This window comes from Flavobacteriales bacterium (genome assembly GCA_020635795.1).
GTDB lineage: Bacteria > Bacteroidota > Bacteroidia > Flavobacteriales_E > Vicingaceae > Vicingus.
Map to the genome: position 1 here is coordinate 1,290,293 of JACJZD010000001.1, position 57,671 is coordinate 1,347,963.

Sequence of the window (57,671 nt, forward strand, 5' to 3'; positions counted from 1 at the left end):
TTCAGGTTTTTACTTAATGTTGTTGCTTTCCATCGTATTTAATCTAGGCTTTTTGTTGCTACTATGGCTGGTTGGAATGCTAATTCCTGCAAAAAAAAGTCAAAAAAAGTAATCGAATAATATCTTATATTTGAAGTTATAAGCAATTATTATTCAAACAGATACACATGGAAAAACTGTACTTCCTACTTTTAGTTTTATTTGTAACCAACAAATCTACCAACGCTCAAACGCTTTATTTTCCTCCAAACACAGGTAATACATGGGATACGATTGCACCATCATCGTTAAACTGGTGTCAAGATAGTATTGATGCCTTGTACCAATATTTAGACACATCACTAACCGATGCTTTTATTGTATTGAAGGACGGCAAAATTGTACTGGAAAAATACTTTGGCAACTATACAGCCGATAGTTTACACGTTTGGTATTCGGCAGGCAAAAGTTTAAGAGCTACATTGGTTGGCATTGCTCAAAAAGATGGTCTGCTTAACATTAACGACAAAACTTCCGATTACTTAGGAACTGGATTTACCAGCTTAGCCATTCCTCAAGAAGATAACATTACCATTTGGCATCAACTTACCATGACAACTGGCTTAGACGAAAACAATTTTTCGTGTACCTCTCCAAGTTGCTTAACCTATGTTGCTGATGCAGGAACCCGATGGGCTTACCACAATAGTCCTTACAATCTATTAGAGAACGTTCTTACCACTGCTTCTGGTCAGGGATTAACCGTTTATACCAATCAAAAAATTAAAAACAAAATTGGTATGAGTAGCGGCTTTTGGTTTCCGTTTGGAGACAATAACTTCTATTTTAGTAAAGCACGAGACATGGCTCGTTTTGGCTTGTTAACTTTGAATAAAGGAATGTGGGGCTCAACAGTTGTACTAGACGATTCGTTGTATTACTATCAAATGCTCAACAGCTCGCAAAATATAAACCCTGCTTATGGTTATTTGTGGTGGTTAAACGGAAAATCTTCGTTTATTGCTCCAGGATCAACTACATCTTACCCTTTTGCCATTGCTCCAAACTCCCCAGCAGACATGTTTACTGCTGCTGGCTCGCAAGGACAATACATCAGTATTTCGCCAAACCAAAATATGGTGGTAATCAGACAAGGAGAAGCAAATGTTAATGATTTGGCTTCTTTTGCTTTATTGGATAACGTTTGGTTTAAATTAATGAACATGTCTTGTGGCACAACCAACATCAATAGTTTTGATGTAGATAAAATAAACATTTATCCTAACCCTGCCAACAACATGCTTTATATTAAAGGGTTAAAGCAAACAAACGGTGAGATAATAATTACTCTGACTGATGTTACTGGAAAAATAGTAAAAACAGTCAAAAATCAAGTTGAATTACAGCTCAACAACCTTGAAAAAGGCATTTACTTTTTATCCATAACAGGCAACAACTTTAAAAAAGTAGAGAAAATTGTGTTGCAATAATCTACCTTTACCTACGTTTTAGACTAAAAAATACAAAATGACTTTGAGAAAATTTCTTGTAGTATCAACACTCTTCATAACCATAGCAAGTTGTAAAAAGGATGTAAAAGAATTACCCAACGATTTAAAAACAACTAACTACAAAGTAACTTTTAATATTAATTGGAACAGTACAGATTACCCCATTGATTATCCAACAAATGCTCATTTTTCTAAACTCATTGGCTGGACTCATCAAGCCAATACCGAATTTTTTAAGGAAGGTACATTAGCCTCAGAAGGTATTCGTAAAATGGCAGAATTGGGAGCTACTACTCCACTCGACAATGAAATAAATCAGCGAATTACCACAGGAGAAGGCTTACATTTATATATTGGCAACAATCTAGGTTCAGGAGTTGGTCAAATAGAACAACTTGTTACCGTAGATAAAAACCACACAGCTGTTACTTTAGCAACCATGCTAGCTCCAAGTCCCGATTGGTATTTGGCAGTTGTAAACATTAATCTTTTTGAAGATGACGCATTTGTAAATTCCAAAAGTGTTGTAGCTTATGTTTATGATGCTGGAACCGACGACGGCACAACATACAATTCTGCCAATACAAACACTTATCCTCGTAGAGCCATTTCTTATTTTGTAAGTGCACCTCTTGGTAACGATACTGTTGTATCTCCAGCTATTGCAACCGTTACTTTTACTAAGCAATAATAAATCATTCTAATCGCTTACTTTCTTGGGGCATTTTGCTTTTCTTTGCAACAAGTTTAAATAACTATGGAACTACCAACTATTGTACTGAGTAAAGACAAAGAAAAATCGATTGAACGCAAGCATCCTTGGGTTTTTTCTGGTGCTATTCACAAAATAATTAACGAACCACCGCAATTACCAGAAAATGGCGAATTGGTTAAAGTGGTTGATTCTAAAAACTTGTTTTTAGCTTTGGGTCATTTTAGTGATGGGACAATAGCGGTGAGGATTATTTCTTTTATCGAGCAAGAGATTAACCAAGACTTTTGGAACAAAAAAATTAAAGCGGCTTATCAAGTTCGAGAAAGCTTAAACTTAACCAACAATCCAACTACCAATATGTATCGTTTAATACATGCTGAAGGCGATGGCTTACCAGGTTTAATTATTGATTATTACAACGGAACAGCAGTTATTCAATGCCACAGTATTGGCATGTACAACTATCGAAACAATATAGTTGAAGCATTAAAAAAAACCTATCCAAAAAAAGATTTAATTGCTATTTATGATAAAAGTGCTGAAAGTTTAGCAAAAAACAATCCCGTATCAAGTACGGGACAAAACAGCTTTACTAACGAATACTTGTATCAAGCCAGCGAACCCAATTTGGTTGGATTAGAAAACAACTGTGCGTTCAATTTAGATTGGATTAATGGTCAAAAAACAGGTTTTTTCTTGGATCAACGTGAAAACAGAAAGTTATTGGGTGAGTTTTCTAAAAACAAAAAAGTACTGAATACCTTTTGTTATTCTGGCGGGTTCTCAGTTTATGCTTTAAAAGCTGGAGCAAAATTGGTTCATTCGGTTGATAGTTCACAAAAAGCAATAGATTTAACCAATCAAAACATCACGTTAAACAAATTAAAAAATCACGAATCCATTACATCTGATACTTTAAGTTTTTTAAAACAAAACACCGAAGATTACGACATTATTATATTAGACCCTCCCGCTTACGCCAAAAGCCAAAAAGCAAAACACAATGCGATACAAGGTTACAAGCGTTTAAACGCTATGGCATTAAAACAAATTAAATCAGGTGGAATTTTGTTTACTTTCTCTTGTTCACAAGTTGTAAACAGAAAATTGTTTTACGATACTATAATGGCTGCAGCTATTGAAGTAGGAAGAAATGTAAAAGTTTTACACCATTTATCACAACCAGCCGATCATCCCGTAAGTATTTTTCATCCTGAAGGAGAATACTTAAAAGGTTTGGTATTGTTCGTGGAATAACTAATTTTAACAATATAAAAAAATAGATAACAAAATGACTCAAATTACTTTAAAAGGCAACACATTAAATACAATTGGAAGCTTACCAGCAGTTGGTTCTGTAGCAAAAGATTTTAAATTAACAGCAACAGATTTAAGCACTAAAACCTTAGCCGACTTCAAAGGACAAAAATTAGTATTAAACATTTTTCCAAGTGTTGATACTGGAACTTGTGCTGCATCTGTAAGAAATTTTAATAAAGAAGCTGCCAACCTAACCAATACTAAAGTGCTATGTATTTCAAGAGATTTGCCATTTGCACAAAAAAGATTTTGTGGTGCTGAAGGAATTGAAAACGTGGTAATGCTTTCTGATTTTAATACGGGTTCTTTTGGAAAAGACTACGGTTTAATTATGATTGATGGTGCTTTAAGTGGATTACTATCTAGAAGTATTGTAGTAATTGACGAAAATGGCGTGGTAAAATATACCGAGCAAGTAGCTGAAACAACTGAAGAACCAAACTATCAAGCAGCATTAAACAACTTATAATGAAAATTGTTTCTACTAATATTGGAAACAAAGTTTCGTTCGAATGGAACGGAAAAACGGTAGAAACGGGCATTTTTAAAAAGCCAGTTAATGTTCCTATCTTTTTAGGTAAAACCGATGTTGAAAAAGATGTAGTTTGTGATAGAGAAAACCACGGTGGAATTGACAAAGCGTGTTATTTTTATGGAGCCAATCATTACTCTTTTTGGAAAGAAAAATATCCAAACCTAAAATTTGAATTTGGGATGTTTGGCGAAAATATTACGCTTGACAACATTGACGAAACCATTATTCGAATTGGAAATATTTATCAAGTTGGAAATGCCATTGTTCAAATTTCTGAACCACGAATTCCCTGTTTTAAATTGGGACACAAGTTTAACGACCAATTGGTAATTAAAGAATTTATAAATTCATCCTATTCGGGTTTTTACGTTAGAATTTTAAAAGAAGGCACTGTAACTGTTGGAGATGAATTTAAACTAATCGAACAAAATAATAACGATTTTTCGGTTGAAGATGCCTTTAGTTTATTGTCGTACAACAAAAACAATCAGCTTTTATTGGAAATGCTAAAAAATGAACCCTTATTAGGTAATGAGTATAGGAAATCAATATTAAAACGAATTTAATTTAGTTTTCATTTTAAAAACTATTTTATTTACATAAATTGACATCAATTCTTTTTAACAAGTGCAACCTTGGTAACAAAGAATAAGTCTTAATAACAACAAAACATATTTAAAATTAACGAATGAAAAGAATTGTTTTATTAGCATTAGCCGCATTTTCAATAATAACTGTAAATGCTCAACGTGGAAAAGACGGAGCGAAAACTGTAACAGGGCCAGCTGAAGAAGTTAATGCTTTTACAATGCTTACTAGTGATGCAACCATTGGTGATACACTTATTAATGTTACTAGTAGTACATTATCTACAAATTTTAGTTCCAACCTTGCTGCAGGTGATTTAATCATGATTTATCAAGTACAAGGTGCGTCTATTGAAGATTCTATAACTGTACCTTCATTTCCTAACTCCTCAAAGTTTCATCATACTTGGGGTAGAATCACTAATTACAATAATGCTGGTAATTACGAATTTGTTCAAGTAAAAAGTGTTCCAAATGGAACTTCAATTGTTTTTGATTGTGCGTTGAAAAGAAATTATACTGCATCAGGAAGAGTGATGGTGGTTAGAGTTCCTAGATATTTATCACTAACCGTAAATGGTGGTGGAGTGTTAACTACATCTCAATGGAATGGATCTTCTGGAGGACTATTAGCTGTTGAAGTTTTAGGTGTTACCACTATAAATGCTGGTGGATTAATTGATGTTTCAGAAAAAGGTTTTAGAGGTGGTGTTGTTGACATTAATTCAACAAACGGTGGTTTAAGATATGCTGACAACAATCCAGTTGAGGGAGCAGAAAAAGGTGAAGGAATTGCAGGTGATCAAGCTTTTTATAGTTCAAATTTAAGTGGTAGATATTGTAGAGGTGCAGCTGCAAATGGTGGTGGTGGAGGAAATGCCCATAATTCTGGCGGTGGTGGAGGTGCTAATGCTGGTGATGTTGCTCTATGGAATAAGGGAATTGGAAATCCAGATGTTAGCTCGGCAAACTTTATTCAGGCATGGACATTGGATACAAACTTAATGGCCGTTAATAGCAACCCTGCTTTAATTGTTTCTTCGGGTGGCGGAAGAGGTGGATATTCACATTGTTCAAGTAATCGTAACGAATTAACAGTTCCTCCGAATAACTCTACTTGGGGTGGAGATTTAAGAAGGGATAATGGTGGTTTAGGTGGTCGACCTCTTGATTATTCTACTAATAAAATTTTTATGGGTGGTGCTGGTGGTGCTGGTGATGCTAACGACGTTTGGGGTGGTGATGGTGGTAACGGTGCTGGAATTGTTTTTATAAAATCTTATGGAGCGATTAATGGTGCTGGTTCAATAACTGCAAACGGTGAAGCTGGTGGTAATTCATCAGGACCTGCTAGTCCTGGTTTTGGGCAATATTCTGGAAAAGAAGGAGCAGGTGGTGGTGGTGCTGGCGGAACAGTTATCCTTCAAACTACTTCTAATGTTAGTGGCATAACGATATCAGCTAATGGTGGTAAAGGCGGTGACCAAATTATGACAACAGGTTCTGCTGCGGTAATTCAAGAAGCTGAAGGTCCTGGTGGTAGTGGTGGCGGTGGATACGTTGCTGTATATTCAGGTTCTCCAACTATTTCTGTTATTGCAGGAGTTAATGGCACAACAAATTCTCCTTTAATTTCCAATTTTAATCCAAATGGTGCAACAAGAGGTGGTGTTGGAATCTCAAACGGAACCATTACAAGTTTTGATTTAACCGCCAATGATCAAAATATTTGTGCTAACAATACAGCTACATTAACCGCTACATTTTCTGGAACAACGCCTGTTGGAGCAACTATCGAATGGTACGATGCAGAATTTGGTGGAAATTTATTACAAACTGGTCCATCATTCACTACTCCTACTCTATCTACGCAAACTACATATTACGTAAAATCTTGTCCAGGTACATTTACTATTCCTGTTACAGTATTCATAAATGCTTGTGGAACCCCTCCTGTTACAAGTTTTGGCTCTTCAGATAGCTCATTTTGTATAGGTTCTTGTATTAATTTTAGTGATTTAAGCACAGGAACACCTTCAAGTTGGACGTGGTATTTCTTTGGTTCAGATTCTTTAACTTCTAATTTACAAAATCCAACTAACATCTGCTACAATACAGCTGGAACTTTTGATGTAGCATTGGTCGCTACAAACCCTTCTGGTTCTGATTCATTATTTATTCCAAACTTTATTACTGTAAATGCCTTACCTACAATAACTACAAGCCCAGATACAGCTATTTGTATCGGAGATGCGGTTAATCTTTCTGCAACAGGAGGTACATCTTATTTGTGGGACAATGGCCTAGGTAATGGAGCTACGCAATCTCCTTCTCCTATCACAAATACAACTTACACCGTTTATGTAACAGATGCTAATTTATGTTTAGATTCTGCTCAAGTGGATGTTACTATTAATAGTTTACCAACAATTATTGCAAGTGTAGATACTACTATTTGTACCGGAGACGCTGCAAACCTTTCTGCAACTGGTGGAAACACTTATTTTTGGGATAATGGCTTAGGTAGTGGGGCTTCTCACTCACCAAGCCCCATAGTTAGCACCACCTATCATGTAATTGGTACAGATGTTAACATGTGTACAAATACAGATTCTGTCCGTGTAACAGTTGGTGCTTGTGGTTTAGCCCCTGTAGCAAGTTTCAGTTCTTCGGATAGTACTATTTGTGTTGGAAGTTGTATTTCATTTACAGACTTGTCAATCAACTTACCTACTTCATGGATGTGGTACTTCTTTGGTTCTGACTCTTTAACATCAACCCAACAAAATCCTACTAATATTTGTTACAATACCGCCGGTAGTTTTGATGTAGCATTGGTAAGTACAAACTCAACAGGTTCTGATTCATTATTTATTCCAAACTTTATTACTGTTTTTAGTTTACCTACAATAACAACGTCTCCTGACACTGCTATTTGTAGCGGTAGTAATGTTAATTTATCTGCTAGTGGAGCAAATACTTACTCTTGGAATAATGGTTTAGGAAGTGGTGCTACTCACTCTCCTAGTCCAACTATAAATACAACTTATACTGTAACAGGTACCGACCTAAATAATTGTGTTAATACTGCTCAAGTAATAGTAACTATTAATGCTTTACCTGTTTTAACTACTAGCCCTGATACATCTGTTTGTGTTGGTGACACTATAAAACTTAGAGCAAGTGGTGCAAATAGCTATTCTTGGAACAATGGTATTGGCAATGTACAAAATCCAAATGTTATTGCTAGTTCAATAAGTTCTTACACCGTTACTGGTACAGATGTAAATGGATGTGTTAATACAAGTTTAGTTCAAGTAACCATTAATGCTTTACCTATAATTATTGCTAGTAACGATGTTACTATATGTAACGGAGATACCACTACACTATCAGCTTCAGGTGGAGTTTTTTATTCTTGGGATAACGGCTTAGGGTTGGGGCAAACTAAATCTGTTTTCCCTTCAATTACGACTACTTACACTGTTACTGGTTCTAATAGTAATTTCTGTAGAAATACTGACCAAGTAATTGTAACGGTTAACAATTGTGTAACTCCTGTTGCTAATTTTACTGTATCAAACACAAACCTATGTATCAATAACTGTGTTAATTTCACCGATTTAAGCACAAGTTCTCCAAACTCTTGGTCTTGGTATTTCTTTGGTGCTGACTCCTTAACTTCTAATCAACAAAACCCTACTAATATTTGTTATAGTAATGTGGGTTCTTTTAATGTTGCATTGGTTGTTTCAAATAGTAATGGAACTGATTCTATTCATTTTGCAAATTATATTGTTGTTGATTCGTGTAATACTCCTACTCCAACTATTGTTGTAGAACCAGTGGTTGTTATTCCAAATGTGTTCTCTCCAAATATTGATGGTCAGAACGATTTATTTAAAGTTACTGGTATAGGTATTAAAACCGTTGCCATGAAAATATATAATCGTTGGGGACAAGTTGTATTTGAATCGATACAAGCAAACGATGGTTGGGATGGTAGAACCAATTCTGGTGTAAAAGTACCTGAAGGAACTTATTTCTACATTATAGATGTGGAAACGGATAAAAAAGAAACATTTACTGGCACATTAACGTTAATACGTTAGTTGGTGGAAAAAATATGCTATAAGAAAAAGCCTCGAAAATTTTCGAGGCTTTTTCTTATTATGTCTTTTTCTATAAAATCAATCCACAATCTCTATACTTAATATTTTATCACCTTGCCTGATATCATCAACAATATCAACGCCGTCTACCACTTTACCAAAACAAGTATGGTTTCTATCTAAATGAGCTGTATTTGTTCTACTATGGCAAATAAAAAATTGTGAACCTCCTGTATTTCTTCCTGCATGAGCCATTGACAATACTCCTCTATCATGATATTGATTTTCTCCTGTCAACTCACAATCGATTGAATAACCTGGTCCACCTGCTCCTGTTCCATCAGGACAACCACCTTGAATTACAAAGTTGGGTATTACTCTATGAAAATTTAGTCCATTGTAATACCCTTTCTCAGCAAGTTTAATAAAATTATCAACTGTTTTTGGGGCATCATTGTGATAAAACTCAACGGTCATATCACCTTTTTCTGTTTTAATAATCGCTTTTTTCATTTTGTTTAGTTTGTAGTTGTTAGTTTATAGTGGATAGTGTTTATATTTTTTTCTAAACACAAAACACCTTAAACTATTCACTTGTTAAATTATATTTTTCCAGCCAACAAGTATAACACAGCCATTCGAACAGCCACTCCATTTTCTACCTGATTTAATATTATAGATTGTTTACTATCTGCTACATCGCTCGTAATCTCAACACCTCTGTTAATTGGACCTGGATGCATAATGGTTATTTTCTTTTTTAAAGAGTCGAGTAATTCTTTGTCTAAACCATACAACATGGAGTATTCTCTTAATGAAGGAAAAAACTTCATATCCTGACGTTCCAACTGTATTCTTAGCATCATGGCTACATCACACCAATTTAATGCAGTTCTCAAATCTGAAATAACCTCTACACCAAGTGAAGAAATGTATTTTGGTATTAAAGTTAATGGTCCACAAACCTTTACGTTTGCACCCATTTTTTGTAGTAAAAAAATGTTTGATAAAGCTACTCTTGAGTGTAACACATCACCTACTATTACAACATTTCTTCCCTTTAAGTCACCGTATTTTTCTATAATCGAAAAGCCGTCTAGTAAGGCCTGTGTGGGGTGTTCATGTGCACCATCTCCAGCATTTACAATTTTTGCATCAACATGTTGAGATAAAAAATAAGCTGCACCCGGGTTCGGATGTCTCATGACTACCATGTCCACTTTCATGGATAAGATGTTGTTTACTGTATCTATTAATGTTTCTCCTTTTGTTACAGAAGAGCTAGATGATGCAAAATTTACAATGTCAGCAGAAAGTCTTTTTTCCGCTAATTCGAACGAAAGTTTAGTTCTAGTTGAGTTTTCAAAAAATAGGTTGGCAATAGTAATATCTCGTAACGATGGAACTTTTTTAATTGGTCGGTTAATCACATTTTTAAAATGATTTGCTGTTTCAAAAATCAATTCGATATCTTGCTTATTAAGATACTTAATACCAAGAAGGTGATTAACGCTTAATTTACTCATTTGCAGGTGTATATAATATTACTTTATCTTCCCCATCTGTCTGTTTCCACGATACTTTTACTTGTTCTTTAGTTACTGAATGTACATTTTTACCAATGTATTTTGCTTGTATAGGTAATTGTCGTTCGTAACGACGATTTATTAAAACCAACAACTCTACTTTTTTAGGTCTACCAAATGCCAGCATCGCATCTAAACCAGCTCTTATGCTTCTTCCAGTAAACAATACATCGTCAATTAAAATAACGGTTTTGTCTTCAATAATAAAGTTTAATTGGGTTTCACTTGGAATAAGAGGTTCGTCTCTTCGTCTAAAATCATCACGATAAAACGTAATGTCTAAAGCACCAGATTCAATTTTAAACTTGTTGTTTATGGTAAGTAATTCCGATTTAATTCTATCGGCAAGGAAAATTCCTCTAGGTTGAAGCCCTAAAATTACAGTATTCGAGAAATCGTTGTGGTTTTCAATGAGTTGATGAGCGAGCCTTTTAATGGTAAGATCAAAATGTGTGGCATCTAATATTACTCTATTGGTCTTTTTCATCAAAGCACAAAGATATAATATTTATCTTAATATCTTATCAAGAGTTTTGTTCTTATTTTAATCAAATCTAGAACGGCTTTTTACACCACCAAAAGGATTAGGATAAACATAGCGAATAGCTATTTCATAGGCTCCTCTTCTACCTGATGCATTACTTAACGATGATGTATTAATATCATAACTAAATGAAACCGTATAACTATCGTATTGAGCTATTGCCGAAAAAATAAGTGCATCATTCCATCTATAAAAAGCACCACCACCAATAGCCATACTTTTATTATTTTTCGTGTATTTAGATGCTTGTTGTATCACATACAAACCTTCCGAACCAAACATAATTTCATTTACAGAACCTTGTCGAGAATAAAATACATACGGTAAAATAATAAACTCTGGATTTAACCCAATAATAGCATTGGTATGCCAAATCCAACGATAATGTAAATTATCTTTTACAATATTCTGGGTTTCTATAGTTGGTTTGTTTAAATGATGCATAGATAATCCACTATTGATTAAAAGTTTTTTACCCGACAAATAATTTTCCTGATTTCTATACGTCCAAACTAAACCTGAAGTATAATCTGTTGAACCAAAAGAAATTCCAGTAAAATCTGGGCTCTCTCCAGTACTAAATGCTTGATTGTATTGATAGCCATCGAACTGACTTCCCCAAGTTAAACTCTCTACATTCGCTGAACGCTGAAAATACCCTCCTTGCATACCCAATCCTAAAGTATTTTTTTCATTAATATTAATGTGGTAAGCAACACTTAAGTTTACTTGACTGGTTTTCATTTGCGAATAACCTGACTTATCAGTAAAAGCATACAATCCTCCTGCAAAATATCCAGTTTTACTTTTTTTACCTTTCTTAAAATTCATATCATAAGCAGCCATCATACTTACAAATGGAGAACTTACACTACCCCATTGGCTACGATAATTTAAAATACCTCTAATGGTATATTCTGAACCCGCATTAGCAGGATTAATCAGTAATGGAGTCATGTTTGCTTGACTAAAATGTATATCCTGAGCCATACTCGAAATAGACATTAATAGTAATATGGAAAATATATAGTGTTTCATTTGTTAAATCGTAAATTGGTTTTATCTAAATAGTGTTACATTACCTTTTAATTCAGCATCATCACCATTTATTAGTTTTGCTTTTACTGTAAATACATATACGCCGGTATTCATTTCTGAACCATTGTAAGTTCCATCCCAACAGCCATCAATTTTATCAGACTCAAATAACATAACTCCCCATCGTGAGTAGATTCTAAACAAGACTTCTTGCAAACAGTTGCTGTAAACCATTACGCAATCATTGCTACCATCACCATTTGGTGAAAATGCATTAGGTACAAATAAATCTCCACAAATATTATCAACAGTAACAGTTACACACGAAGTATTCGGGCAACCATTTTTAGTTGTAGCAACACAATAAGTAGTTGTTTCTGTGGGATTTACTGTAGGTGAAGGGCAATTTGTACACGAAATAGCTTCGTTAGGCGACCATGTAAATGGTGTTGCTGAAGATGCTGAAATTACAGCACTTTGGCCTAATATAATTGTTGTGTCAGAATAAGCATTTATTGTTGGTAACGGTATTACATTAACAGTTGTATTTGTTGTATCAGAACAACCATTTGCTGAAACAATAACAGTATAGGTAATTGTATCTGTTGGAGCAACATTAATATTTGCAATAGTATCTCCAGTATCCCACAAATAAGATGTTCCGCCTGATGCTGTTAAAGCAAGTACATTACCAAAACATACGCTAGAATTACCACTTATAGCAGCAACCGGTTTTGGAATAACATTTACCACATGTTGAGTAGAATCTTTACATCCATTAGAACCAGTGGCTACAACCTGATAATTGGTTGAATTTACAGTTGGAGAAACATTAACAGTAGGAGTAGTTTGAGCATTGCTCCAAACATATGTACTTCCTCCTGATGCGGTTAAAATAGTTGATTGTCCGTTACAAACTGATGATGCTCCAGATATCGCTACAATTGGTAAAGCATTAACTGTAACAACTTGAGACGAAGTATTGCTACAACTATTAGCATCTGTAACGGTTACATTATAGGTTGTTGTACTTGTTGGACTAACAACAATAGAATCGTTTGTACTACTATTATTCCAAAGATATGACGTTCCTCCTGATGCTGTTAATGTGGTTGTTTGACCATTACAGATAGTAGCATTTCCTGTAATAACAACAGTTGGCAAGGAATTAACCGTAACTGCAAAATAGACTGTATCCTTACAGCCTCCAACATCAACAATTACGTCATACGTCGAGTCAGCTGCTGGCGAAACCACTAATGAATCTAAAGTTGAACCAGTATTCCATAAATATGTTCCCCCACCAGTTGCCGTTAAGGTAAATGAATTACCTGAACACAAAAAGTTTGTTCCGTTACTCGATGTAATTACTCCCGAAGGATTACTCACCACTTGAACAGTAGTTGAAGTCGTGTCGGAACAATTATTTCCATCAGTAACTGTAACTAAATAAGTTGAATCTGCCGCTGGTGAAACAGTAATAGTAGGAGTTGATGCGCCATTATTCCATGAATAAGAAGTACCACCTGATGCTGTTAATGTGGTTGATGTTCCACTACATATCATTGACGTTCCTGAAATTGAAGGTATTGGTAAAGGATTTACAGTTACAGTTATGTTTCCTGTATTGCTACAAGAGTTAGCATCAGTAACTGATACCGAATAAGTTGAATCTGCAGTTGGGGATACTACAATAGAATCGTTTGTACTACCCGTATTCCATGAGTAAGAAGTTCCTCCTGAGGCTGTTAATGTTGTTGTTTGACCATTACAAATCGTATTGTTTCCACTAAAACTTACAGTTGGTAATGAGTTTACAGTTACAGCGAAATAAGCTGTATCCTTACAACCACCAACATCTACAATTACTGAATACGTTGAGTCAGCTGATGGTGATACCACTAATGAATCTAAAGTTGACCCCGTATTCCAAATATAGGTACCTCCTCCTGATACTGTTAACGTAAATGAATTCCCCGCACACAAAAAGTTTGTTCCGTTACTCGATGTAATTACTCCCGAAGGATTACTCACCACTTGAACAGTAGTTGAAGTCGTGTCGGAACAATTATTTCCATCAGTAACTGTAACCAAATAAGTTGAATCTGCGGCTGGTGATACAGAAATGGAAGGAGTTGATGCTCCATTATTCCATGAATAAGAAGTTCCGCCTGATGCTGTTAATGTGGTTGAACTTCCGTTACAAATTAACGATGAACCACTAATTATAGGTATTGGTAAGTTATTTACCTGAACATTTATACTTGCATTATTAACACAATTTTTTGCATCAGTAACGGTAACAGAATAAGTTGAATCAGCTAAAGGTGTTATTACAATTGAATCGTTAGCCACTCCATTGTTCCAATTATAGGAATTACCTCCAGAAGCAAAAATAGTAGTGGTTTCTCCTAAACAAACAACAGAATCTCCCGAGAAACCTATTATTGGAAGGCTATTAACGGTAATTGGAATTGAAGCTGTATCCTTACATCCTGCAACATCAACTATAACAGAATATGTAGTATTTACCGTTGGTGAAACTACCAAAGAATCTAATGTAGAAGAATTGTCCCATAAATAAGTTCCGCCTCCCGATGCTGAAAGAGTTGTCGAGTTTCCAATACAAACAGAATCTCCATTTAATGCAGAAATTGTTGCCGTTGGTTTTGTTAATACTTGGACTAACGCAGCTGTAGTATCTTTACATCCAGCAGCTGTAGTTCCTATTACTGTAAAAGTTGAATCGACAGTAGGCTGAACAGCTATAGTTGTTGAAGTTGCTCCTGTATTCCAAACATAAGTTGATGCTCCCGAAGCAGTTAAATTTACACTGCTACCATTACAAACACTAATAGGGTTCGAAGAATTGATTTGAACAGTAGGTAAAGGATTTACCACAATGGTTTGAGTTAATGTTTGTTTTGCTCCACAAACGCCACTTACTATAAGTGTATATGTAGTTGTTGTAGATGGTGCAACAGTAATATTTGGAGTTGTTTCGCCAGAAGGCAACCATTCATAAGAAGATGCTCCAACAGGACCAACTAAAACAGTACTATCTCCGAAACAAAGTGAGGGTTTGGTGGTTGTAATATTTGGAAACTGAACTCCAGCATTTGCCGAAATGGTATAACTACAAATATCACCGGCATAACCATCAACCATTAGGTAATAATCATTTCCAATAGTAAGGTTGTTAGCTGTTATTGTAAACCCAGTAGAGTTTTCTTTAAAATCTGAAACAGGAACAAAATTACAACAGCTTCCATTAGAGGCAAAAATTTGCATTTGTATACCTCCAGATGGATAGTTTCCTACCCAACAATTACCTATTGCAACATTTAAAATAGCTGTTGTATTTGATGCTGTAAACTTTATCCAAGAATTATTATTGATATTAACATCAAACAATGGAGCTCCAGTACCCCAAGGTCCTGCCTGACCAAAAATACCACCAGTATTAACACCGTCAGGTTGATTAGCACCTATTATAGTGTCTTCATTGTTTCCATACATGTTACAAGGTCTGTCTGGCGTATAAGCTGCACTTGTTGATGCGCTATAACCATTCAAATCGCAAATGTATAATGATGAAGCACAGAAATCATTGGATGCTGAAGAAACGCATAACCCAAAATTACCAGCACTTGTTCCATAACCCCAATAACGAATATAATAGGTTGCCCCTGGTGTTAATCCTGTAGCATTGATATACGGTTTTAAATCGTTTGCCGAACCCGGATAGTTATGATCGTCAGAACATGCTACTTGAGTTAATGCTCCACAAGCACCACTATACAAAGCCATTACACCATCATTAATACCATAACCCGGTTGTGTAGTTATAGTTATTTGTCCGTTTGCAGGAATCACTACACTAAACCAAACATCTTTAGTCCCAGCTGCAAAACCACCCTGTTGTGGAGCTGAACCTCCAACACATGAAGCAGGAGTTGGTGCTCCCATAGATGCCGTAGCACCTACTGTTGAGAATTGTAAAAAATTACAGCTTGAATTCGGATTTGGTAAAGCTATAGCATTACAAGGTTCGTCATTAGTAGGTATAGCAGAAGCAGATGGACCGGTAACACAAATATTAAATGTACCTCCTCCTCCACTATAATAATCATAAACTCTAATAAAATAAGTAGAACCAGGAGTTAAACCGACAGCATTAATTACTTCATTTCCATCTGTAAAACCATTATCCATACATTGTATTGATGTTGGAGAGGCGCAAGTACCTGAATACAATTGCAACACAGCATCCATAGTAACAGAAGGATCAACAGTAATTGTGGCTGTAGTATTAACAGCAGTAAAACTATACCAAACATCATCATCAGCTGTTCCTGCACAACCTAAAAGAGATTGAGTTGCACCAACTGTTGTTCCTGCCGTATTAGAGCAAACGGTATTAACTAATAAATTTATTGCTCCACTACATAAATCGTTTGCAGGTGCTGGAGGTGGATTAGTAACACAAATGGTAAAAGTATTTGAACCTGAACCAGCTCCATAATGATAAACTCTAATTCGATATGTTGCACCAATAGTTAACCCTGTAGCATTGATGGTTTCCGTTTGACCTGTAAATGTTGCATCCATACAAGAGATAGTTGCTAATGTTGCACAAGCACCCGAAAACAATTGTACAACAGGATCATAACCTGCACTTGGAACAACATTAATTTGATGACTTGTCGCTGTTGCAACAAACTGATACCAACCATCATCATCAGCATTACCAACACAACCTGCAATATTTTGAGTAAATCCAGCAGTAGAACCAGCGGTAGGGCTTGAACAATTAGCAGTAACGGAAAGTACTGTTGCTGCAGAACAATTATCAGATTGAGCTAAGGCACTATTGTAAGAAAAGGTAAAAAGCAAAAAAACTAATACAACGTATAAATGTTTCATAAATGAATTACTTTAAAAGAAAAAAGTGTGATTAATTACTAAACGGTTCTATGGTTAACTCATTAGGTATCAATCCATTTTGAGTAATGATTTTTTTTAAATCGGTTATTTCAAACATCTCTTGACCTTCAGATGTTCTTGAGTACTCTTCAACAATTACTATTAACTGACCTACTTTTGTTTCTGGTTTTAATACTGATTTACAAACAGAAACTCCTTTTAACCCTTCAATTTCTTTAACAACCACATCCATATCAATAGTAGGTTCTAAACCGGAAAATGAATACGAATATAAAGTTTTAGTTAATTCTGCTTTGGTTTGAGATGAAGCCGACAATGTAAAAAATAATAGTACTATTGTTAATGGTGTAAGTCGTTTAAGTAGCATAGTTAAATTTTATTATTTATATATAATAACAGTTAAAATTTTGTGTAACTAACAAATATAAGTTAAAAATCTTATTTCAACCTTCCTTTTTAAACAAAAAAAGAGGGCAATTAAGCCCTCCTTCTTCAAAACTAAACTAAACATGTATCTTAATGCAGAAGAGTTACTGTTCCTGTTTTTTCAATAACAACTCCATCAAAGCTTTTTGCTTTAAGTATAAAGAAATAAGTTCCATCTGTTGCATCGCCCCCATCCCAGAAGTCAGAAGGAGAAGTTATTTCATACATTTTTAAACCCCATCTATTATAAATTAACACATTCAATTCTTCTATAAATGTTGTTTTTATTAAAAAGTTATCGTTTTTATTATCTCCGTTAGGTGTAAACACATTTGGAATTAATATTGAATATTGGTCACTTACAACAATAACTACCCTTGCAGTATCAAAACAACCAAACCCATCTGTTGCTATTAAAGTTGCAACAAAATCTCCATAAGTGTTATATGTATTTGATGGATTTGTTAATATACTTGAATTTCCATCTCCAAAAATCCATTGATAACTAGTTGCACCTGTACTTTGATTTGAAAAAGTAACTTCAAGTGGTGCTAATCCTGAAGTTGGACTAACAACAAAGCTTGCATTAACCGCATTAATTTGTCCAACTACAACTTGTTGAGAAGTAGAACAACCATTATTGTCAATCACAACTAAATCATAAGTGCCTGTTGACAATCCTAAAAATGAATTACCTACCTGAGTAGTCGTTCCATTGTCAATACTATAAGTTAACGTCCCATTACCTGAAGCAGTTACGGTTATTTGACCATCAACAGAAGAACAGTTCTCATCAACAACTGAAACATTACTTATAGTGGGCGCATTTGCCATAATTAATACTACTTGCTGTGTTGCTAAACAACCTACAGAATCTGTCACCACAATATCATAAGTCGCACTAGCCAATCCTGTAAAAGAGTTTCCTGATTGTGATGTAGTTCCATTATTAATGCTGTAAGATATCATTCCTGTTCCACCACTAACATTTATTGTTATAGATCCATTACTGTTTCCACAAGATGGTTGAATAGAATTTATACTAGTAATTGAAGGATAACCTGCATCTATTAGATTAATTACCTGAGTAGTTTGGCAATTTAGCGAATCTTTAACTACTATAGTATAAGCACCATCATTTAAACCTGAAAATGTTGATGATGATTGGAAAGTTGCACCATTGTCAATGCTATAGGATAAAGAACCTACTCCTCCACTTGCTGAAACTACGACAACACCGTTATTATTATTACATGTTGGGTTAGTAGTTGAAACATTTGAAATTACTGGAGCACCAGCAGCAGAAATAGCTACAATTTGATTAGTTTGGCAATTCGAAGCATCTTTAACAACAATAGTATAATTTCCTGAAGCCAAGCCATTAAAAGAATTACTCAACTGGAAAGTTGAACCATTATTGATGCTATAAGTTAATGTTCCGTTACCTCCACTTGAAAAAATTGAGATAGACCCATTATTTACTCCACAAGATGGATTTACAAATATAATACTATCAATAATTAATGCTGTACTAGGATTAATCATCACTTGTTGATTTGCTTTACAACCCAACGAATCTGTTACAACAACATCATATGCTCCTGAAATTAATCCTAAAAACTGATTTCCTGACTGTGTAGTTACATCATTATCAATACTATATAACAAACTACCTGTTCCTCCTGAAACACTAATTGTAATAGTTCCGTTTACATTTCCACATGAAGTATGAACTACAGTTACGGAATCAATAAAAGGAGCATTACCAGAAGGTGACAATACAATAATAGTATCCTTACTGCATCCTTGTGTGATATCAGTAATTGTAACAGTATAAGTACCAGAACCTATACCCACTAAATCTTCAGAAACAATTCCTCCTCCCCAATCAAAACTATAATTACCAGAGCCATTACTTACAGTAATATCAATACCTCCATCATTATTAGCACAAGAAGGACTTGTGGTTACAGCAGCAACATCAAAACTACAACAGCTTGGACTCATATTAATGGTAACATTATCAGTAGCTATTACACAATTGTTACTATCAGATGCTGTTATTGTATAAGTTGTATTACTAGTTGGGCAAACCGTGGGATTAAGTGTATTTGAATTTGTCATATTAGTTGTTGGATTCCAAGAAAAACTAGCTGGATAGCTAATTTCAGGATCATCAAAAGAAATGGACCAACCCTGCAAAGTCCCAACTCCAAAACCTAATCCTCCAGGAGCATTAACTTCAAGATTCCATACTCCATTTGGTGTACAGCCATTTAAGTTTGAAAATGGCTGACTTGGGTTCCAGTTTCCTGATGTTGGAAACCCTCCTCCAGTAATATTGCCTCCTCCAGAAGGAACAAAACAAACATTTGTATAATTTGTGCCTGTTGCCACACCTGCGGGAACAAGAGTAATCTGACAACCATTTGGCGTTGTTAAAATAACATCAAAACTGCTAATGTTTAAATTACATGTCGCACCAAAAGCAATCGGCGTTCCATTACAATTACAACCACCAAATGTGGTGCAAATTTGAGTTCCAGAAAAATTAAACCCAGTTAAACATACCTCTGTAATTGACGAAGAAGTCAGACTTGTTTGATTCAAACCAGTAACATTAATATTCATATCTGCACTTCCGCTTGTAACAATTGATGTTTGAGCATTAGTGTATGTTGGTGTCGATGCAGGACTAATAACAACTTTTGACTCCCCTACTATCTGCACACATTCTCCAGGACAAATACTAGTATCAGGAGCAGCAGAAACAGTTACAACTGGATTTTTAACACCTACAGTAATAGTTTGTGTACAAGTATTAACACCATTAGTAATTTGAGCTGTAAAAGTACTATCGTTAGATAAACATATTTGAGTTGGATTAACCCCTCCACTAGAGCCTAAAGGATACGTATAAGAATCGTGCAACCAAGAGATACTAGAGTTTGGGTCATTTAACGTAATTATTACGTTATCAATACCCCAGTGATCGTAAACCGCACCACTTACTGCGTCCTGGTGCCATCTTATCATGGTATTTGCAGTCATTGCACCAGATGGTATAGCAAAGCAATATTGATTCCACGATGTTAGCCCAGGATCATTACCTCCATTTGGATCCCAATAATTGATATTCGTCCAATTGGTTCCTCCGTTTGTAGAATATTGCAAATAAACACCTTCATCTGGCTCATCAGGACCTTCACATGGCGAAGCATCTCCTTGTATCGAATAACGCATTTCAAAACAAACTGTACCGCCTAAAGTCAAGTCAAATCCAACTGTAGTCATATCTCTTGGGTTAACCGAAGCATCTCCCATCCACATAAAATCAGTTCCATCTGGTGATGGCACTCCACAAGTATTATTACCTATTGTTACAGTTTGTGTAAACTGCCAACCTATAGGTGACCCGCTATTAAAATTTTCTTGGAAAGCAATATTACCATCCATGTTACCATAAGCAGAAAGTGTTACACATCCTCCACAAACAACTGTATCAGGACTTGCAAATAAGTTTAAAGTACATTGTGCATAATTTTTCGAAAATGGTAAAATTAAAGCTACAGTTAATACTAGTTTAGTTATTGTTTTCAATGGTTATGTTTTTTAATTCATACTTTGTTAATACTCTTACATTATCTAAATCTAACATTCTAGAAAAAAGGCTCAATTGCTTGTCTTCTACCTCACATCCACCACTAATCCTATTGTTTTTTAAAACAATAACTGATGATTCGTTTTCATTCGTATTTGCACCGCATGTATTACAAACATTGTTGTACCACAATTCCTTTTTAAAAGAAATTGTTATTTCATTTGAATTGTTGTTTACAATTTCTAAAAATAAATATTGTTTAGCTGTACCTTGACTAGAATTTATACAATCTGTTGGTTTTATAAAAATTTCAACTCCATTATCTGAATAATAAAGAGTTTTTAGCTCGTCGGCTTGTTGACTAAAAGCATTACCATACATGATAATGCTAAAAATTAAAAGTATATACTTCATTATAAGCTTATGTAAAAGTTAAATAAATTTTATGTGGTTTAAAAATATTAAAATTTTGTTAAATATTATTAACAAAACAAAGCGTTTTTTAGCATTCTAAAACAAAAAAAAGAGCCCTAATTTCTTAGGGCTCTTTGTATTATGATTAAGAAAAATTTATTTTTCTCCTTTCTCTAAACTTGCTTTTAAAGCTGATAATGCATCAATGTCACCTAAAGTAGATTTTTCCATTGAATCATTATTTTTCTTCACTGCTTTAGAAGTGGTGCTTCCGTCAGCTTTAGCTTTACCACCCTTAGCTTTTGGAACAGCTGATTTTTCTTCAGCTTCTGTTTCTTTAAACAATTGAGTGTGAGAAAGAACTATTTTCTTAGCGTTTTTGTTAAACTCTAATACTTTAAACTCTAATTTCTCATCAACTTTTGCTAAAGAACCATCTTCTTTTTCAATATTCTTTTTAGTAGCAATACCTTCTACTCCGTATTGAAGTGAAATAATTGCTAAACCTTTAGCAGTAATTTCAGTAATTGTACCTTCGTGAGTTGAACCTTCAGTAAATACTGTTTCGAATACATCCCATGGATTTTCTTCCAATTGTTTGTGTCCTAAACTTAATCTTCTGTTGTCTCTATCAATTTCTAATACTACCACTTCCATTTTTTCACCAACTTTGGTTAATTCTGATGGGTGGTTGATTTTTTTAGACCATGATAAATCAGAGATGTGAACTAAACCGTCAACACCTTGTTCTAATTCAACAAATACTCCAAAATCAGAAATGTTAGTTACTTTACCATTGTGTTTTGAACCTACAGCATAGTTTTTCTCAATACCTTCCCATGGGTCTTTAGTTAATTGCTTAACTCCTAAACTCATTTTTCTTTCTTCTCTATCTAAAGTTAAAATTTGAGCTTCAACTTCTTCTCCTACTTTAAAGAATTCTTGTGCTGGTTTTAAATGGTTACTCCAAGTAATTTCTGATACGTGGATTAAACCTTCAACACCTGGAATTACTTCAATAAACGCACCATAATCAGCAACAACAACAACTTTACCTTTTACTGTATCACCAACAGATAATTTAGCATCTAATTTATCCCATGGGTGTTCTTGTAATTGTTTAATACCTAAAGCAATACGTTTTTTATCATCATCAAAATCAAGAATTACCACGTTTAATTTTTGGTCTAATTCTAAAATTTCTTCTGGATGATTAATTCTGCTCCAAGATAAATCTGTAATGTGAACTAAACCATCAACACCACCTAAATCGATAAACACACCGTAAGAAGTAATGTTTTTAACAGTACCTTCTAATACTTGTCCTTTTTCTAATTTAGAAATGATTTGTGATTTTTGTTGTTCTAATTCAGCTTCGATTAATGCTTTGTGAGATACCACAATGTTTTTAAATTCTTTATTGATTTTCACCACTTTGAATTCCATTGTTTTATCAACGTACACATCGTAATCTCTAATTGGTTTAACATCAATTTGAGAACCTGGTAAAAATGCTTCGATACCGAATACATCTACAATTAAACCACCTTTAGTTCTACATTTAACGTAACCTTTAATAATTTCTTGTGAAGCCAATACATCATTAACTCTATCCCAAGCTTTAAGAGCTCTTGCTCTAGCGTGTGATAAAATTAATTGACCATTTTTATCTTCTGGATTAACAACAAATACTTCTACTTTATCGCCAGCTTTTAAATCTGGATTATATCTAAACTCTGAAATTGATATAACAGCTTCAGATTTGTAACCGATGTTAACTACTACTTCTCTGTTTGATTTTGAAACAACTGTTCCCATTAAAACTTCTTGCTCAGCAATCGATTTTAAGGTTTCGTCGTAAACAGCTTGCATATCAGCTTTTTCTTTAGCGCTATATGCATCTTCGTATTTACCAATTCTTTCCCAGTCAAAATCAGCTAAAGGCTTAATATCAGAAGTTTTAACACTAACCGAAGCAGCTTTTTTAGCTACTGGAGCTTTTGCTTCTTTCACTTCTTTTACCTCTTTAACTTCAGCAACAACTTTTTTAGGAGCCTCTTCTGCTTTTGCAGGAGCTTCTTCTTTTTTAGTTACTTTTTTTGCTGTGGTTGTTTTTTTTGCAGCTGCAGGCTTGCTAGCTGTTTTTTTAGTTGCAGTTTTGGCTTTTGCTGCCGTTTCTTTTTTTTCTGCCATTGTATGTAATTTGTATCTCGCTTAAAATTTCAGCGTAAACGAGAGCTTGTTTATAATGCCTTGCTGAATACTGGCGTTTTTTTATTGGACGGCAAAAATAGGATTTATTTTTTATTTAACTGTAAAACAGATGTATTTTTATTTAATATGTTTAGATTATTTATATTTGAATATTAATAGTAATAAACCTATTAAAAAAATTATAGGGAATAGAATCTTCAGTTTTAAATTAGTTCAATAAAATGTTACGACAACCAGTAATACTTCTTTTTCTAGGGTTTTTAATTTCCTTATCATCATTTGGACAATTGTTTATTTCTAACCCAGTTGAATTAACAATAAAGAGTAAAATAAAAGAAGTTAAAATTTTTCTGACTGACATTTCTGATTCCTTAAATAGTAACATTGAGAATCTTCGATTTATTTTTTTCTACGATACTACAGGAAGACGAACCTCGTTGAAAGATTTTCATAAAGAAAGCTTAGTGCGTACCCAGCACTTTTATTATTACAAGGATTCTTTTGACTGCTACAAAACACAAAGTATATCCAAAACCGGAAGAATTGACTCTAATACAGTAAAAGAACATGAAATATTTGACTGTCAAAGTGAAATATATAGTTCATCCTCAAAATCTATTGTGATTTATACTTCTTCTGGACTATTATCAGTGATTATTGGATATTCAAAAGTTCTTATAAATAAAAGTGGCAATCTCAACAATGAAGATTTTCAAACAATAGACACAAATGAACCGCAATTCATTTTAAGATTTGAATACACTTTCTACTGATAACGTAATATTTATACCAAAAAAAATCCCCGAAGAACATTCGGGGATTTTTTTAGTAGTTTTTTAGCATATCGCGGTACTCAGCTAAATCCAACTGGTTGGTTGGGTTTTTACGGTCGAGCATTAACGATAATAAATAATCTAAGCTATCTCTTTTGTTATCAAAATCATCCATATCCATTACTTCTGGCTCTTCGCCCTCAACAATAGCTTCGTCAGCTGGAATTGGAATGTTAAATGTTCCGTTTTCTGCGATGTGTTCGTATGTTAATCGTATTACTTTAGTTAAGGTTGGGTCGTTTTCTGCCAAAGCAAAAGGGCGTAATTCCTGCAATCCTTTTACTAAATTATCTTTTACTATACCCGATTTTGCTAAATCCTTTTGTAACTTTACAATTAATTTGTTTGCTTCTATATTTTCCATAATTTGAGTGTAATTTGGTAGCGGCGAAATTAATTAAAATCTTTATTCAACACTATTATTAATTCAATTTTATACATGTCAATTCAAAATAACACCAGTAAACCTTCACTTTCAAGCATCTTAAACATTAAACATCCTATAATAATGGCACCCATGTTTTTGGTATCGAATACTGCCATGGTTATAGCTGCGGGTAAAGCAGGTATTTCAGGCTCTATTCCTGCACTCAACTTTAGAACCATTGAGGAATTTAAAGCAGCCATTAACGAAATTAAACAACACTCCATAGCTCCATTTGGCATTAATTTAATTGTAAACAAATCAAACTTTTTATATAAAGAACAATTAAAAGCGTGCTGCGATCTTAAGGTTGATTACATTATTACATCGTTGGGTTCGCCCGAAGAAACCATTAATCAGGCTCATAAAGCAGGCGTTAAAGTTTTTTGCGATGTGGTAGATGTTGAATACGCTAAAAAAGTAGAAGCTTTAGGCGCAGATGCTATTATTGCTGTAAACAACCGTGCAGGTGGGCATGCCGGACCAAAACCTGCCAAAGAATTGATTAATGAATTGAACGAAGCGTGCAACATTCCTGTTATTTCTGCTGGTGGTGTTGGAAATCATCAACAGTACAAAGAAATATTATCATACGGAGCTGCAGGCTTATCGATAGGCAGTATTTTTATTGCTTCTACCGAATGCGGCGTTTCTAAAGAATACAAAGAAGCTTGTATTCAATATGGCGAAAAAGACATTGTTTTTACTACCAAACTTTCGGGCAGCAAGTGTACCGTTATTAATACACCTTATGTTAAACAAATTGGTACCGACCAAAATTTTATTGAAAAAATATTAAATAAAAACAAACGGTTAAAAAAATGGTTTAAAGCCCTTACTTTTTATAATGGAATGAAAAAGTTAAACAATGCTGCATTCAGTGCCACTTATAAAACCGTTTGGTGTGCTGGTCCGAGTATTGAGGAGGTAAAATCAATTAGACCAATAGCAGAAATTGTGGAGGACTTGGTAAATGGATAACAAACAACTTTTTAAGAAAATGAAATGGAATCTTTTCCTGTTGGGAAAGTTAAAAATTCCGATGTTAGCCTATGCGGGTGTTCGACTATTAGAACTTAACGAAACAGATGTAAAGGTGGTTATTAAACTTAAACGTAGAACCAAAAACCATTTAAACTCTATGTATTTTGGAGCTTTAGCCGTTGGGGCTGATGTAGCTGGTGGAATACATGCTTTTTATTATGCCGAAAAACTAAACAAAAAAATATCGTTTGCTTTTAAGGGCATGAATGCTCAATTCATTAAAAGAGCAACTACTGATTGCACTTTTGTTTCTAAAGATGGGAAGAAAGTGGAAGATGCTGTTTTATTATCGATAAAAACACAAGAACGCGTAAACGAAACCACCAAAGTTTATGCCTATGATACAGCCAACGAACTTGTAGCTGAATTCGACATGGTTGTTTCAGTAAAATGTTTGAAATAAAAAGCTATTAATCAATCCTAGAAATTATATTGTATCTTCTATACTCTACAATTCGAGGGTCAAAAAATTCCTGTGGATTGTATGTAATTACAATATTTTTACCAATTAAACTCTTGTAATCTAGAGGGAGATTATAATCAGATTGAATAAAAGTAAACCAATAGTACTTAGCAGTTTTACCAAAATCATCTTTTAAGTGTATTGTTACAAACAAATCATCTTCAATTTTTACCACCTCTCCTTGTATGATTTGATTAGAATATTCATACTCTGCCTCACCTTTCTCCCTACTTTTTGATAGTTTTAACAACTTTGTTGGACATATTGATGCCATCTCCAACCCTATTATTGTTCCTAAACGTTCTCCATGCTCAGCAATTTTATCAAAGTTAATGTCGTGATCTTTTTTTAATTGCTTTTTGTAGGGTATTGAAGCATCAATCATACATAAACCCAATTCCATATTCGATTCTTCAACATCCAAAGTATCAGACATGATATCCAAACAATCGCATGATTTTGTAGCTATAATTTTCATATAATCCTGACTAAATCCAGAAGTTGATATAATAATAGAAAAAAATAAACCAATTAGATATCTCATGAAAATTGTTTAAGATTAATAATTTAAAAAAAATTAAAGAAGATGATTAATGAATCACCTTCTTTATTATATTCTTTACTTTTTAAACTCCGTAATTGTTTTACGGATAATTGCTACACAATCCAACAATTGTTCTTTAGTCATAACCAACGGAGGAGCAAAACGAATAATGTTTCCATGAGTTGGTTTAGCCAACAAACCATTGTCTCTAAGTTTAATACAAATATCCCAAGCCGTTGAACTTGTTTCAGTATCGTTAATTACTATTGCATTTAACAAACCCTTACCTCTTACCAATTTGAGTAAAGGTGATTCATCTACTAGTTTTTGTATCTCTGACCTAAATAATTCGCCTAAAACTTGAGCATTTTCAGCTAATTTTTCATCACGAATTACTTCAAGTGCAGCAATGGCTACTTTTGCAGCAATAGGGTTACCACCAAACGTAGAGCCATGCTCTCCTGGTTTAATCACATTCATGATGTGGTCATTTGCTAAAACAGCAGATACAGGATAAACTCCACCCGACAATGCTTTACCTAAAATTAAAATGTCTGGTTCAACATTTTCATAATCACAAGCCAATAATTGTCCTGTTCTTGCAATACCAGTTTGTACTTCATCGGCAATAAACAATACGCCAGCTGCCTTACACAATTCTCTTGCTTCTTCTAAATATCCATCGTTTGGCACATAAACTCCAGCCTCACCCTGTATAGGTTCAACTAAAAATCCAGCAACATTATCATCTTTTAACGCCTCTTCTAAAGCATCTATATCGTTGTAAGGAATTTTTACAAACCCAGGTGTATATGGTCCAAAATTTCTACGAGCATCTGGATCGTTACTAAAAGAAACAATAGTTGTAGTTCTGCCATGAAAATTACCTTCGCAAACAATTATTTTTGCTTCATTTTCTTCTACTCCTTTTACTTCATAAGCCCATTTTCTAGTCAGTTTTAAAGCTGTTTCAACAGCTTCTGCACCACTATTCATTGGTAATACTTTATCAAAACCAAAATATTCGGTTACAAATTTTTCGTACACACCCAACACATTATTATGAAATGCTCTCGATGTTAATGCCAATGTATTCGCTTGTTCAGTTAAAGCATTGATTATTTTTGGATGACTATGCCCTTGATTAACTGCTGAATATGCTGATAAAAAATCGTAATATTTTTTACCTTCAACATCCCAAACAAACACTCCTTTTCCTTTTTCTAAAACAACTGGCAATGGATGATAATTATGAGCCCCATGCTTGTTTTCTAATTCAATTAATTGTTTTGAGTTTAATTTTTCTTTAACCATTGTTTCCATAAAATTTTGTTTAATAAATATTTATGGCTCATCGCGGAGAGCTCCAATCCTTTCCTCATTTTAGCAACAAGAACTGTTGTATTGCTGGAGAGAAATCATCCAAAAAAAACAAATTTATTTATTTTAACTTGATTTTTTGCATATTGATTCTCTAATTTTATTGCATGAAAGAAACAAGTGGAGAGAAATCATTAGACAATCAATTGTTTAAACACATGATTTCGAATAATTGGAATGCCGTTGTTTTTGCAAACATGAATAACATTATTGAATATGTTAATCCCGCAGCATGTAAACTTTATGGCTATGAAGAACACGAATTAATAGGAAAAACAACCGATGTATTTAACAGTAAATTAACTCACAATACAGATGATATTGTTAACAGCATAAAAGAAAAAGGTTATTGGTTTGGAGAACTTATTCAACGTAAAAAAGACAATTCTATTTTCGATGCTTTACTATCCGTTCAATTAATATTTAATGAAGATCATGTTCCTGTTGGTTTTGCTTCAAACAGTAAAGATATTACCCTTGAAATAGAATCTTCTGAGAACCTAAAAAGAATTATTGAGGAGAAAGAAATTCTTTTGAGAGAACTCCACCACCGAGTTAAAAACAATTTAGCTTTAATTAAAAGTATTTTGAGTTTACAAACAGAATACTACAAAAATAGTGCATGCTCCGAACTTGTTGAAAATTTTAAAAACAGAGTTGATGCTATTGCAACTTTACACAATACTCTTTATACCGTTGATGATTTGAAAGAAGTTAATTTAAAACCGTTTATAGAAGATTTGTGTAAAAGTTTAACGGAATCGTTTAAAGACACCCATTTTAATGTAAAAATTAATTTAAGTATTGATAATCATATTAAAAGCCTAGCTGAAGCTGTTCCTTTGGGTTTAATCATTAACGAAGTAATTACCAACTCATTTAAGCATGCCTTTATTGGGAATAATAATGGATTAATTCGAATTAAATTAATAAATGAAGGAAAAAATAATGCTATATTATTGATTCAAGACAATGGTATCGGGTTTGACTATAAATCTTTAAAAAACAAATCGTTAGGATTAACCCTAATACATGATTTGAGCGACCAAATAGATGCAAAATATACATTTGAAAATAACAACGGTACTCAATTCATTCTAAACATTTAAATCCTTGATATTAGTAATAAATGCCTTAATTTCGCCACTAAATTATTGGATGTAATGAGTGAGATTAGTTTAAAAAGAGGAAACATTATAGATGTTGATATTTTAGATGTTGCTTTTGGTGGAAATGGTATTGCTAAAGTGGCAACAGCACATGGCGATTTTGTTGTTTTTGTTCCGAATACATTTACTGGACAAAAAGTTCGTGCAAGAATTACCAACAAACGTAAAAAACATGCCGAATGTAAATTGGTTGAAGTACTTGAAAAGTCTCCACTAGAAAAAGAACATTCATTTCAACCCATTTCTGGTGCTCCATACATCAATTTGCCCATTGAAATTCAGAAAGAATTCAAATATAAATCGTGTATAAATATTTATCAACGAATTGGAAAATGTGAAAATTTAGACCAAGTTTTTGATGAATACATACAATCGCCCGAATTTTACCACTACCGAAACAAAATGGAATATTCGTTTAGTGCCATTGGTTATGATCTAGAAAAAAAAGAAGAATTTGACGGTTTTGCATTAGGGTTTAAGAAAAGAGGCACATGGTGGATTGTTGAAAATTTAGAGAAAGATTCGGGAATGTTTGATGCTGAATTTGAAAACAAACTAAAAGATATAAGAGTTTTTTGCCAAAACATAGGTTTACCAGCTTGGCACTCACCAAAAAAAGAAGGTTTTTTTAGATATTTAGTTGTTCGGAAAAGCTATAGAACCAATCAGTTTTTAATAAAATTAGTTACAAGTGATTCTGGTATTGGGAATTTTAACTTTAAAGCTTTTACCGATTTAATTTTATCATTATTTGGTAATAGAGTTGCAGGTGTTTTACACACTATTAATAACGATATAGGCGACAATGCTCAATCTCGTTTAGGAAACGAAACTGTATTATATGGAAGCCCTGTAATTAATGAAGATTTATTAGGCTTATCGTTTGATATCAGTATGCAAAGTTTCTTTCAAACCAATCCAAAATGTGCCGAATTACTTTACAACAAAGCTATTGCTTATGCCATGGATAATAACAGTGGTATTTCTAATGGAGTGGTCATGGATTTGTTTTGTGGTACTGGTACTATTGGACAAATCATAGCCTCAAAAACCAATGCTAAAGTTATTGGTGTTGATATTGTTGAAGATGCTATTGAAAACGCAAAAGAAAATGCCATTAAAAACAAGATAAAAAATGTTGAATTTTTTGCTGCTGATGTAAATAAATTTTTGTTTGAGTACCCTCAGTACAAAGACCAAATTAGTACCATTATACTTGATCCTCCACGAGCAGGTATAGCCCGAAAAGCCTTGTTAAAAGTTATTGAGTTAAATGCCAAACAAATTGTTTATGTAAGTTGCAACCCTTCCACCCAAGCAAGAGACATGGAAGATTTATTTGCTGCTGGTTATCAATTAAAAAAACTAAGTTTAGTCGATCAATTTCCGCACACCTCACACGTTGAGGCTGTTGCATTATTTTTAAAACAATGACAGAAGATATCAACAAGTGTATTGAAGTTCTTAAAGCTGGAGGTATTATATTATACCCTACTGATACTGTTTGGGGGTTAGGTTGCGATGCTACAAACGAAGAAGCCGTAAAAAAAATTTACACCCTAAAACAGCGAGAAGATTCAAAAAGCATGATTGTGATTGTTGCTAACGATGGTATGCTACAAAAACATGTACAAGAAGTCCCTGAATTAGCATGGGACATTATTGATTTAGCTACAAAACCTACGACAATAATTTATCCTGGAGCTAAAAATTTGGCTAAAAATGTTATTTCATCAGACGGTAGTATAGCCATTCGTGTTATAAAAGATGGTTTTTGCAATCAATTAGTACACAAATTTAACAAACCTATTGTTTCTACTTCTGCAAATATTTCAAACCAACCTACACCTCAAAATTTTCATGAAATCTCTCCAGAAATTAATCAAGGTGTTGACTATATTGCTCCACAGCAATTTGACAACGGAAATAAAAAACCTTCTTCCATTATAAAAATTGGATTAAAAGGTGAAATACAGGTAATTAGAATTTAACTTTTTGTAACCTTATAAAGTATTTATACGTAAATACTCACTTTTTTAAGTGAGTATAATTACTTATACTTGTATAAGTACAAAGACGAAGATAACTATGAATAAATTTTTATTGTTTTTAACATTTGGAATATTCTCTCTAAATGTATTTGCTCAACCTGCAAACGATAATTTTGCTTCCGCCACAACAATCATCCATTCTACAAACAATTGCTCTGCAAATGCAGCTTATACATCTATAAGTGCAACTGCTGACGGATTAAAAGGAAGTTGTTGGGAAAATGGACCAAATTACACTGTTTGGTTTAAGTTTGTTGCTACATCAACAAATGTTACTCTTGATTTAAAAGTTGGTGGTGCCGAAGGAACCATGCAACACCCAAACATGGCATTATGGCAAGCCGATGGTATTACCGAAATTGCTTGTGTTAGAAGAATTAATGCTACCACTGATGTACAACTTTCTAGTGCTAGTTTAGTAATTGGTAACACCTATTATGTTTCAGTTGATAATTATGTTGGCGCTGGATATAGAGGAACCTTTACACTTTGTATTGATGACCAACCAAATTACGACCATGTTGTTGGTGCAATTACTCTAACTCATTCTAGTAACAACTGTTCTGCTAATGCAGCCTACTCTACCCAATTTGCATCTGCAGATGGTTTAAAAGGAAGTTGTTGGGAAAATGGTCCTAACTATACCCGTTGGTTTAAGTTTGTAGCAACAACATCAAATGTTACTCTTGATTTAAAAGTTGGTGGTGCAGAAGGCACTATGCAACACCCTAATATGGCTCTTTGGCAAAGTGATGCTACTACCGAAATAAAATGTGTTAGACGAGTAAATGCAACCACAGACGTTCAAATCAGCACCTCTGGTTTAACTATTGGAAACACTTATTATATTTCAGTTGATAATTATGTTGGGGCTGGTTATCAAGGAACTTTTACTTTATGTATTGATAACACCGTTACTTACGATGATATAGCAGGTGCTATTACCATTGTTCATTCTGCAAATAATTGTTCTGCAAATGCAGCTTACTCTACTGAATTTGCAACTGCAGATGGTTTAAAAGGAAGTTGTTGGGAAAACGGACCTAACTATACCAGGTGGTTTAAGTTTGTAGCTACTTCAGCAAATGTTACTCTTGATTTAAAAGTTGGTGGCGTCGAAGGAACTATGCAACACCCTAACATGGCTCTTTGGGAAAGTGATGCTACCACAGAAATAAAATGTGTTAGACGAGTAAATGCTACCACAGACGTTCAAATTAGTGCTTCTAGTTTGGTTATAGGTAATACTTATTATGTTTCAGTTGATAATTATGTTGGTTTAGGGTATCAAGGAACTTTTACCTTGTGTATTGATAATACCGTTACTTACGATGAAATTGCTGGAGCCATTACTATTGTACATTCTAGTAACAACTGTTCTGCAAATGCAGCCTACTCTACTCAATTTGCAACTGCTGATGGTTTAAAAGGAAGTTGTTGGGAAAATGGTCCTAACTACACGCGTTGGTTTAAATTTGTAGCTACTTCAACAAATGTTACTCTTGATTTAAAAGTTGGTGGTGCCGAAGGAACTATGCAACATCCTAACATGGCTCTATGGCAGTCAGATGCAACAACAGAAGTAGGTTGTGTGAGAAGAATTAACGCTACAACAGATGTTCAGATAACCAGTTCTGCTTTAGTTATTGGTAATACTTATTACATTTCGGTAGATAATTATGTTGGATCTGGTTATCAAGGTACTTTTACTCTTTGTATTGATAATAGTGTAACCTATGATGAAATTGCTGGGGCTGTTACATTAATCCATACGGCTAACAATTGCTCTCCTGATGGATTTTACACCACTGTATTTGCAACTGCCGATGGATTAAAGGGTAGCTGTTGGGAAAATGGTCCAAACTATACCCGATGGTTTAAATTTGTAGCTACTTCAGCAAATGTTACTCTTGATTTAAAAGTTGGTGGTACCGAAGGAACCATGCAACACCCTAATATGGCACTTTGGCAAAGTGATGCTACTACTGAAATAGCTTGTGTAAGAAGAATTAATGCAACCACAGACGTTCAAATCAGTACATCTAATTTAGTTATTGGAAATACTTATTATGTTTCAGTTGATAATTATGTTGGTTTAGGGTATAGAGGTACATTTACACTTTGTATTGATAACAGTGTTACCTATGATGAAGTTGCAGGTGCAATTGAGTTAACTAACTTAAACAATTGGTGCTCACCAAATGCATTCTACTCTACCGTTAATGCTACTGCAGATGGATTAAAAGGTAGTTGTTGGGAAAATGGTCCTAACTATACCCGTTGGTTTAAGTTTGTAGCGGTTTCAAATAATGTTACTTTACAAATGAAAGTTGCTGGTGCAGAAGGGACACTGCAACACCCAAATATAGCCTTATGGCAATCCGATGCTGTTACTCAGGTTGGTTGCACAAGAAGAGTAAATGCAACTACTGATATATCATTAAGCTCTGCGGCTTTAATTGTTGGAAACACGTACTACATTTCATGTGATAATTATGTTGGATTGGGTTATCGAGGCACTTTTACTTTGTGTATAGATAATGTTGATACTGAATACTATTCTATTGCCAATGGTGCTTGGAACAATGGTAATAACTGGTCGATTGTAAGTCATGCAGGACCTGCGGCTGCATCTTACCCTGATGCTGGTGATGTTGCCTATATCCAAGATAATTCTATTTCAGTTTCAAGCACAGAAGTTTGTGCTGAAGTTAACATCAATGTTAATTCAAGCAATACTCAATTGGACATTAATGCTGGACAATTAACCGTGTCTGGAGCTTTAAATGTAACCAATACTGGTAATAATTTTAATGGAAATGTTATTGTTCAATCTGGAGGTACTTTAACCGTTAACGATGCTGCTACTTTTACAAGAAATGGTGGAGCTAATGCTTTTGGATTAACTGTAAATACAGGTTCATCTTTAACTATAAATAAAGATTTAACATGGAATTCTACAGGAGGTACAGTTACCAATAATACTTTTACATTAAATGGTAGTGCTGCAGTTAATATTGGTCAGGATTTAATTTTAAATCACACTGGAGGTATGAAAATTTTTAGTCAACTAAACAATACTTCTACTTTAACTGTTAATAGAGATATTCAGTATATTGCAAGTGCCGACAATAAAACAGAAATTGAATTAAATAATACAGCTAGTTTAAGAATAAAAAGAAATGTTTTAAGAGGAAGCCCTGCTTATGGTAAATTAACTAGCAACAATAGTTCTAATGTTATTTACAATGGAACAGCTAACTCTCAAATAGTTGGTGCTGGTGGCTCTGGAACTGGCGACACTTTTACCTATCAGAACCTAACCTTTGACAACACACATATTACTGTACCTCAGTTAACCTTACAAGGTGGTAATTTAACCGTACAAAAACAACTTGTTTTGGCTAATGGTGTAGTAAGAACAACCAGTAGCAACCTTTTAGTAGTAAACGATGCCACTACAACCTTATTAGGGTCATCATCTTCCTATATACAAGGTCCTTTAAGAAAAATTGGCTCTAGTGCTTATACTTTCCATGTTGGAAAAAATAATGAATATGCACCTTTAACAATTTCTGCCCCTTCGGTACCTACCGACTACTTTACAGCTGAGTATTTTAAAACTGACCCTACACCTACTTATAATACGGCTTTGAAAGATGTTTCAATTCATCATGTTTCTACCTCTGAATATTGGACATTAGATAGAAGCGGAACAAGCAATGTTACTGTTACTTTAGGCTGGGGAACTCCAAGAAGTGGAGGAGTAACTAGTTTACCAAATTTAGTAGTTGCCCGATGGAATGGTGCTCAATGGGTTAATCATGGAAATGGAGGCACAACTGGCAATACAACTGCAGGAACTGTTATTTCTAGTGCAGCTGTAACTTCATTTAGCCCTTTTACATTAGCATCTATAACCGCAGCTAATCCTTTACCTGTTAAGTTAATTTCATTCGATGCTACCTTGTTAAAAAACAATGTTTGGTTTTCATGGAAAACCGAAACTGAAATTAACAATGATTATTTCACTATAGAAAGAAGTACTGATTTAAAAAACTGGGAATCAATTAAAGAAATTCGTGGTGCTGGAAATAGCAATTACACACTGAGCTATTCTACTGTTGATCAAAATCCTTTAGAAGGAATATCTTATTATCGTTTAAAACAAACCGATTTTAATGGTGAATATAGCTATAGCGATATTCAAGTAATAAACAATAAAGGAATTAAAGACATTTCACTATACCCTAATCCAGTAAAAAATACACTTCATATTTCAAACTTATGTAACGAATGTATCATAAACGTATTTTCTACTTCAGGTCAGTTAATATACAATGGTAGCGATACAAAAATCAATACTGAATACTGGAAAAGTGGGTTGTACGAAGTCTTAATTATTGATGGTAATGGCAATAAATTCCAAAGTAGAATTATAAAATAAACAATTTTCTCTAGTATTTCATTACTTAAATTGAGTATTAATACTTAATTTTTTAAAGAAAAAATTGAGTATCTTTACTATTCGTACATAGGTATTTAGATTAAATATGAAATCTCTTCTTTATTTTCCCAAGCTTAAAATTATTGGTTTATTCCTATTATTAAGCAGTTACAGCTTTAATAATATAACCGCTCAGTGTTATTTTACCTTAACAGGTGATACCACAAATCTAAAAACTTGCAAATTTGCATTAGAGAATGTTGTATGGAAAAATTTAACTGGTACGGTTGCTGCACAAAACGACATTATTAAAGTAGGCGGAGTAAATAGTTGGGATGCAGATGCCATATCTGTAAATAAGGTTTATAACAATGGTTTTATGCAAACTATTATTGTGGAAACCAATACCAACAGAATGATTGGCTTAAATACTGTTAACTCAAATGCCAGTTATACCGATTTAGAATATGCTTTTTATTTACAAAGTGGTGGAGGTTTAACTATTTATGAAAATGGTACCAATAGAGGTACTTGGGGTTCTTATCAAACAGGAGATACTTTACGTATTGCTGTAATGAACAATAAAGTATTTTATATTCAAAACAATAACATCATTTACACCAGTACTACAACACCAACTTTACCAATGTTTGTAGATATTTCAATTAATACGGTAAATGGAACACTTCAAAAAGTTGTTGTTGGAAATGGTACAGAAACCTTATTTACAGTTTTTGAATCCAACCCAGGAGCATCTCCTACCTATCAATGGAAATTAAATGGTGGTAATGTAGGAACAGGATTGACGACTTATAGTAACAATTTAAGTGACGGTGATTTATTAGAATGTATCCTTACACCTAGCTTAGGAGGTTGTTCTGGTAGTAGTGTTGTGTCAAATCAACTAAAAATCAAATCTTTACCTATAACTAGAGACATTAACTATTTTATTCGAAACGACTCTATTCTTAACGGTAGTTGTAAATTTTTTGAAGAAAAAATTCGATGGGAAAGCATTTCTTGTACTTACGTTAATGGCTCCAATAATGTAAGTAAAGCAAGTAGTTCAAATAGCTGGGATGTGGGTGCTTTCTCTTTTAATAAAGTTGAAAATGGTGGATATTTACAAACTATAGTTAATGAAACCAATACTAGTCGTATGATTGGTTTAAATGCCACAAATGCAAATGTAAGCTATACTGATATTGACTATGCTTTTTACTTGGTTGCCGGAGGTAGTTTAAACATTTATGAAAATGGTACGAGCAGAGGTGCTTGGGGAGCTTATTCTACAGGAGATACACTTCGTATAGCAGTAGTTGGAAATCAGGTTCGATACATACAAAACGGAAGCATTGTTTATACTAGTACAGTTACTCCTACCCTACCATTATATGTAGATATGAGTTTAAATACCGTTGGTTCAACACTTCAAAATATATCTGTTGCTAACCCAGCTTATGGAAGATTTGTTGCCTCAACTGTAGGTTTGGCAAATGTTAATTATCAATGGAAATTAAATGGTGGCAATGTAGGTAGTAATAGCCCCAGTTACACTAATACTACATTAACAACAAATGATGTTGTTACTTGCGAGTTTTATATTAATGGCTCAACCCAATGTGGAACGGATACTTCCTTTACATCTAACGCTATAACAGTTCAAGATCAAACACCAAAAAAGAATTTGATTTTTTCAGTGAGAAATGATTCCATTATAACTCCTTCTTGTAAATATGCTTTTGAAGAAGTAGCTTGGCAAAGTATTTCTGGTTTAACTTTAAATGGAACGAATAATGTAACTAAAACAACTGGATCAAATAGTTGGGATGTTGGTGGTTTTTCTTACAACAAAGTAGAAGATGGTGGTTTTATGCAAACTATAGTTAATGAGACCAATAAAAGTAGAATGATTGGTTTAAATGCGGTAAATACCAATGTTAGTTATACTGATATTGACTATGCATTTTATTTAGTAGCTGGTGGTTCTTTAAACATTTACGAAAACGGTACAAGCAGAGGTGCTTGGGGAGCTTATTCTACAGGAGATACACTTCGTATAGCAGTTGTTGGAAATCAAGTGCGTTACATACAAAACGGAAATATTGTTTATACCAGTACTGTTGCTCCTACATTGCCATTGTATGTAGATATGAGTTTAAATACCGTTGGAAGTACATTAGAAAAAATATATGTAAACAACACCACTTATGGTATTTATTCAGCTTTTGTTTCAGGATTTTCTAGCGTAAAATATCAATGGAAATTAAACGGAACCAATGTTGGAACAGATAGTCCTATTTATACCAATACATCTACTGTTAGTGGCGATACTATTTACTGTTTATTAACTTTAACAAATACAAGTGGTTGTACTGCCGATACTACTGCCCTATCAAACAAAATAATTATTAATGAGCAAAGTTTGGTTAACTCCGTATTATTTTCTATCCGAAACGATTCAATAGTTGAATACTCTTGTCTTTTTGCTAATGAAGAAGTAGCGTGGCAAAGCCTTTCTGGTTTAACATTAAGTGGTACAAACAATGTTACAAAAACATCTGGAACAAATAGTTGGGACGTTGGTGGATTTTCCTATAATAAGGTTACAAATGGAGGTTTTATGCAATCCATAGTCAATGAAACTAATACTAGTCGTATGATTGGTTTAAATGCGGTAAATGTTAATGTTAGTTATACAGATATTGATTATGCTTTTTATTTGGTTGCAGGAGGTGCTTTACACATTTACGAAAATGGTACTAGTAGAGGTGCTTGGGGTGTTTATTCAACAGGAGATACACTCAGAATAGCAATAGTAAACAATCAAGTTCTTTATTTGCAAAATGGAAATGTTATTTATACCAGCACTGTTGCTCCAACTCTTCCACTTTATGTTGATATGAGTTTAAACACGGTTGGTAGTACACTTAAAAACATAACTGTTTACAATGGTTTGTATGGAAAGTTCACTGCATTTGTTGATGGAGCAAGTAATGTAAATTATCAATGGAAATTAAATGGTGGTAATGTAGGTTCAAATAGTGCCACATATACAAATACTACTCTGACTAATGGTGATTTAATTAGTTGTGTATTATCTATTAATGGAACTTCGGGTTGTACTGACACTCTAATAAGTTCAAATAATATTAGAATCAATTCAGAACCATTAGATAATTTTGTTACCTTTTATATTACACGAGAAGCTACAGGTAGAAATGGATGTCAATTTGCGGTTGAAGATGTTTCATGGCAATCCATATCTGGTGTAACTAAAAACAACAACAATATTTCAAAAGTTGGAGGAACAAATGGCTGGGACGCTGGGGCATTCTCGTTTAATAGTGTAAAATCTAACGGATTTTTTCAATTTGTAGCAACCGAAACAAATAAGAGTAGAATGATTGGTTTAAATGCTACAAATGTAAACATGAGTTATACTGATATAGATTATGCTTTTTATTTAATTGCTGGTGGAAGTTTAAACATTTATGAAAATGGTAGTAATAGAGGTAACTTTGGAACTTATGCAACAAACGATACTTTAAGAATAGATATTTCAGGAAACACCGTTAAATATATAAAAAACAACAATGTTATTTACACTAGTGCTATCGCTCCTTCATTTCCGTTATATGTTGATGCAAGCATCAATACTGTTGGAGGAACATTTAATGGTGCAAAAGTTGGAAATGCTACTCACGGTAACTTTATTGCCGTTGCAAACAACATTGGAAACTCTCCTACCTATCAATGGAAATTAAATGGCGTTAATGTGGGAAGCAATTCAGCAACCTATAGCAATGACACCTTAAGGCAAAACGACCAAATTACTTGTGAGGTAACTGCAAGTTTTGCAAACTGCTCATCATCAATTTTTACTTCTAATAAAATAGTGGTAAACGATAATCCGCCATTAAATTTTATTCCATCCTTTACACCAACTACATCAACTTGGTTGGGAGTTAATACCAATTGGTACGACCCAACAAACTGGTCAGCAGGTGTACCTCGTTCTGGCTATAAAGCTGTTATACCGGGTAGTTTAGGAAACTATCCAACTATACCAAACAGAGCTTATTTATACGATTTAGACGTTGCAAATGGTGCTAGTCTTACCCTAAGCAGTAGTGCTCATTTGAGTATTTACGACGAATGGAAAAACAATGCTGGCGTTTTTAATACCAATATTGGTTTAGTAGAATTTAAAACTTGTGTGGACACCTCTCGGTGGAATTCTACAAATCCAATAAATGTTCATCAGATGAAGGTTAATAACAAAAAAGGATTGGTAATTAACAATGGTAATATGCACATAATAGATTCCGTTTTCTTTACTGATGGAATTATTTATAATGGTACAAATGAAATTGTTTTTGAAGATAATTCAAAATGGAAAGGTGCATCTGTATCTTCTCATATTGATGGTGTGGCTCAAAAAACAGGGAATGATGCTTTTACATTTCCTTTAGGTGATGCTGGTTACTATAACCCAATTGGCATTTCAGCTCCTGCTGTTGTTACCGATGAATTTAGAGCTAAATTCAATAGAGCAATGCCAAGCAATAGAACAGCTCTTGACCCATCATTAGATCATGTGAGCTCTGTAGATTATTGGGACTTAGATAGAGTTTCAGGTAGTTCTTCACTAACTGTAACATTATATTGGAATAGTACAGATCATGGTATTACTACTTTAAGTGATTTGGTTGTTAGCCATTACGATGGTGGAACTACCGAATGGGAGAATATGGGTGGATTAGCTGCAGGTTCGGCATCTGCTGGAAGTGTAATTTCAACGGTTACTTTTACAAATTTTAGCCCTGTAACATTTGGTTCCAAAACAGGCGTAAATCCTTTACCAATAGAACTAACATCATTTAATGCTAATCTTGTGAATAAAACGGTTGTGTTGGATTGGCAAACAGAAACCGAAATTAATAACGATTACTTTACAGTAGAAAAAAGTAGCAACACCTTTGTTTGGGAAGAGTTAACTACTGTAAAAGGTGCTGGAAATAGCAATTACACACTGAGCTATTCTACTGTTGATCAAAATCCTTTAGAAGGAATATCTTATTATCGTTTAAAACAAACCGATTTTAATGGTGAATATAGCTATAGCGATATTCAAGTAATAAACAATAAAGGAATTAAAGATATTTCTGTTTATCCAAATCCTGTAAAAGATATATTAAACATTGAGTATGCTCTATGTGATAATTGTGTAATTAAAATTTATTCTGCTCTCGGACAAAAAGTGTACGAAGGCAGAGAGAAAGCTATTAATACTAGTTATTGGACAAATGGAATTTACGAACTGATTATATTTAATTCGGATGGTGAAATTGAGGATAAAGCTAAAATTATTAAATAAGTTATTGCTTAATTAATTTGACTAGTTTTTGCTCTTTTCCATTGTAACTTTTAACAAAATAAATGCCTGATGAAAAGCTACTTAAATCTAGTTCAGTAATTAGTGCATTTATTTTATCCATTTGATACAATTCTTTTCCTGACACATCAAAAATTGAAATTGAAGCATTGTTTTCCAATTTATCAAAAACTAATTTAATGTTATCAACAAATGGATTCGGATAAACCATTACTCCATTGTTGTTCTTTAATTCATCCATTCCAACACTCATAATAGTTACACTTGTCGAAATTTTTTCGCACCCTTCTTTTGAAATAACAACAGCATAATTTCCATTCTCATTTGCAATAAATTCCCTATCATTTGCACCATTTATTGGAGTATTCGTAATGGTACAACTCAACCATTGATAACTCGCATTAACTTCATTTGACATTATTAATCTATCATCAATAAACAATGTAGTATCTATACTATTTTTAACCAAAAGGTTTGTTGTAACAACAGAATCACATCCAAACGATGTTGATAATGTATCATAATATAAACCTGTAGTAGTGTAAATGTTTGTTCCAACCGAAATGCTTTCACCAAAACAAATAGATAGCGTTTGAGTTGAATGATGTGTTGAATTTACTGTTACTGAAAATGAAATGGTATCATTGTTAACTCCATCAGAAACTTGATATACTTCGGTTGTATTTCCAATTGGAAAAATTGAACCTGAACCCAATCCAGAGAGTAATTGAATAGTACTAGTATTATTTTTTTCAAACCGCACATTATCTATAAAAAACCCATCTTGAGCCCCACAACAAGCATCTACCGTATTGTAGGTAAATCTAACCATAGTTGTTACCGAACCATCTGAAGCAGAAATTGGAAAACTTGCTGATTGCACCGTAAACTCATTATTTGGCAACTGACTTAATACCAATTGATTCCAGGTAATTCCTCCATCAAATGATATTTCTACGGTTTCTTGATCGTGAACTGCTGGCTCATTATTTACAAAAAAATCGAACGAAAAATCTCCTCCTCCTACAGTACTAAATACAGGGCTTTGAATATAACTGTATTCTTTACCTCCAAAAGCATAATTACCAGAATGAGGTACGCCAAACATATTACTTCCTAATGGTGTTTCAGCTCCCGATAAATCTTGAATAGTCCAATTGTTTAGAGTATTATAAGCTCCAGTATTCCAACCCGAAAATCCAGATTCAAAATTTTCGTAAAAAGTATTGTTTGAACAAGTATCTAAAATAAAAGGTGTAACATAATTAACTACTGCTCCACAAGTATTTTCATCATTATTTACATTTATATTAGAAAGATAAATTACCGATTGGCATTGAGAATAACCGTTTATAACTAAACATAAACTCAACATATATAAAGAAAATTTTATCATAGTACTTGATTTAACAAAACATAAACCAAGTTAAACCCCACAAAACCAACATACAACGGTATTACAACCCAATTCAATAGGTATTTGAATGATTTTTAATAGTGTGTAAATACTTATTAATGTTAAGTATTTACTTACAATTAATTTCAACAAAACAGTATCCAATCAAAAACCATTACCTTTGCAATCCAAAATATTTTTTGATTTGAAAAAACACATTCAGCACCCCATTTTTAACATTATTGCAGAAGCAGCCAGCCAACAACAAGTTGATGCCTATGTGATTGGTGGTTTTGTTCGCGATATTGTGTTAAATCGTCCATGTAAAGACATTGATGTTGTAGCAATTGGATCTGGTATTGAACTCGCCGAGCGTGTAGCCAAAATAATTGGTAACAATACAAAAGTTAATGTGTTTAAGAACTTTGGTACTGCTATGCTAAAATACCAAGATTACGATATTGAATTTGTTGGTGCGAGAAAAGAAAGCTACGACAGAGGTTCAAGAAAACCTATAGTTGAAAATGGAACGTTAGAAGACGACCAAAACCGAAGAGATTTTACTATAAATGCACTTGCTATAAGCTTAAAAAAAGATACTTACGGAGAAATCCTTGACCCTTTTGGCGGTTTAATTGATATTGAAAATAAGATTATTAAAACACCCCTAAACCCTGATATTACTTATTCCGATGACCCATTAAGAATGATGAGAGCAATTCGATTTGCCACTCAATTAGGATTTGATATAGAGTCCAATTCTTTACAAGCCATAAGAACAAACCGACAACGCATTAGAATTGTTTCTAAAGAACGTATTACCGATGAGTTAAATAAAATCATCTTGTCTCCTACCCCTTCCATTGGTTTTAAACACTTATTTAACACAGGTTTATTAGAAATAATTTTCCCCGAAATGAACCTTTTACATGGAGTGGAATTTATTGGAAACAAAGGACACAAAGACAATTTTTATCACACCATACAAGTATTGGATAATATTTGCCCAAATACCAACGATTTATGGTTGCGTTGGGCTGCCATTTTACATGATATTGCCAAACCAGCCACCAAAAGATTTGAAAAAGACCACGGTTGGACTTTTCATGGTCACGAGGACAAAGGTGCTCAAATGGTTCCAAGAATATTTAAAAACCTAAAATTACCGCTCGACCATAAAATGAAATATGTTCAAAAATTGGTTCGTTTACACCTACGCCCTATTGCTTTAGTTAACGATATTGTTTCTGATAGTGCTGTGCGTAGGTTATTGTTTGATGCAGGAGAAGATATTGACGATTTGTTAACCCTTTGTAATGCCGATATTACTTCCAAAAATGAAGAAAAAGTAAAGCGTTACATGGCAAACTTTGAATTAGTAAAACAAAAACTTAAAGAGGTTGAGGAAAAAGACCAACTTCGTAATTGGCAACCCCCAATAACTGGCGAATTAATTATGAAAACCTTTAACATTAAGCCTTCTAAAGAGGTAGGTTTAATTAAAGATGCCATTAGAGAAGCCATTCTAGAAGGTGAAATTGCCAACAATTATGACGAAGCTTTTAAATTTATGTTAGAAAAAGGTAAAGCCTTAAATTTGAAAGTTTAAACTTTTATCCTAATTTTAAATAAAACTTATTACAACATGAGTATTTACAAGTTACGAGTATTAGCTGAAGGCGAAAAAGAAATATTTAGAGATATTGAAATTAAGAGCACCCAAAATTTTGAAGATTTGCATGAAATGATTGTTGCTTCATTTGGTTTCGACGGCTCTCAAATGGCATCATTCTATGTTAGCGACGACAACTGGAATAAGGGTCAAGAAATTACCTTATTTGATGTTGGTGCTGAAGATGGTGAAATAGACAAAATATTAGTCATGTCAGAAATTAATATCAATACCATTTCCAACTGCTTAGGCGACCATTTGTTGTACGCTTATGACTTCTTAAATATTCATAATTTTTTTATTGAACTTATCGAAATTAAAGTAAAAGAAGAAGCAGATTTTTATCCCAGAGTGGTTTATTCTCAAGGAGAATTGGAAATAAAGATGAACGATGATGCAGCGTATGCCGATGCATATTTAAATGATGAATTATTAAACGAAATTGATGCCGAAGACAGTCTGTTTAAAGACGATATGTTTGAAGGTTTTGATGATTTTGAAAACAACGAAGGGTACGACGACAACGAAAACTATTATTAAACCATGCAACTTACTCTAGTTGTTATTACTGGTCCAACTGCCGTAGGAAAAACCGCCCTTTGTGTTGAAATAGCCAAACACTTTAACACCGAAATTATCAATGCCGATTCTCGACAGTTCTTTAAAGAATTAAGCATTGGAACGGCTAAACCTACAATGGAAGAAATGCAAGGTGTCACGCATCATTTTGTTGATTCCCATTCCATTACACAAACATACAACGCCACTAATTTCGAAAACGATGTGTTAACATTGTTAGAAAAATTATTTAAAACCAATCCTATTATAATTCTAACAGGAGGATCTGGTTTATATATTGATGCTGTTTGTAATGGTTTTGACGATGATATACCTGAAGGAGATGAACAACTACGTAACGAACTAGAAGAATTATTCAACAAATATGGTATTGAAGTTTTACAAGAAAAGCTAAAACAACTCGACCCTGAATTTTATAATACCATCGATTTAAATAATGTTAAACGCCTTTATAGAGCCATTGAAGTATGTACTTTAAGTAACCATTCATACTCATCGTTAAGAGTTGGAAAAACAAAAAAACGACCCTTTAACATTGTAAAAATTGCCCTGAATCGTGATAAAGAAGAATTGTACGACAGAATTAATCAACGTGTTGATTTGATGATGAAAAATGGTTTATTAGATGAAGTAAAACGAGTGACTGATTATAAAAACCATAATGCTTTAAAAACAGTTGGTTATACCGAATTGTTTACTTATTTAGACAATCAAATCACTCTAGATGAAGCTGTAGAAAAAATCAAAGTCAATACACGCCGGTATGCAAAGAAGCAACTCTCATGGTTTAATAAATCAAACGATTATACTTGGTTTCATCCAAATGACAAAGAAAAAATAATACAATACATTGATTCAATAATAAATTGATAATTTAGTCTAAATAAAAAATATCAAATGGAAACAAGCCAAACACAAGACCCTGGTAAAACAGTAGCAATTTTAAGTTATATTACCATTGTGGGTTTTATTATTGCATTGGTTATGAATAATGATGACCGTAATAAATCTGAGCTTGGGGTTTTTCATCTAAGACAATCATTGGGTATTGTCTTAACTGTATTAGTATTAATTCTTTCCGGTAGTGTTTTTGCTTTTATTCCTTTTTTAGGATGGATAATTGATGCTGCTATCATAATATCATTAGTCGCTTTATTCATTTTTTGGATATTAGGGCTTGTATCAGCCATAAACCAAGAGAAGAAAGAAGTGCCAATTATTGGTGGTTTTATACAGGACTTATTTAAAGGAATCAAGTAAAATCTAAACCTTTACTCCTAATACACAAATATCATCTAACTGTTCTAGGTCATTTTTCCAATCAACAAGAAATTGTTTAACTGTTTTTTGTTGTTTATTAATTGGTAGTTGGTGCCAGTTTAACAGTTGTTGTTTTAAGCCTTTCCATTTCAACTTCTTCCCTTTAACTCCACCAAATTGGTCAGCTAAACCATCAGTCGACAAATAAACAGTACTACCTGATGACAATTTTAACTGATGATTTTCAAATTCTTTTTTCTTCTCATAAATAGAAAAACCAATCGATTCACGGTTTCCTTTTATTTCTTGTAACTCATTATTGTTACAAATAAATAATGAATGAAAAGCTCCTGCAAAATTCAACTCGTTTGTTTTTGTATTCAAGGTACAAATACCCATATCTACTCCATCACGAATATTTTCAGTAGATTGTTCAAACAAACTTTGCATTAACACATCCATATTGTTTAATATTTCTGCTGGATTAGTAACTTGATTTTCTAACACAACCTTATTAATCATATTGTAAGCTATCAAACTCACAAAAGCACCAGGTACACCATGTCCTGTACAGTCAATAACAGAAAAAACAACCAAATCACCAACACGTTCTACCCAATAAAAATCACCACTTACAATATCTTTCGGTTGGTAAAAAACAAAACTGTTCTTTAAACAATCTTTTACTTTTTTATCCGATGGTAAAATTGCATACTGTATTCGTTTAGCGTAATGAATACTATCAGTTATAGCAGTATTTTTACTTTCAATTTCGTTTCGTTGTATCTCAATTTGTTTAAATGCCGAAACAATTTGTTTATTCTTTTTCTTTATTTCATCCGTTTCGTTTGTAATGCTTTTAAAATGGTGTTCAAATTCTATTTTTTTAAGCTTCTGAGCATTATTAAAACTCAACACTTCATTTTTAAGCTTGTTATATTTATCTAAATACTCATAAGCTTTTTGGTACTCTTTTAAACCAGAATATGCTTCTGAAAGCAACTCGTATAAAGGATATTTATCTTCTTTCGACTTTTTAATATCAGTTACATCTAAAGCTTTATTTAACACTTCAATAGCTGCAGTATAATTTTTATCAAGTAATAAAATGTTGGCTTGCATTTGGTAAGCAGCTACAATTATTTGCCAATAATCGGTAGATAATCCAAAATCTAAACCTTTTTGAATGTATTCTTGAGCAACTGTATAATTTTTGGTGAAATAATTAACCTCTCCAATATTGTAATAAACAATAGCTTTATACCTATCTGGCAACTCAAATTCTAAACAAATGTTAAAGTATTTTAGCGCATTTTCGTAATCGCCCATTACCGTATAAGTATCACCAATATTGTTATAGGTGCTTATTTGAGCATTTTTATCATCTAATTTAATACGAAGTGCTAAGCATTTTAAATTACACTCCAAACGTTTGTTATAATCTTGTAAAAAATTATAAACTCCGCCTAAAATATTTAAACAATCTGCTTCACCTGCTTTATCATTACAGCTTTTATACAAATCCATTGCTTCTAAAGCCGTTCCCATCACATTTCCATGATCAGAAATATAAGCATAACAAGCTGAAAGTTGTTTTAAACTATCAGCAAGTTGTTTTGAATAAAAATTAGCGTGAGATAAATCTCTAGCTTGTTCAGCAAAGCTTAATGCTTGTTTAAAATCGGTTAAAAGTAATTCTGACGACTGTTTAATTAATTGCTGTATTTGAACATCAACATTAGAAGATTTTATATTTTTTGATACAGCCAATGAATTCTTTTTTTGGTTGGTTAAAGATAAGATTTAAGCTTATTCAAACAAAAGTAATTTGTTAATCTTTATTTAAAGCTCTCATTGTAACAAACATTCGCCAACCAAAAATTGCTAATTGTAATTTAGAGGCTTTGCTTAAATCCAATTTTTGCTTGGTAAAGCTTGGTAGTATAGCCTTATTTATTTTCGCTAAAATTTTATAAAAATTATTTTTCATAATGCTAAAATAGCTTTAAAATAAAAAAGCTCTCCATTTCTGAAGAGCTTTTGCGGTCTGGACGGGACTCGAACCCGCGACCCCATGCGTGACAGGCATGTATTCTAACCAACTGAACTACCAAACCGTTTCCTTTAAAAGGAGTGCAAATATACTTGTTTTTTTTACTTCCAAAAATTTTTTAAAAAAATTTACATCATTTTTTTTCTTTTTATCAAATACGTGAGCAAAATTTGATGAAACCCTTTATTTATATCCACTTCAACAAATTCAATTCCATATTGTAAGCACTTTATTTTCAAACTATTGGTTTGCTCCTGAATTTGTTTTACATAATTTTCTTTTACTTCATTGGGGTGCAGCTTTATTTCTTCTCCACTTTCCAAATCGATAAATTGATATGGTCTGTTTTCAAAATTAAAATCTAATTCCTTCTCTTTATCTACCGTATGAAACAAAATAACCTCATGTTTGTTGTGTTTTAAGTGTTGTAAAGCAGAAAATAATTCATCGTGACTCCCTACATTCTCCATCATATCGCTAAATAAAATAATTAACGAACGTTTGTGTACACTTTCAGCAATAGTATGCAACGATTTAATGGCAAAGGTGCTTCTGTTTAAGTTAGGTTGATTAATTAACCCCTCCAACTCATGAGTTAAATATTTATGATGAACAGTACTTGATTTTGCAGGAGTGTGTACATCTAATTTATCACTAAATATGCTCAAACCTACAGCATCACGCTGTTTTTTTAACAAATTCATGATAGCTGCCGAAGCATAAATAGAAAATTTCAGTTTGTTAAACTTATCACTATTTACATCAATTGCTGGAAAATACATGGATGATGAAGAATCAATAACCAACTGACAACGAAGGTTGGTTTCTTCTTCATACCGCTTTAAAAACAATTTATCCGTTCTCCCATACAATTTCCAATCTACATGTCGTGTCGATTCTCCAGAATTGTATAAACGATGTTCGGCAAACTCAACAGAAAATCCATGAAAAGGGCTTTTATGTAAGCCCGTAATAAAGCCCTCAACCACCTGTTTGGCAATCAATTCTAATTTAGAGTACTGTTGTATTTGTTGTAAATCAATCCTAAAACTCATAACCTCAAATTTAGTTTTTAAATTTATGTTGCAACAGGTTTATTTACTAAATGTTGTTAATAATCAATTTTTTATTTGCTTAATTCAGTTGTTAATGTGTGTACTTTTCACTAAAATTAAACACGTATGATTTTAGAAACCATCGATTGGATTATCATTGCTTCATTCCTGATTTTATCGCTTTACATTGGATTAAAATTTAAAAATAAAGCCAGTAGCAGTTTAGCCAATTTTTTCCTTGGCGGAAGAAATTTACCTTGGTACATTGCAGGTATGTCAATGGTAGCTACCACTTTTGCTGCCGATACTCCTTTAGCTGTTACTGAGCTAGTTGCAAAAAATGGTATTTCATCAAACTGGATTTGGTGGAACTTTTTAATTGGAGGAATGCTTACTACTTTTTTCTTTGCCAACCTTTGGCGACGAGCAAATGTTTTAACCGAATTAGAATTAATAGAATTAAGGTATAGCGGTAAACCAGCGGCAATTTTAAGAGGTTTTAAATCGGTTTATCTTGGTTTATTTATGAATGTGTTGATTATTGGTTGGGTTAACCTAGCAATGGTTTCCATTATTCAAGTATTCTTTGATGTTGACCCTTCTATTGCATTTTGGTACACCATTGGAGTAATGATAATAGCCATGATTTATTCGTCATTATCTGGTTTATTGGGTGTTGCCATAACCGATACCATTCAATTTGTAATTGCCATGATTGGATGTATAATTCTAGCTGTAATTGTTGTAAATTCAGATAAAATTGGAGGAATTGAGGCGTTAAAAACCAAATTACCCGAAGGAACTTTAAACTTTTTACCTCAAATTGGAGGAAAAGAAGGTGCCAGTTTATCCACTTTAACAATTAGTATTGGAGCTTTTTTCTCATTTGCAGCCATACAATGGTGGGCAAGTTGGTATCCTGGCGCAGAACCTGGCGGTGGTGGTTACATTGCTCAACGTATGATGAGCACAAAAAATGAAAAAGATGCTGTATTTGCTACCTTATTTTTTCAAATTGCTCATTACTGTTTACGTCCTTGGCCTTGGATTATTGTTGGTTTGTGCTCATTGGTGTTATACCCTGAGTTAACCGATAAAAAGCTAGGATTTGTAATGGCAATGAAGGACTTTTTACCAGTTGGTTTAAAAGGATTATTGTTTGTTGCTTTTTTAGCAGCTTACATGAGTACCATTTCCACGCAATTAAACTGGGGAGCAAGTTATTTAGTAAACGATTTATACAAGAGGTTTATCAAAAAGTCGGCAAACAAAGAATCAACCGAACAGGAAGAAAAACACTATGTAAAAGTTTCTAAACTTTCTACCATTTTAATAATGATAACTGGTGCCTTTGTTACTACTCAAATCAATTCCATATCTGCCGTTTGGGAATTTATTATGGAATGCGGAGCTGGTTTAGGTCTTGTTTTAATTTTACGGTGGTATTGGTGGCGAATAAATGCTTGGAGCGAAATAGCAGCAACTATTTCACCTTTTATTGGTTATATAATAGGACATTATTTTTTAATTGATTTGTTGGGTAATTCATTTACAGAAAATAGAGGTCCTTTTATGTTTACCGTTTTGTTTACCACAGTTGCGTGGTTATTAACTACTTTTTTAACAAAACCTTCGGAACACACTACTCTGTTAAGTTTTTACAATCTGGTTAAACCAGATGGAAACTGGAAACCTTTTAAATCTGGTAAAACAGATAATTCAAACTTGTTTAAATTGTTGGTTTGTTGGATTAGCTCAATAACATTGACTTATTCGTTGTTGTTTTTTACTGGTAAATTAATTTTGTTGGAATATACCCAAAGCATTATGTTTTTAATTTCTGCTGTTATTTCCTTCTTCATTTTGCGTTATTTTTTAATTCGTACCAATATTTTTAACAATTAACATTTAATAGTTAAGATTTATCGAAATTTTTATTCTTTTGAATTGAAGATTTTTTTGTTTATTTGCATTAATGAAAATTCGTTTCTAAAAAAATTATAATGGCAAAGAACATTTTTAACTTCAGAAATCAACTAATTGCATTATCAACTATTGCTTTAATAGCTTATGGTTGTGGTGGTGAATCAACTACAACAGAAGATGATGCAACACTAGAACAAGATGCAGATCCAAAACAATCGCAGTTAATGGAAATTGATGGAAAGGTATTTAGTATTCCTTCTCCTATCCAAACTGCTGCATTAATTAAAAATTCAGGAACAAATTATAACAAAGCAATGTTAAATGTTCCTTCTAACGTAACAAAGTATTCTACAAATTTTAAAAAAGCATTAAACTTAGGTGTTTTTGGTGCTGATTTAGGATATGTTACATTGTACGAGCAAACACAAGATGCTATTTCTTTTTTAACTGCTATTAAATCTATTGGTGATGATTTAGGTGTTAGTAGTGCTTTTGATATGGAATTGGTTCAACGTTTTGAAAAAAACATTGGAAATCAAGATTCTATCTTATCATTAGTTTCTGATGCCTACAAATCAAGCGACCGTTATTTAAAAAACAGTCAGCAAAACGACATAGGAGGCTTAATTTTAGCTGGTGGATGGATTGAAAGTTTATACTTTGCTACTGATGCTGCTAAAATGACTGGCAACAAAGATATTATTAAACGAATTGGAGAACAAAAAACTACTGTAAACAATTTAATTAAATTGCTTACTCCATACTATAGTAAATCAGAATTTACAGGCTTAGTTGACAACTTAATTGAATTAGACGAATTATTCTCAAAAATAGAAATTACATACACTTATGTAAAACCTACAGTTGATGCTAAAAACAAAGTAACTACAATAAATAGTACTACAGACGTTAGCATTACTCCAGAACAATTAACTGCGATTACGGAGAAAGTAAACAAAATTAGAGCTGAAATAATCAATTAATATTATTTAGGAAATTATAATAAAACAGAAAAATGAAAAACTTTAGATTAATCAAAATAGTTATCTTATTAATTGGTTTTGTTGCGGTAAAATCATCTTTTGCTCAATGCGATACTATCGCTAGTATGTGTGATAAGCACATTAAAAAAGGATTTATTTCTGATGGACAAGATTATCGTTCGTTATTACTTGACGATGAAGTTGCTGAATTTAATATGGTGCTTTATGGTAATAGTACTTATCGTTTTGCAGCTTGTAGTGGTATGTCTGATGGCAATTTAATTTTCTCTGTTTTTGATAAAGAAAGAAATTTGTTGTTTACCAATAAAGATTATGCAAATGCTCCTTATTGGGATTTTAAAATAACCAACACTATTGATTGTATTATTGAAGCAAACTTAGACCCTAACAGCCTTGCATCTGGTTGTGCCGTGTTATTAGTAGGCTTTAAACAATAATTAATATTTAGAAATTATTTAAAGGCATTGTTTCAAAAAAATAATGCCTTTTTTTGTATTTTAACAACGAAATATTTTACATATAAAGAATGAGTGAAAGAATACTAAAAGCCTTAATGCAATTGTTCTCTATTGTATCTGAAGCCAATGAAATTTCAGATAATAGTAGAGTAATTGTTGAATCTTTTCTTAAACAACAGCTTAATCAACAATTGGTTGATGAATACCTTGCTTTATATGATGAATTTATAACTGCTAAAACACAAAAATCAGATAGCGAGAAAAAAAGAAAACGTACTTCTGTAAACTCTGTTAAAGTTCTTTTAATCTGTACTCAAATTAACGAAGAACTTGCTCAAAAACAGAAAATCATTGTACTTATTCGTTTACTGGAGTTTATCTACGCTAACAAAGAAGCATCTGAACAAGAACTTGAATTTGTTACCACAGTATCAGAAACATTTAACATTCCAAAAGAAGAATACGATTTATGTTTAAGTTTTGTTCATAATAGTATTGATGAACCTATTGATTCACCAAATGTATTGGTGATAAACAACAAAAAAGAATCACATTTAAAGTTAGGTCGACATATTTACTCTGAATCTATTTTAGGTGTTTTACGCATCATAAAAATAGAAACCGTAAACATGTTCTTTGTTCGGTATTTTGGTGATTCTGAGCTGTATTTGAACGGTATTCTTATCAATAAAAGTCGTTCTCACATTTTAAATCAAGGCTCTTCTATTAGAAGTTCTAAAGTTCAGCCAATTTATTATAGCGACATTATCAGTTCTTTCTTCAAAGACGATAATGCCGAGAAAATTGTATTTAATGTTGAAAACCTTACTTACAAATTTAAAGGTGGCAACATGGGTATGCACCATTTCAATTTTTCTGAAGAATCAGGAAGAATGGTGGGGATTATGGGTGCCAGCGGTGCAGGAAAATCTACATTACTAAATTTATTAAATGGTACTTATGCTCCAACTACTGGACAAATAACCATTAACGGAATTGATATTCATAAAGAGCCAGAAAAAATTGAAGGTGTTATTGGTTATGTTTCTCAAGACGATTTACTAATTGAAGAACTTTCTGTTTTTCAAAACTTGTTTTACAATGCCAAGTTATGTTTCGATAATTTAAGCGACGAGCTTATTTCTAAACGAGTATTAGAGGTTTTACAAAGCATAGGTTTATTAGAAGCTAAAGATTTGAAAGTCGGAAGTCCAATGGAAAAAACCATTTCTGGTGGACAACGTAAACGATTAAACATTGCTTTAGAACTTATTAGAGAACCAGCAGTTCTGTTTGTTGATGAGCCAACGTCTGGTCTATCTTCAAGAGATTCGGAAAACATCATGGATTTACTTAAAGAGTTAGCGCTTAAAGGTAAATTGGTGTTTGTGGTAATTCACCAACCATCGTCCGAAATATTTAAAATGTTTGATAATTTATTGATTTTAGACACTGGTGGTTATCCTATTTATAACGGTAATCCTGTTGATGCGGTTGTTTATTTTAAAGAGTTGGTGCACCACGTAAACAGTAGTGAAAGTGAATGTTTAAGTTGTGGTAATGTAAATTCAGAACAAATATTTAACATTATCGAGTCGAGAGTTGTTGATGAGTACGGAAACACTACTACACATAGAAAAATACTTCCAACAGAATGGTACAAATTCTATCTTGAAAAAATTGAAAAGGCTGCTGCGACTTTTAAACGACTAACTGAAACTCCAAAAATCACATTTAGTATTCCTAATAAGTTTAAACAGTTCAAGGTTTTTATCATCAGAGATGTTTTATCGAAATTAACCAATAAACAATACTTATTAATTAACTTTTTAGAAGCCCCTATTTTAGCTTTTATACTTGCATATTTGGTTCGTTACTTTAATTCAGACGTAAACAACGAGTTGGGCTACATTTTTAGAGAAAATGAAAATGTACCGGCTTATATTTTTATGTCGGTAATTGTAGCTTTATTTATTGGCTTAACAGTTAGTGCTGAAGAAATTATTCGTGACCAAAAAATTAGAAAAAGAGAAAAATTCTTGAATTTAAGTAAGGGAAGTTATTTGTCTTCAAAAATTTCCATCATGTTCATCATTTCAGCCATTCAAACCTTATCGTTTGTAATAGTGGGCAATACCATTTTAGGAATTCAAGGAATGAATTTATCTTACTGGTTGGTTTTATTTACAACATCATGTTTTGCAAACATGCTTGGTTTAAATATTTCGGCTAGTTTTAGCTCGGCTGTTACCATTTACATTTTAATACCATTTTTAGTAATTCCTCAGCTACTCTTGAGTGGTGTAATAGTGAAGTTTAATAAACTAAACCCAACCATTACCTTACAAGATAAAGTTCCATTTGTTGGAGAGGTAATGGCTTCAAGATGGGCTTACGAAGCTTTAGCTGTTCATCAGTTTAAAGACAATGAATTTGAAAAACAATTTTACAAACTTGACAAAGAACTTAAAGTAGTAGAGTTTAAAAAGAATTTTTGGTTAGCTAAATTGCGTGAGAAATTAAGCACTGCACAAAACAACATTAAAGACGAAACAAAAAAAGAAGAAATTTCAGCTAATCTGTTATTACTTAGAAACGAAATTGCAAAAGAGTTAGACCGAAATTCTAAAGTAGCATTTCAAAACCTCGATCAACTTACCATAGATAAGGTTAATGCAACAGTTTTTTTAAACACTAAAAACTACTTACAAGAGTTAAACAATTATTACTTGCAAAAGTATAAAAAGGCTAATGCTAAAAAAGACAAGCTAGCATCAAAACTAAATAGCGATAAAGAATCTAAAGAACTCTTTATTAAAATGAAAGATGCCTACACCAATGATGCTTTAAGCGATTTTGTGAAGGATAAAAATGAAATGAACAAGATTATTGAATTAGATAATCAATTGATTCAGAAAGCCGACCCTGTTTATTTAAGTCCAGATGGATTTAGAGCACACTTTTATGCTCCAGAAAAAAAGATTTTTGGTTCGTATATCGATACGTTCTGGGTTAATATTGGTGTAATTTGGATTATGTCACTTATTCTTATTGTTACCTTGTATTTCGATGTACTTAAAAACTTTATCTCAGGAATCGAAAAATTGTTAGAGAAAATAAAAAAATAAGCCCTTTTATAACTATTTCTAATTATTATCGTAATCAGGTTTTATAAAGCAATGAGTGTTTTATTACGTTATGCTTAGAAAGTTAATTTATTTTTTACCCACACAGCTTTTTCTTACCAACCTTAAGAGAAATCACATTATTCTTATTTTGTGGATTATTCTTTTTGGCGTTGTTAATCAAAGTATGTTTGTTAAATATGGCATTTCAAATTTATTTTTAGCTCCAGAGTATTTAAACGAACTAAGCATTTGGGCGTATATAATTTTAGGGTTCTCTATTGGTGGATTTGTTATGGCTTTTAACATTACTGGTTATGTGATAAACAGTTCCAAATTTCCATTTATTGCTGCTTTAAAATACCCGTTTACAAAATATTGCATTAATAACTCTCTCCTACCCTTACTTTTTATCATTTTTTACTGTATTAAAGTTACCTTATTTTTATCCGAAAACGAACACGTTTCCACTTTAGATATTATAACTTACCTCTTTGGATTTTTAATTGGTTATACAGCTTTTGTTACTTTTTCGTTAACCTACTTTTTCTCCACTAACCAACATATATTTAAACTATTAGGAATAGCCGAACCAAAAGAAAATGATTCAAAAGCGGTGAGTTCCCTTTTATTAAAAGATAAAAATTGGTTTACCATTTTTAAAAACCGTAGAAAATGGCATGTTGAGTACTACCTTCAAAATCCGTTTTCGATACGACAAGCGCGTGATATTTCGCATTACGATTTAAACATGTTGAGATCTATTTTTAAACAAAACAACATTAATGCTACCATATTTGAGATAGCCATTTTCGTAACCTTTATTGGTTTGGGGTTTTTAAACGAAAAGCCGTTATTTATGATACCTGCTGCAGCAAGTATTGTATTGTTATTTACTACTATATTAATTTTATTTAGTGCAGTTCATACCTGGCTAAAAGCTTGGGCTCAATTTGCTTTTATTGTTTTGTTTATTCTCATCAATTTATTATCTAAAAATCAAACTTTTAGCTACTCCAACAAAGCTTATGGTCTTAATTATAGCGGCGAAAAAGCAGCGTATTCTAATGCTGTAATTGATTCTCTTCGATTTAGTTTTAATAACATAGAATCTGATAAAGAGCATCAAATATCTATACTCAACAATTGGAGAAACAATTTCGATACTTTAAGAAAACCAAAACTTGTCTTTATTAATACAAGTGGTGGTGGTTCTAGGTCATCGTTATGGACTTTTTACTCATTACAACAATTAGATAGTTTAACAGGAGGCAATTTATTCAAGCAAACACATTTAATTACAGGCTCATCAGGAGGCATGATAGGGGCCGCTTATTTTAGAGAACTGTATTTACAACAATCAGAAGGCTTTATTAACAATATTTACGATGAACAATACCGCAAAAATGTAGCGAAAGATTTACTCAACCCTATTGCATTTTACATGGCTACCAACGATTTTTTTATTCGTACAAAAAAATTCCATTACAACAATCAAACTTATATCAAAGACAGGGCCTATGCTTTTGAACGTCAACTTTTACAAAACACAGATTACGTTTTTGACAAACCAATGAAAGACTATAAAAGCTACGAAGAATCGGCTCAAATACCCATGATGATTTTCTCACCAGCAATTACCAATGACGCTCGCCGATTACTTATTTCGCCTCAACCAATCTCATTTTTAAGCAACAACATACCTAGAAATAATGTTTACACCCAACCCATTGCAGAAAATATTGAATACAGTCGTTTATTTAAAAATCAGGGTGCTGATGAAACTCGATTTTCGAGTATTATAAGAATGAGTGCAACTTTCCCTTACATTATGCCTAGCGTATCTTTACCTTCAAATCCA

At 33.1% G+C, this 57,671-nt stretch carries 40 protein-coding genes and 1 tRNA gene (2 of these 41 running past the window's edge); 24 read left to right on the plus strand and 17 right to left on the minus strand.

The annotated features are described in order from the left end of the window. From H6589_05730 to H6589_05760, 7 genes are all read left to right on the plus strand, one after another. Nucleotides 1–112, plus strand: partial view of a hypothetical protein gene (locus H6589_05730; protein ID MCB9174089.1) — the final stretch only. Its footprint begins 743 nt before the window's first position; the window shows 112 of its 855 coding nt (coding positions 744–855); its start codon lies off the left edge, out of view; the stop codon is at nucleotides 110–112. Between the two features lie 55 nt (nucleotides 113–167). After that, nucleotides 168–1,469 (plus strand): serine hydrolase, encoded by a 1,302-nt coding sequence (locus H6589_05735; protein ID MCB9174090.1) that lies wholly within the window; start codon nucleotides 168–170, stop codon nucleotides 1,467–1,469. Between the two features lie 37 nt (nucleotides 1,470–1,506). Then, nucleotides 1,507–2,181, plus strand: coding sequence for a spondin domain-containing protein (locus H6589_05740; protein ID MCB9174091.1), 675 nt, complete (start codon nucleotides 1,507–1,509; stop codon nucleotides 2,179–2,181). A 66-nt stretch (nucleotides 2,182–2,247) separates the two neighbouring features. Then, a complete protein-coding gene (locus tag H6589_05745) occupies nucleotides 2,248–3,462 on the plus strand; it encodes a class I SAM-dependent rRNA methyltransferase (GenBank protein MCB9174092.1) in 1,215 nt (404 codons plus the stop codon). A 34-nt stretch (nucleotides 3,463–3,496) separates the two neighbouring features. After that, nucleotides 3,497–3,994: a thiol peroxidase gene (tpx, locus tag H6589_05750; protein ID MCB9174093.1), complete on the plus strand. Its 498-nt coding sequence runs from the start codon at nucleotides 3,497–3,499 to the stop codon at nucleotides 3,992–3,994. After that, nucleotides 3,994–4,626 carry an MOSC domain-containing protein gene (locus H6589_05755; protein MCB9174094.1) on the plus strand — a complete coding sequence of 211 codons (633 nt, stop codon included), beginning with the start codon at nucleotides 3,994–3,996 and terminating at the stop codon, nucleotides 4,624–4,626. The genes tpx and H6589_05755 overlap by 1 nt, the downstream gene beginning before the upstream one ends. 122 nt (nucleotides 4,627–4,748) lie before the next feature. After that, nucleotides 4,749–8,759, plus strand: a complete 4,011-nt coding sequence (locus tag H6589_05760; protein ID MCB9174095.1) for a gliding motility-associated C-terminal domain-containing protein — start codon at nucleotides 4,749–4,751, stop codon at nucleotides 8,757–8,759. Between the two features lie 78 nt (nucleotides 8,760–8,837). On the opposite strand, the gene H6589_05765 is transcribed toward H6589_05760, so the two are convergent. From H6589_05765 to rpsA, 9 genes are all read right to left on the minus strand, one after another. Then, complete coding sequence (locus tag H6589_05765) at nucleotides 8,838–9,272, minus strand: peptidylprolyl isomerase (protein ID MCB9174096.1); 435 nt, start codon at nucleotides 9,270–9,272, stop codon at nucleotides 8,838–8,840. An 89-nt stretch (nucleotides 9,273–9,361) separates the two neighbouring features. Then, nucleotides 9,362–10,285: an aspartate carbamoyltransferase catalytic subunit gene (locus H6589_05770; GenBank protein ID MCB9174097.1), complete on the minus strand. Its 924-nt coding sequence runs from the start codon at nucleotides 10,283–10,285 to the stop codon at nucleotides 9,362–9,364. Beyond that, nucleotides 10,278–10,832 carry a bifunctional pyr operon transcriptional regulator/uracil phosphoribosyltransferase PyrR gene (pyrR, locus tag H6589_05775; GenBank protein MCB9174098.1) on the minus strand — a complete coding sequence of 185 codons (555 nt, stop codon included), beginning with the start codon at nucleotides 10,830–10,832 and terminating at the stop codon, nucleotides 10,278–10,280. Before pyrR ends, H6589_05770 begins: the two co-directional genes overlap by 8 nt. 57 nt (nucleotides 10,833–10,889) lie before the next feature. Further along, nucleotides 10,890–11,927 (minus strand): PorP/SprF family type IX secretion system membrane protein, encoded by a 1,038-nt coding sequence (locus tag H6589_05780; GenBank protein MCB9174099.1) that lies wholly within the window; start codon nucleotides 11,925–11,927, stop codon nucleotides 10,890–10,892. Nucleotides 11,928–11,948: 21 nt separating this feature from the next. Then, nucleotides 11,949–16,853: a gliding motility-associated C-terminal domain-containing protein gene (locus H6589_05785; GenBank protein ID MCB9174100.1), complete on the minus strand. Its 4,905-nt coding sequence runs from the start codon at nucleotides 16,851–16,853 to the stop codon at nucleotides 11,949–11,951. Nucleotides 16,854–16,884: 31 nt separating this feature from the next. After that, a complete protein-coding gene (locus tag H6589_05790; GenBank protein MCB9174101.1) occupies nucleotides 16,885–17,241 on the minus strand; it encodes a hypothetical protein in 357 nt (118 codons plus the stop codon). A 149-nt stretch (nucleotides 17,242–17,390) separates the two neighbouring features. Beyond that, nucleotides 17,391–20,900 (minus strand): gliding motility-associated C-terminal domain-containing protein, encoded by a 3,510-nt coding sequence (locus H6589_05795; GenBank protein ID MCB9174102.1) that lies wholly within the window; start codon nucleotides 20,898–20,900, stop codon nucleotides 17,391–17,393. Beyond that, complete coding sequence (locus tag H6589_05800) at nucleotides 20,884–21,315, minus strand: hypothetical protein (protein MCB9174103.1); 432 nt, start codon at nucleotides 21,313–21,315, stop codon at nucleotides 20,884–20,886. The genes H6589_05795 and H6589_05800 overlap by 17 nt, the downstream gene beginning before the upstream one ends. 156 nt (nucleotides 21,316–21,471) lie before the next feature. Continuing rightward, nucleotides 21,472–23,508, minus strand: a complete 2,037-nt coding sequence (gene rpsA, locus H6589_05805) for a 30S ribosomal protein S1 (GenBank protein MCB9174104.1) — start codon at nucleotides 23,506–23,508, stop codon at nucleotides 21,472–21,474. Nucleotides 23,509–23,750: 242 nt separating this feature from the next. Between rpsA and H6589_05810 the strand changes: the two genes are divergently transcribed. Continuing rightward, on the plus strand, nucleotides 23,751–24,302 hold the full coding sequence (locus tag H6589_05810) for a hypothetical protein (protein MCB9174105.1): 552 nt from the start codon (nucleotides 23,751–23,753) through the stop codon (nucleotides 24,300–24,302). A 52-nt stretch (nucleotides 24,303–24,354) separates the two neighbouring features. Here H6589_05810 and H6589_05815 read toward each other — a convergent pair whose 3' ends face one another. Continuing rightward, on the minus strand, nucleotides 24,355–24,726 hold the full coding sequence (locus tag H6589_05815; protein MCB9174106.1) for a hypothetical protein: 372 nt from the start codon (nucleotides 24,724–24,726) through the stop codon (nucleotides 24,355–24,357). A 75-nt stretch (nucleotides 24,727–24,801) separates the two neighbouring features. Between H6589_05815 and H6589_05820 the strand changes: the two genes are divergently transcribed. Both H6589_05820 and H6589_05825 read left to right on the plus strand, forming a co-directional pair. Further along, nucleotides 24,802–25,767 carry a nitronate monooxygenase gene (locus H6589_05820; protein MCB9174107.1) on the plus strand — a complete coding sequence of 322 codons (966 nt, stop codon included), beginning with the start codon at nucleotides 24,802–24,804 and terminating at the stop codon, nucleotides 25,765–25,767. 19 nt (nucleotides 25,768–25,786) lie between these two features. Further along, nucleotides 25,787–26,233 carry a DUF4442 domain-containing protein gene (locus H6589_05825; protein MCB9174108.1) on the plus strand — a complete coding sequence of 149 codons (447 nt, stop codon included), beginning with the start codon at nucleotides 25,787–25,789 and terminating at the stop codon, nucleotides 26,231–26,233. A 7-nt stretch (nucleotides 26,234–26,240) separates the two neighbouring features. Here H6589_05825 and H6589_05830 read toward each other — a convergent pair whose 3' ends face one another. Both H6589_05830 and rocD read right to left on the minus strand, forming a co-directional pair. Further along, nucleotides 26,241–26,837: a hypothetical protein gene (locus H6589_05830; GenBank protein MCB9174109.1), complete on the minus strand. Its 597-nt coding sequence runs from the start codon at nucleotides 26,835–26,837 to the stop codon at nucleotides 26,241–26,243. A gap of 75 nt (nucleotides 26,838–26,912) precedes the next feature. Next, nucleotides 26,913–28,151, minus strand: a complete 1,239-nt coding sequence (gene rocD / locus H6589_05835; GenBank protein ID MCB9174110.1) for an ornithine--oxo-acid transaminase — start codon at nucleotides 28,149–28,151, stop codon at nucleotides 26,913–26,915. A 173-nt stretch (nucleotides 28,152–28,324) separates the two neighbouring features. On the opposite strand from rocD, the gene H6589_05840 reads away from it, so the two are divergent. The 5 genes from H6589_05840 (at nucleotide 28,325) to H6589_05860 (ending at nucleotide 41,264) form a co-directional block, all read left to right on the plus strand. Next, nucleotides 28,325–29,326 (plus strand): PAS domain-containing protein, encoded by a 1,002-nt coding sequence (locus tag H6589_05840; protein ID MCB9174111.1) that lies wholly within the window; start codon nucleotides 28,325–28,327, stop codon nucleotides 29,324–29,326. A gap of 54 nt (nucleotides 29,327–29,380) precedes the next feature. Next, on the plus strand, nucleotides 29,381–30,820 hold the full coding sequence (gene rlmD / locus H6589_05845; protein MCB9174112.1) for a 23S rRNA (uracil(1939)-C(5))-methyltransferase RlmD: 1,440 nt from the start codon (nucleotides 29,381–29,383) through the stop codon (nucleotides 30,818–30,820). Continuing rightward, complete coding sequence (locus tag H6589_05850) at nucleotides 30,817–31,377, plus strand: threonylcarbamoyl-AMP synthase (GenBank protein ID MCB9174113.1); 561 nt, start codon at nucleotides 30,817–30,819, stop codon at nucleotides 31,375–31,377. The genes rlmD and H6589_05850 overlap by 4 nt, the downstream gene beginning before the upstream one ends. 97 nt (nucleotides 31,378–31,474) lie before the next feature. Continuing rightward, nucleotides 31,475–35,884, plus strand: coding sequence for a hypothetical protein (locus H6589_05855; GenBank protein MCB9174114.1), 4,410 nt, complete (start codon nucleotides 31,475–31,477; stop codon nucleotides 35,882–35,884). 106 nt (nucleotides 35,885–35,990) lie between these two features. Next, entirely contained in the window at nucleotides 35,991–41,264 is a 5,274-nt protein-coding gene (locus H6589_05860) for a T9SS type A sorting domain-containing protein (GenBank protein MCB9174115.1), read from the plus strand. 1 nt (nucleotide 41,265) lies between these two features. Here H6589_05860 and H6589_05865 read toward each other — a convergent pair whose 3' ends face one another. After that, nucleotides 41,266–42,678 (minus strand): T9SS type A sorting domain-containing protein, encoded by a 1,413-nt coding sequence (locus H6589_05865; protein MCB9174116.1) that lies wholly within the window; start codon nucleotides 42,676–42,678, stop codon nucleotides 41,266–41,268. 205 nt (nucleotides 42,679–42,883) lie between these two features. Here H6589_05865 and H6589_05870 point away from each other — a divergent pair, with 205 nt between their 5' ends. From H6589_05870 to H6589_05885, 4 genes are read left to right on the plus strand one after another with little or no spacing between them, the layout of a single operon-like run. After that, the gene (locus H6589_05870) at nucleotides 42,884–44,287 is read left to right on the plus strand and encodes an HD domain-containing protein (GenBank protein MCB9174117.1); all 1,404 of its coding nucleotides are present in this window, start codon (nucleotides 42,884–42,886) and stop codon (nucleotides 44,285–44,287) included. A 36-nt stretch (nucleotides 44,288–44,323) separates the two neighbouring features. Next, a complete protein-coding gene (locus H6589_05875; GenBank protein MCB9174118.1) occupies nucleotides 44,324–44,890 on the plus strand; it encodes a hypothetical protein in 567 nt (188 codons plus the stop codon). A 3-nt stretch (nucleotides 44,891–44,893) separates the two neighbouring features. Continuing rightward, entirely contained in the window at nucleotides 44,894–45,799 is a 906-nt protein-coding gene (gene miaA, locus H6589_05880) for a tRNA (adenosine(37)-N6)-dimethylallyltransferase MiaA (protein MCB9174119.1), read from the plus strand. A 27-nt stretch (nucleotides 45,800–45,826) separates the two neighbouring features. Further along, complete coding sequence (locus H6589_05885; protein ID MCB9174120.1) at nucleotides 45,827–46,189, plus strand: hypothetical protein; 363 nt, start codon at nucleotides 45,827–45,829, stop codon at nucleotides 46,187–46,189. Nucleotides 46,190–46,192: 3 nt separating this feature from the next. Here the strand turns inward: H6589_05885 and H6589_05890 are convergent, their stop codons facing one another. From H6589_05890 to H6589_05905, 4 genes are all read right to left on the minus strand, one after another. Next, entirely contained in the window at nucleotides 46,193–47,959 is a 1,767-nt protein-coding gene (locus H6589_05890; protein ID MCB9174121.1) for a tetratricopeptide repeat protein, read from the minus strand. A gap of 61 nt (nucleotides 47,960–48,020) precedes the next feature. Then, complete coding sequence (locus H6589_05895) at nucleotides 48,021–48,179, minus strand: SsrA-binding protein (protein MCB9174122.1); 159 nt, start codon at nucleotides 48,177–48,179, stop codon at nucleotides 48,021–48,023. Between the two features lie 53 nt (nucleotides 48,180–48,232). Next, a tRNA-Asp gene (locus tag H6589_05900) sits at nucleotides 48,233–48,306 on the minus strand. Between the two features lie 64 nt (nucleotides 48,307–48,370). Next, a complete protein-coding gene (locus tag H6589_05905; protein ID MCB9174123.1) occupies nucleotides 48,371–49,297 on the minus strand; it encodes a DUF58 domain-containing protein in 927 nt (308 codons plus the stop codon). A gap of 126 nt (nucleotides 49,298–49,423) precedes the next feature. Here H6589_05905 and H6589_05910 point away from each other — a divergent pair, with 126 nt between their 5' ends. The 5 genes from H6589_05910 to H6589_05930 all read left to right on the plus strand — a co-directional run. Further along, nucleotides 49,424–51,202 (plus strand): Na+:solute symporter, encoded by a 1,779-nt coding sequence (locus H6589_05910; protein ID MCB9174124.1) that lies wholly within the window; start codon nucleotides 49,424–49,426, stop codon nucleotides 51,200–51,202. A 98-nt stretch (nucleotides 51,203–51,300) separates the two neighbouring features. Then, entirely contained in the window at nucleotides 51,301–52,206 is a 906-nt protein-coding gene (locus H6589_05915) for a hypothetical protein (GenBank protein MCB9174125.1), read from the plus strand. Between the two features lie 32 nt (nucleotides 52,207–52,238). Then, complete coding sequence (locus H6589_05920; GenBank protein MCB9174126.1) at nucleotides 52,239–52,664, plus strand: hypothetical protein; 426 nt, start codon at nucleotides 52,239–52,241, stop codon at nucleotides 52,662–52,664. An 89-nt stretch (nucleotides 52,665–52,753) separates the two neighbouring features. Beyond that, entirely contained in the window at nucleotides 52,754–55,813 is a 3,060-nt protein-coding gene (locus H6589_05925) for an ATP-binding cassette domain-containing protein (protein ID MCB9174127.1), read from the plus strand. 184 nt (nucleotides 55,814–55,997) lie between these two features. Next, nucleotides 55,998–57,671, plus strand: the 5' portion of a protein-coding gene (locus H6589_05930) for a patatin-like phospholipase family protein (protein MCB9174128.1). Its footprint extends 441 nt past the window's final position; 1,674 of the gene's 2,115 nt are visible here — the first part of the coding sequence; the start codon lies at nucleotides 55,998–56,000; its stop codon lies beyond the right edge, outside the window.

Bases quoted from the DNA above. Each gene is read 5' to 3' on its own strand.
- H6589_05755 (MCB9174094.1), top strand. From the start codon at position 3,994: ATGAAAATTGTTTCTACTAATATTGGAAACAAAGTTTCGTTCGAATGG.
- H6589_05810 (MCB9174105.1), top strand. From the start codon at position 23,751: ATGTTACGACAACCAGTAATACTTCTTTTTCTAGGGTTTTTAATTTCC.
- H6589_05855 (MCB9174114.1), top strand. From the start codon at position 31,475: ATGAATAAATTTTTATTGTTTTTAACATTTGGAATATTCTCTCTAAAT.
- rpsA (MCB9174104.1), bottom strand. From the start codon at position 23,508: ATGGCAGAAAAAAAAGAAACGGCAGCAAAAGCCAAAACTGCAACTAAA.
- H6589_05770 (MCB9174097.1), bottom strand. From the start codon at position 10,285: ATGAGTAAATTAAGCGTTAATCACCTTCTTGGTATTAAGTATCTTAAT.
- H6589_05910 (MCB9174124.1), top strand. From the start codon at position 49,424: ATGATTTTAGAAACCATCGATTGGATTATCATTGCTTCATTCCTGATT.
- H6589_05915 (MCB9174125.1), top strand. From the start codon at position 51,301: ATGGCAAAGAACATTTTTAACTTCAGAAATCAACTAATTGCATTATCA.
- H6589_05780 (MCB9174099.1), bottom strand. From the start codon at position 11,927: ATGAAACACTATATATTTTCCATATTACTATTAATGTCTATTTCGAGT.
- miaA (MCB9174119.1), top strand. From the start codon at position 44,894: ATGCAACTTACTCTAGTTGTTATTACTGGTCCAACTGCCGTAGGAAAA.
- H6589_05830 (MCB9174109.1), bottom strand. From the start codon at position 26,837: ATGAGATATCTAATTGGTTTATTTTTTTCTATTATTATATCAACTTCT.
- H6589_05885 (MCB9174120.1), top strand. From the start codon at position 45,827: ATGGAAACAAGCCAAACACAAGACCCTGGTAAAACAGTAGCAATTTTA.
- rlmD (MCB9174112.1), top strand. From the start codon at position 29,381: ATGAGTGAGATTAGTTTAAAAAGAGGAAACATTATAGATGTTGATATT.
- pyrR (MCB9174098.1), bottom strand. From the start codon at position 10,832: ATGAAAAAGACCAATAGAGTAATATTAGATGCCACACATTTTGATCTT.
- H6589_05760 (MCB9174095.1), top strand. From the start codon at position 4,749: ATGAAAAGAATTGTTTTATTAGCATTAGCCGCATTTTCAATAATAACT.
- H6589_05850 (MCB9174113.1), top strand. From the start codon at position 30,817: ATGACAGAAGATATCAACAAGTGTATTGAAGTTCTTAAAGCTGGAGGT.
- H6589_05860 (MCB9174115.1), top strand. From the start codon at position 35,991: ATGAAATCTCTTCTTTATTTTCCCAAGCTTAAAATTATTGGTTTATTC.
- H6589_05820 (MCB9174107.1), top strand. From the start codon at position 24,802: ATGTCAATTCAAAATAACACCAGTAAACCTTCACTTTCAAGCATCTTA.
- H6589_05785 (MCB9174100.1), bottom strand. From the start codon at position 16,853: ATGAAACATTTATACGTTGTATTAGTTTTTTTGCTTTTTACCTTTTCT.
- tpx (MCB9174093.1), top strand. From the start codon at position 3,497: ATGACTCAAATTACTTTAAAAGGCAACACATTAAATACAATTGGAAGC.
- H6589_05905 (MCB9174123.1), bottom strand. From the start codon at position 49,297: ATGAGTTTTAGGATTGATTTACAACAAATACAACAGTACTCTAAATTA.
- H6589_05800 (MCB9174103.1), bottom strand. From the start codon at position 21,315: ATGAAGTATATACTTTTAATTTTTAGCATTATCATGTATGGTAATGCT.
- H6589_05840 (MCB9174111.1), top strand. From the start codon at position 28,325: ATGAAAGAAACAAGTGGAGAGAAATCATTAGACAATCAATTGTTTAAA.
- H6589_05825 (MCB9174108.1), top strand. From the start codon at position 25,787: ATGAAATGGAATCTTTTCCTGTTGGGAAAGTTAAAAATTCCGATGTTA.
- H6589_05925 (MCB9174127.1), top strand. From the start codon at position 52,754: ATGAGTGAAAGAATACTAAAAGCCTTAATGCAATTGTTCTCTATTGTA.
- H6589_05865 (MCB9174116.1), bottom strand. From the start codon at position 42,678: ATGATAAAATTTTCTTTATATATGTTGAGTTTATGTTTAGTTATAAAC.
- H6589_05765 (MCB9174096.1), bottom strand. From the start codon at position 9,272: ATGAAAAAAGCGATTATTAAAACAGAAAAAGGTGATATGACCGTTGAG.
- H6589_05920 (MCB9174126.1), top strand. From the start codon at position 52,239: ATGAAAAACTTTAGATTAATCAAAATAGTTATCTTATTAATTGGTTTT.
- H6589_05895 (MCB9174122.1), bottom strand. From the start codon at position 48,179: ATGAAAAATAATTTTTATAAAATTTTAGCGAAAATAAATAAGGCTATA.
- H6589_05790 (MCB9174101.1), bottom strand. From the start codon at position 17,241: ATGCTACTTAAACGACTTACACCATTAACAATAGTACTATTATTTTTT.
- H6589_05735 (MCB9174090.1), top strand. From the start codon at position 168: ATGGAAAAACTGTACTTCCTACTTTTAGTTTTATTTGTAACCAACAAA.
- H6589_05875 (MCB9174118.1), top strand. From the start codon at position 44,324: ATGAGTATTTACAAGTTACGAGTATTAGCTGAAGGCGAAAAAGAAATA.
- H6589_05815 (MCB9174106.1), bottom strand. From the start codon at position 24,726: ATGGAAAATATAGAAGCAAACAAATTAATTGTAAAGTTACAAAAGGAT.
- H6589_05745 (MCB9174092.1), top strand. From the start codon at position 2,248: ATGGAACTACCAACTATTGTACTGAGTAAAGACAAAGAAAAATCGATT.
- H6589_05740 (MCB9174091.1), top strand. From the start codon at position 1,507: ATGACTTTGAGAAAATTTCTTGTAGTATCAACACTCTTCATAACCATA.
- rocD (MCB9174110.1), bottom strand. From the start codon at position 28,151: ATGGTTAAAGAAAAATTAAACTCAAAACAATTAATTGAATTAGAAAAC.